The sequence below is a fragment of the Mariniphaga sp. genome, from assembly GCF_041687215.1.
Taxonomy (GTDB): domain Bacteria; phylum Bacteroidota; class Bacteroidia; order Bacteroidales; family Prolixibacteraceae; genus Mariniphaga.
In genome coordinates this window covers 1-41,256 of the sequence record NZ_JAWLCI010000049.1, presented here as the reverse complement: position 1 = coordinate 41,256, position 41,256 = coordinate 1, and the positions used below count along the sequence as shown (strand labels likewise).

Here is a 41,256-nt window from a genome sequence, read left to right as displayed (position 1 = left end):
GCATAACTGTTAATTTTTAGTTGTTTATATATTAACAAGCAGGAGCAATTTTTGATCAAATTATTGTAAATCTGCGTAATACCGGATCGCCACCCATAAATGATAAACTTTTTAATTACTTCATTATTAACTTCTCCGGCTTTATAAAATCACTTTTCATTTCATAAGGCAGCCGCCAGATGTTTCCTTCAAAATCGCCAAAATAAAGTTGCGATTTGCTGAACTCGTGGGAATGTCCATCTGCCCAGAAAAAACAGAACGGAGCTTTGTAATCAATCGGACGACGAACATAGGCATGGCTGAATTCGCTGTTTTTCGTCAGTGTTTTTTGTTTCTTCCATTTTTTGCCCTTGTTTTTTGATTGCCACACTTCCAGTTCGCCACCAACGCCCCAATCCTGCGGGCCTACGGCAGTTGGCCCCACTACTTTCCATTCTTTTTCTGAAATGTACAGGCTGCCCATGTCGTAGTTGTGGTCCGAAGTGGTTACAACAGTTGTATTCCATTTACGTCCCCCGAGTAATCGGGGCATGCTATTCCAACTGGTAATACACCATTCGTACGGAGCGCTCACCGGGCCGGGTTCGTGACCGTTGCTCCGAATGTACAGATAAACAGGATTGCCTTTGGAGTCGAAGCCCATGTCTTTCAGATACACATTTTTCCCCTGCGACTGGTAATCAATTACACGTGCCGGACTGTCGCGTTTCAGCAACGGAATTTCCAGCGGATTTCCCTGCACGTCGGTCCAAGTTTGGCCAAGGTCGCTGGTTTCAATATAATAAACGTCGGTGCGTTTGTCCACATTTCCATCGGGGTGACGGTTAAAAAAAGTACCTACTTTTTCGCCATTAAAAAAGGCGCTGGTCTGGTAATGTCCCGAGCGTTCCCCTTCGTTAACCGGAATGGCAGCAAGTAAACGGTCTTCGGTCCAGGTAACCCCGTCCAGGCTTGATTCGAAATACAACTGCCGGACGCCGGTGTATTTTGTAAACAGATGCAGGTAGCCCTTGTCAGTATTCCAGGGTTGCGGGTAGGTCATCTCTTCTTCGGTAATTTGTTCGAAGGCATCAATGTTAAGCGGTTTTTTGCTTTTATATTTGAATCCGGGCCGGTTTCGTCCGCGACCACTCACAAATACCAGGATAAAACCTTCATCGTCAATCATAATGGAAGGATTGTCGTGCGGATCGTTGACACCCAGTTTGTCGTAAACCACGGTAGGTTTGGAAAGCATGCCGGTTTTATGGTCAAATTCGCCAATCATACAAAGCAGGTAGCGTTCGTCTTCAGCTTTTGTTCCGCCGTACACAAAAAACGTTTTATCAGCTTCAGGTGAATAAATTGCCAAAGGAACATGTTTTGCCGTATAAGTTCCCAACGCGCCTGAGTACTTGTCGCCGTATTCGTATTTCTGGTTAAGTTCAAACCAGATGCCGCGGTAGCCGTCGAATTTGGTGTTGTTTAAAGACTGGCCTTTGGCAAAAAAACCGGCCAGTAAAATGGCAGCAATTAAAATAAGTTTCATTATTTTTATTTTTTGAAATTCTTTTTTACACCTGCACTATAGCATTGTGGATTGCACTTACCTTTCAAATCCGTCTTTGAGCCATTAATTTCTTTTAATCAACTTTTCAGTTTGCGGCTCATGCAGCAACCACTCTTTTTTGAACGGGCTAAGATGAGCCTGTTTTTTTTCACTATTTTGATCCCCAACTTGAAAGTTGGGGCTAAATTTAGTCGCTCTTATTACAATTATCAATTAATCCAACGGAACATCAATCACCCATTGATCATTCTTTTCGTTCCAAACTTTTATTTTTATTTCACTTGAGGATTCTGAAACAATTTCCGCCAGAATACCTGTTTCCACTTTTTCCGAAGGGAAAAGCACCCACACAAACTTGCTGTCCGATTCAATTTTAGTTGAATAGATGGAGGCAACATTGGGTTCGTATTTGTTGTATTCTACACTGTACCAGCCCTGAATTTCGGGTTCTTCCTGACCTTTCACCATTTTAATATTCCACTTCTGATTTCCAACCGGAATAACCTGCAGGTTCCCTTTTTCATTTTGGGTTGAAACTAATTCTCCGTCAACTACAACTTTGCAGTCGGGATGCCAGTGCCAGAGTGCTTCAATTTTCCGGGGTCGGTCAGTTGTAATTTGATCAACCACCACCCACAAATCGCCGCGTGCATAAAACAACCGGCGGGTGTGTTCACATTTTCCTTCCAACCCTGTAAAAGAATCGAACGAACTCCATGCGTAATCGTATTCATCGGTAATGAGCCAATGCTTTTTAGAAACCGGGTCGTCTGTAACTGGAACTCCCGGCCCCTGTCCTTTTCCGTCGATGAGAAAAACATTGTGTCCCTGGCTTCCACGTGCATAAGGCCGGAACTTTTCAGCCACTTCGCCGGTGTAGGCAAACCGGCCGGCATCCACCAGCAAATCTCTCCCGTATGCGGCAATGGAAATGTGCAGTTTATCGTTGTGCTGATGCCCGCTTCCCCACGGTCCGATATCGAAAAACGACCAATGCGCTTCGGCATCGAAACCGCTTCGCGAAATTAAATGGCCTGCCCACGGGAAAAAATACGAAGGCCCGTCAACTGGTTTCACTCCCGATTGCCCGTTCGTAACAATGTATTCCCAATCGGGTTTATTGAATTTTTCTGCACCTTTCAGAATGCGTTCACGATCACTGCCCCTGTCGCCATCGTTGTTCAAAATTCTATTTCCATCGGGCCTTACAGCATGGGCAATATAAAAATACATGTCTTCAATAGTCTGGTTGAAAAAATCAGGCAACGGTTTATTGGCCCGATCGCAGATTTCTTTAAACAACTCAAAATTACTGAGCGAAACATTGTGGTAATGCGAAGTGAGTTCAGTTTGGACACCATCAGGATAAACCTGGTCTTTCATGCTTTCCACCATAGCGCCAATGGAATAGTCGAGCCACTCTTCCCCGTTTTTGTATTCCGGAAAATTGGTGGCCACAGTTGCCAACGCTGAAATTTCCATGGTCAGCCAGTTATTCCCGCCATGAAAGTTCCTGTTGTAATGGGCGTGATCGGGAAGACTGCTTAACATCAGCAGCCGGGTTGCAGGTGTTAAGTATTCGCTGTTTAGCATCCCGTAAAAAATACGTGACCAGACTTTTGCACGGAAACTTACTTCGAGGCCCCGCCAGATAGATTCGCTCCCTTTTTGTGCCGGATAAGGCATGCTTTTTATGATGAAATCGCGCAAGAACAGATCGATATAATCAGCATATTTCGGATTTCCGGTTTCCATATATATATCAAAAACGTGACTTATCTGGCTGTGCCTGTTTGAGAGCCAGGCCCATTCGCGGTCGTTGTTCGGACCTTTCCAGTACCAGTCGCGATGGCCATCGTCGCCCCACGGAACCTGCCCCCTTACATTCTGAATTACAAACACATTTTTTAGAATGGTATCGGCTTCAGCTTCTGTCCGGTTTGATTTTTCAGGCAGCGTTTTTCTCAAATACTCTGCATTTTCGCTGTTTTTGTAATATTCGAGCAGATGCTTACAGGCTTCAGTCAGATTTCCTGCTTCCCAGGCAGTTTTCACTTTTTCCATTCCGGGGTAATCGAGGTTGAATTCTCCCAGCATTTTTTTCATTTCTTCGGGATAAGCTGCAACTACATCCTCCACCGAAGTGATTTCCTGCCATTTTTGTGTAGAAACTATTCCTGAAATCATCAGGAAGATAAAGATTAAGGTGAAAATTTTTGTCTTCATATTATTGGTTATTTTAATCACTTTTCATATTTGCGGTTCAAAGTCGGCCGACATTTCAAACCAAGCTGACAGTTGAACCTTTTATCCTGTGATAACTTTGTACCCGGGTTAAAACCCGGGGCTATATTTATCTCCAGATTACACGGTCATTGGTTTTCCTGTTTTCTTTACCCCCTACCTGGTGAACCAGGCTTCGCCTTCATAATTCAGACTTACTGGTTCCTACTGTTTTTTATCCCCTCCGTCCCGTTAAAACGGAACTCGTCCCCCTTAACAGGGGGACATTGGTGCAAGTAAGTTTCGTCTTCATACTTCAGACCTCCCGCTCCAATCATTCAACTTCAGACTTCTTGCATCCATCTTCCTACTTCTTCTACCCCCTGCCCGGTAAACCGGGCTTGTCCCCCTTGTCAAGGGGACAGTGGTGCAAGAAAGTTTCGTCTTCGGTCTTCGGTCTTCAGACTTCCTTCTTCCTTCTTCCAACTTCCTGCTTCCTACTTCCTGCTTCCCACTTCTTCTACTTCTCCAAATCCCGTTTACGTTTTAATGCTTCCAAAAAATAGTAGTCGGCGTAATTCAGCGGCACATCAATTTCAGAGCCGTGCGGAATACTTCCCACCGAATGTTTCAGCAAAAAGTTGCCGTTTTCGCCAACTTCAGCCCGGTATGCCGGACTTGCCAGGCTTTCCATAATATCATCGGCCCAGCCTTTATAATATTCTCTATTTTCATAAGTTGCCATTTCGTATAATGCCGAGGCCATGATTGCCGCCGACGAAGCATCGCGTAGGGCATTGGGAATATTAGGTGCATCAAAATCCCAATAGGGAATTTTATCCTCCGGCATATTGATATGTTTGGCTACAACTTCAAACGCTTTTTTAGCCTGGTCAAGATATTTGGCATCGCCGGTTTCGCGGTAGCAAACCACGTAACCATAAATTCCCCAGGATTGTCCGCGCGCCCAGGTGGATTCGTGTGAAAACCCTTGAGCCGTATGTTTGTGCCGCACTGAGCCGTCTTTCAGACTATAATCGATTACATGCCATGTGGTGTAATCATCACGAAAGTGGTGTTCAATGGTTTTATCAGCGTGGGCAATTGCAATGTTGTAAAATGTGGAATCGCCTGAATATTTAGTAGCATCAAAAAGCAGTTCCAGGTTCATCATGTTGTCAATAATTACCGGGCATTCCCAGCCACGTTCGGCCTGCCAGCCGCCGGTCACATTCCACGACTGAATGATTCCGGCATTTGGACGAAACCGTGTGGACAACGATTTGGCTGCCTGAACAATCACATCCTTGTACCTTTCATTTTCGGTTAAACGGAGGGCATTTCCAAAGCTGCAACCAATCATAAATCCCACATCATGATGATTGGTCAGGTTTTTCACTTCCTCGATGGCTTCGGTGTATTTGATTCCCAGGTTTTTCCATTTATCATCTCCGGTGAGTTCGTACAAATACCACATGCTTCCGGGGAAAAAACCGGATGTCCATTCCTGTGGCCGGATGTATTTCATTTTTCCGTCGATGATGGATTTTGGATTTAAGACTTCTCCTGATTTTTCAATAATCTCGGTTTGCAAACCATATTGTTTGGCTGCGAATTTTACATTTTCGTTTATAAAATCAGATGTTTTTTTTGCTGAATAGAATTGAAAAGATGTTGCAACAATAAAAATTGCAATTAAAGCGATAAAAAATTGAATAGCTTTTTTCATGTATATTATTTTTCCAGTTTATACAAATACAATTGACTGGGTTCGGGCCAGGGTTCAGGCCGGGGCCGATCGCGATTATGCGCCAGAGTTTCCCACTTCAGCATGTAACGGATTTCATCTTGTTCGGGATTACCAATGTCACCTGTTGTACGAACCTGCAATCCGGGAAAATCGCCTTCGGTTTTTAATGATTCACCAAATGGTTCAGGTTTCAGCACTTTTCCCACATTATCGAAATTCTTGTCAAGAAGAATGGTTCCGTTTCCGTATTTCACATGCCAGTAACTGAATTCATAAAATCCATCGTTACGCGGTTTAAAATCTCTCAGGGAAACTTCAAAAACAATACTTCCCCTGCCAGAAAACTCCCAGCGGTAATCCCAGTCGGTAATTTGTTTTGAAACCCAATTTTTTCCTTCGATTTGAGCCACAAAAAGCTGTAGGTTACCATCGTCGCCGTATTTGTGGTAAATGAAAACCGGATTGTTGTCTTTATCCAGAACGAGCCGGGCTGCGAGGTTAATGATTCCACCTCCCGGAGGTACCGGATCTACAATCAACGATTTGTTTTCGATGGTAGCCGGCAATTCAACCGGTTCACCAAAAGCGTTGAACCAGTTTTTCAGGTCAGGACTTTTCATGTACGATAAATCGTGGTTTGTTTCACAATCAGGCGTATCGCGCCAAACCCAATACACATGGTACCAGTCGTCCTTCATTAATGTTGGCTGCGACTGGTAGGCATTCATCAGACCCTGACCGTCGGTAAGCGGAGCATCGAGCAGCCTGCTCCAGGATTTTGTTTCAGTGTTGTAAGTGTTATAAATTTCGTTGCCGGATCCACTGCTTCCGTCACGGTAATGAAAGATGAGTTCACCATTTCTGTCGTTCATAAACTTGGGATAGGTGGCTCTTTTTTCATCGGTTCCAACCATTTCCATTTCCTGTTCCAAAGTAGAAATGTCATTCGGAAGGGAGCTTTTGAAATAGGTTATCGGATGTACGTGCATGTTCCCGGAAAGATGGATATGGTTTTCCTTATCGATTCCGAGGGTAACCGAATTGTGACTGTCCCAGCCAAGTACGGTGCTTGTGCCACCGTGGGTTTCGCGGGATGTGGCCGGCATAATGTGCAACTGGAACTCCGGGTCGCTCAGATTACGTTGCCCGACTACCATATTTCGGTTGGCATTGTAGTAAGCAATGTATTGCCGTTCTCCGTGTGTGAGCAAGGAAAAACCAACCGGGTGGCCTGCCCAAACGCTGTCAATTTCAATGGTCTGAACAATGGTTTCTGTATTCCCGGTTTCATCGATTACAATTGGTTCCTGTGCTCCCGATTGTGAGCATCCTGTTAAAAATGCCAGGGCTATTGTTAAAAATAAAATGTACATCATGATTTTCATTTTTTTATTGTTTTTTCCAAACACACAAAGAATTGGCAATTGTGAAACGCACTCCGATTTATAATTCAGGTTCAACCAGCAACCGCCAATTGTTTTTCAGTCGTTCCGAAAACGTATTTTCCCAAAGATTCTGATAATCCTGATTTTCATATATGCGGGCTGCCCGTCTAATCAGCAATCCCAGGTTGTTTTCGGTGCTTTCCCATCCTGAAATCTGTTCGTAGGGCCAGTCCTGTTCACGGCCGATAAATCCGATTAAATAATCCAAGGCTTTTTTTAACGAACCTCCCTTTGGATTGGTATAGCTGAAAATATCGACGCCAACTTTCAACCCCAATTCACCTGTATCGAAAAAATTGCGCAGATTGCTCACCGAATATCCAAAAGCTTTAGTACGTATTAATTCGTGTGGCTGGCGGCCATCTTCTTCTATCATTGGATCGATTCTCCGTTCAGCCATTTCTCCCACTTTTTGCCTCACGTAATCGTCTTTTCCCAGGAAATAAGCAATGCCACAGGCCTGCACATCGTAAGCCACCGAGTGGTTGTTTTTGTAATCGTCTTCCTCTTTTCCAAATTCACTGGTTGTAAGCCACGTAAAATATGCCTCAAACCAGTTCCGCAGCCCTATTTTTTCTTCCACAGTTAACACACCGGAGGATTCGAGCAGGGCGATGGCATCTACCAGTTCTGCAAACGACCTGCCATCGATAATTCCGATAAAACGGCCTTCTGTTCTTCCCGGAATGGATTGTCCGTAATTCAGGTGCGGGTTCATCAGCGTTTCAGGATTCAGAAACCAGACCCTTAAAAGTTCCGCAGTTTTTTCTGCGTAATCCTCTTTTCCGGAGAAAAACCAGGCGAGGGACAAATTCCGGACTGCATTTATCATTTTACTTTTTTGAGCGCTGTCCAAATTTTCCCGTTCAGGATTCACTTCGCCGTCGCGGCGAATGTAAGGCAAACCATCGGGTTTTTCGGGATCGGGCCACCAGTAAGGCCCCATGCTCATATAATCGTTTTTGGAACCACTGGGCGGAACCAGATTTTTAAAGGTAACCGAATAAACTCCTCCTGCGAGCGCTTCATCTGCCTCTTTTAGCAACTGATTAAAAGCCGGAAGAAATTCACTTCCACCATTTTTCAAATCAGATTTTACCTCGTCCATCCATGAATACTCCCAGCCACCGAGACGAACGTCAGCAGTTTCAACTTTTTTACTGTTGCAGCCGGAAATCGTTATAAAGAGCGTTATCACAAACAGGAATAATTTTGTTCTCATTTTTACCAGCCTTTTAACGTTTTATATCTCAGTAATGCTTCCACAAAATAGTAGTCGGCATAGGTTAAAGGAACATCTACTTCACTGTTTCCGGGCAAATGGCCGACACTTCTTTTCAAAACAAAAAAACCGTTTGTACCAGGTTCGGCCAGGTATTCGGGTGATGCCAGCGTAGTAAGCTGCTTTTCGGCCATTGACAGGTATTTTTGGCTCAATTCGCCTTCAGTGAGGGTGCTCAGTTCAATAAGCGCCGATGCCATGATTGCTCCGGCAGATGCATCTCTCAGTGCATCCGGAATTTCAGGAGCCAGGTAATCCCAGTATGGAATTCCGTCCTCCGGCATATTTGGGTGATCGATTAACAGGTTAGCAATAGCTGTGGCCTGGTCTAGATACCTTTCTAAATTTGTTTCGCGGTACATCACCACATAGCCGTACAATCCCCAAACATTTCCTCTCGCCCAGATGGATTCATCGAATGCCCCTTGATGCGTTTGTTTAACATGTGGCAATCCGGTTAGGGTATCGTAGGAAACCACATGGTATGAGCTGTTGTCAGGCCGAAAATGGTGTTCCAGGGTTTTATCGGCATGTGAAACCGCTACATCCCTGAATTTTTGTTCCATCGTATGGTCAAAGTTCCACATCAATAATTCCAGATTCATCATATTATCGATAATAACCGGGTATTGCCATTTTTGACGGTTGGAATCCCATGACCGAATTACTCCCAAATCAGGGTTATACCTTTCCAAAGCGCTTTTTCCGGCCACAACCATAACATCGCGGTAATCTTCACGGCCAGTAAGCCGGTAGCCATTACCAATACTGCAGTAAATCTGAAATCCGATGTCGTGGTCATATGTATTGTATTTCTCTTTTTCAACTCTTGCTGAATATTTTTCAGCCCATCCCATGTGACCGGGGTCACCTGTATATTCATACAAATACCACAGCACACCGGGGAAAAATCCGCTACACCACCATCTTGAATCGGAAGTAATAATTTCATCCTTCTCTTTTACATACGACCTTGGCAACCTTCCCTCTTTATCGTCTAAATACTCAGCCATTCCCAATGCCTGTTGTTCAATTACATCAAAACTTTTGGAAATGACTTCCTGCATTGGATCGGTTTTTTTGCAGGAGATGGTACTGATTAAAATAAAAAAAACAATTCTGGCAAGGTATTTTACTGATTTCATCTTTTGTTTCATTTTTTCAAATTTATTGATTTTATAATTGAATGGTTACACTGTCTCCTGCATAATTATCTTTTGGCAGTTCAATAGAAATTTGTGTAGTTCCTTCATTTGAATTCCAAACTGTGTTAAAATTTTCTCCGTTCTTTTCAATTTTTGACGAAACTGAAAGAGTAAACCTGAATAGTTCGCGATTTGGATCGGACACCGAAATTTCGGTTATTTTTTCGCCGTTCATTTTAAGAATTACGTTTCCCGGATTGTAAGAAACCAGCTTTACACTGTTTGCAAGCTGCAATTCACCACCTTTATAAAACACGGCCTGACACATATTTAATCTTGAATGTTTAACAGCCTGAATTTCGGGCGTGTTCGATAAAATTTCAATATTGTTTTTCGAGCTGTTTTTTTCTAAGTCTGCCATAGTTGTTGCCGGTACCACAATATATTCATAGGTTTCTTCAGATGCCCTTTGGCCATGGTTGAGCCACAGTTTAAAAACATCGAGGCTGATTTGATCTTTGGGCGAATCGGACTGTTTGTTGATTCTCCACCATGATCCTGTTTCAGCACTGTTTTTTAATTCAACAGTTGCCGGTTCAGGAAATACGTAACCAATTCCATCGTGAAAAACCCAATCCACGATTTCAAATTCGTTTTCCCCTCTTTCAACGACCGATTTATTGTTACCCGAAGAAAGCGTAACATCGTCGCGAAGCAGGCATTGGTTGACCGTTGTAACCACCGGGAGTTGTTGTTTACACGAAATTCCTGCGCCCAAACAAACATATTCATCATCGAAAAAAAACCAGCTTTTACGGGCCACCAGCGGGTCGTGCGGACTTCTGAAATCAATCCCAACTGCTGCATAAATTCCGTCGGTTACTGCACCCACAAAATCCATGGAACCTAATTTCTGAATTTCATTTGGGGCCGGCAATTCAGGTTTTTGCATAATTGTGGCGCCCGGAACTTTCTGGTAATCGAACACCGGGGCAAGGTCGAAATGTTCATCGCCTGTTCTGGAAATATGATTGGCACCGTCTCCGCGATGATGGTTTAACAGCCCTTCACTGTTGTATGGGACTTCCATATTGTGGGTGCGGGTGGAATACATTCTTACAGATGTAAACCATTTGGGGCGCTGAAAAGAAAAATGTTCTGAATGCCAGTAAAAAGTAGCATGAGAAAGTGTTGATTTAGCCCCATTATCGCGGGTATTTTTGATTTCTTCCAGTTCACTTTTTCGGTAATTGGTGGAAGTGAGCAATTTTGAAATGATGGACGAGCCAAAAGGACGTAAAGTTCCTTCGCGTGAAATGCTCCTGTTTTTTGCACCCGGGTCTGGATATTTGCCAAAAATAAGGTGTTTGCAAATTCCATCGAGGTAATAATCAACAAGCTGGTTGATTTTCTCCTCAGAAAAAGCATATTCTGTTTCTGCGGTGTAGGCTACCCATTCAGCAAAAGCATCGGCATAACCTGTTCCATAGGAAAGCGTGTTGTTCACGCCATCAACCCGGTGGTGAAAACTGTAATCGTACTGAATGCCGCGCCCGCCCATTTCGCGATTGGCAAAGCCTGAAGGAATATGACGAAATCCGTAACCGTATTCAGCGCCAACCCATTCCGAGAATTTAATCTCGCTTTCAATCACTCTGACTACCTTGTTAAAAGTTTCTGTATCCCCAACGAAGAGCATATTTTTTGCCTGAATTCCGGCAATCTTAATGCGGTCGCCGCCCGGACGTGCACCCGGTGCATCAATATGTGCCCGGCCAATAATGGGTTGTGCTTTTTCCATCAAATCCTTCGGCAGTTCGTCGCCAACAAGCAGCATTAAATGGACCAGATTATTGGGAGTACCAATCTGGTTGTGCCACCAGTTTTGACAAATGTAATCGTTGTCCACCCAGTTTTTTAGCGCCAGTTCAATCGCATTTTTTACTTTTTTATTTTTATGGAATTTCGAGGATTTTGCTTTGAAAGCCCTTGCCAACGTTACCATATTCCCAAGGTGGTTCCGGTGTTCAAAACCTTCGTTGGAAACGTCCTCGTAATTAATTCCTGGCCATGTTCCATCTTCCCGGATTGAATTCACCAAATTCTCAATTTCTGCATCATTAACAGATGACTGCATCAGAGTTTCATTTACGCGCTTTTTTATCATTTCAAAATCGGTTGAAGCAGCAAATACGTTATGTAGTAAACCTAAAAGTATAAAGCTTAAAATCAGTGTTTTTTGTTTGTTCATTTTATCAGATTTTTATGAATTAATGTTCAATAATTATTAATGGACTGTTTTTCAATTCAAATTCTATAATCACTTCTGACTCCTTTCTTCGGTCTTCCGACTTCGGCCTCCTGACTTCTTTACCCCCTGCCCGGTAAACCGGGCTTGTCCCCTTTAACAGGGGGACATTGGTGCAAGAAAGTTTTGTCTTCCTTTTGCTAACTTCTTTCTTCCGTCTTCCCTCTTCCCTCTTCCAGGTATTTTTACCCCCTGCCCGGAAAACCGGGCTTGTCCCCCTTAACAGGGGGACATTGGTGCAAGAAAGTTTCGTCTTCGGTCTTCCGACTTCCGATTTCGGTCTTCTCTCTTCTCACGGTCTCCTGTCTTTCCACAGCTTAAAATCGTCCCAGTAAATTTGCAACGTTTTGCCTTTACTGCTCATGTAATCAATCAGTTTTTTCGAGGTGTATAATTTCAGCGGATTAAAATCGGTTACCCCATCGGGATTCTGATCGTGCGAGTTGTGCGTGAACTCAGTTACATCGAAAATCACCGCTTTTTGTCCGCCATCCGGCTGAATGGTCATATAAAAGTTGCCTTTCCCTGCATCACCTTCTTTGTAATAATAATCCATTGTGAACCATTCCCCGAGTGGAACTTTCACATTCTGATTGATTTCGGACCAGAGTGTGGTGTATTTCTGGCTGCCGTCTTCAAAAAGCTGGCAATCCTGGCCATCGAGAATAAAATACAGATCGCTTTCAACAGAATCCGGTTTTCCCAGGCCAAGTGTAATACGGAAACCAAAGGGCACGTTCTGGCTCCAGGTAATGTTGTTCCAGAATTCGGCAATGGTTAGCCAGTGAATTTTGTCGGGAAAAGTGCGCACCGTTTTCATATCTTCCGGCAAAAAAATCCTCACCGACTGGTAAAATTCCTTCAGCCCGGTTTTTCCGCCGTAAATATTGGCCTGAATCCGACCTTTTGTGCCACCCACATTGGGTTCGTTTAACCAGAAATGCAGCACGTGATTTTCGGGATTTCCGGGTTCGGGCACTATTTTGACAAAACGCTGGGTGGAGTCTCCTCCCTGGTATTGCAGGTTAAAATCTCCGACCAGCGGATTGTTATCCAAGTCGTTCGCCCAATCATTTTTTTCACTGAAAGAAAGGTCTGTTCCAACAATATCGGCATCCGAACCTCTTGATATCACTTTGGATTCCGGTTCAAATCCGGATTGAAAAATCAGCACAGGTTCTGAAATGTTCTCCTCATTTTGCGCCTGCGTGCAGGAAACAAAAACCAGAAGCGGAACAAGGACGACTAAATATATACTATTCATTTTTAACAGGATTTAATTCAAAATTTATCTATTTCTAATTTTCTTCCATAATTTTTTGAAAATACCATCTCACCCCGGGATCGTAAGGTGTGCCCTTTCCGCCCAAATCAAAACGGTTTTCAAAATCCTGACCGGCACCCTGAAACCAGGTATTTGAATGAAAATGGACAAATAAACCGGGTTGGGTTTTTGCCGCTTCAATTTCATTCCAATGAATTTTTTTTGCTTCATCAGGATAAACGCCCTGCGGAGTGAACTGACCGGTCCAGCCGCCAAAAATTTCAACATTTACGATGGGTTTTTCAGGTACACCTTGGGCTTTAAAGAAATTGTAATGCCAACCGCTGTCGTGACCTTTTTCTATATCGCCGCTAAACGTGTCAAAAAGCAAGACATCCACAAATTCCGATTTTCCGATAACCACATTGGAACTGTCGTGGTAACCGCCCGCCCCAACAATACGGTTGGAATCAGTTTGTTTTACTTCTTTACACAAACCAATAATATTTTGCGGATCATTAAAATTAAAAGCTTTAAAATCTTTGTAATAACCCGAATTTTGCTCGTTGGCAATGTTAATGATGATGTTATTGAAAGGCTTAAGTTCTTTGGTAACCGTGCGAACTGCATTTCGAATGGCTTGTTCAGATTTCAAATTCCCGATTTCAGGATCGCGAACAGTACGCTGGTAAAATATGCCCACAATTACCACCATTTCTTTTTTAGAACAGGCTTTTATAATCTGCTTCAACCTCTTTAAATGTTTTTTATCGATGGTTTTTCCGTTTTCTGCAAACGGGTCGGAGTAACCTCCACTTGAACCCTGCACAAAAACAGAGATGGTATTGATCCCAACTGATTTGTAATCATCCAGATTTTTTATCAGATTGCGGGTATATTCTTCTGATTGCGAAGCACTCGCCACACGCACACCCCACATATCGAAAGGTTTGCCATTCAGTGTAAAAAACTGTCCCTCAACTTTTAACTCCTGAGCTGATGCCGGGGAAAAACCCAGGCCAAAACATATCAACAACAAAAAAAGAAAACCTGTTTTATTCATTCATATTTTAATTTGTCTGATAAACGAACTTTCATTTTTAAAAGATGCAATAACTGTTTTTTTACACCGGCGTTTAATCCGGTGGTTTTGGCAATCTGTCTATTTTGTTGGCTTTAGCATTTAATTCTCTTAACAGCTAAAGCCTGTTTCTCTGTTGTTATGTCTGTAACTACCGGGCTGAAGTCGCGGTGTAAAATTTATACCAATTAACTCCTACTCTCCTGAAAGCCTAACTTTTATATTCGTTTTTTCACCTTCAACGGTCCAGGCCGGAATACGAATTTCGAGGCGTTTCAGGCCTTCAATTTGCCGGTCGAGTTCAAGAGGCGCCGGATAAAGCGAAACAACTGAAACCATCAAATCGGGATGTGAAAGGTTTTCCAGTTTTAAAGTTTTGCCATCCTGTTTCAGAATTGCACCGCCATCAACAATTTCCACATCGGCGGTGGTCAACATGTGCCATTTTATCTCTTTTGTATTGTCATTGATTTTAATATCATCTTCAATAAGGATTGAAGTTGGGCTGTCTTTTACAAATTTCCGGGATGCACCTGCAACCAAATTGCCCAGTGTTGCAGACATATCGAATGTTGCTTCAGGATTGTTACCTGCTTTGAAATCGGTTAATGTAACCAACCCTTCGGTGCGGTGCAGAGAGTCGTTAACGGTTATGGTGCTGTGTCCGTAATTATTTTTGGTAAGCAGTGTCCAGCGTTCACAGTTCTGACAGCGGCCCCACAAATCGAATCCGGTAATTTCCAGTTCGTTATAGCTCTGGTTTCCAGGGTCGATAGACCAGCGCACGCCATTCAGTTCGAAAATAAAAGAACCTCCGTCCATGTTACCATGGTTCACCATTCCGCGGCCACCTTTTCCACCAAAATAATAATGGTGCAGATCATTTTCACCCCCTGTAAAAACAACAACAGGATTTGCTCCCTCACCTTTCCATGCAGTCGGAACTTTTTCTGCTCCCTTTTCTTCATATTGCGCAATCCAAACCAATGCTGCCCCTGCAAGCCTTGATAATTTCCCCATGTCTTCGGCAGGCATTAAAAACCGTTCTTTTTCGAAAAAGGAAGCATTCCCGGTTTTGGTGCCAAACCAAGCCAGCGTAATATCGCCCTGTGCTCCGCGTCTGTCACCGCAATCGGCAAAGTTGTAATACCAGCCCGACGGGGTATTCATTAAAACCCGGAACACAGCACTCTCTTTAAATGCCGGGTATTCAAAATGGCCAAAGTCGGTACCGAAAGCACTTTCGAGCATTGCAGCAGTTGTAACTGAAAAACTGGTACCGTAACTCCAGTAGGTTGAACCTTCGGGATAAACACCGTCAGGGCCGTATTCGACAAGAGAATGAGGAAGTCCATCGAGTGCACGGTGGATTGTTTTAGCAGCCAGTTCGGGTTCTTCTTCGGCAATGGCAATGGCAGCGGCAATCATTCCGCCATTACACACCTGGTTCCAGTTATTGGTTCCGTAAGCCCAGCCAGGATTCCGGCCATTTTCGGGCCAGCTCGGTTTTATTCCTTTTTCAATCAATGCTGTTTTTGCCAGTTCGATGGTTGATTTGGGCAACTTTCCGGCAGTCCAGTCGAGTGCGATGGCAACTGCCATCGACATTTCGGCCACATCAAGGTAATGCGAGGGATTCCAGTCGGAGAAATTACAAACGGCAACAACCTCGTCGTTAATGCGTTGCAGAACTTTCGGGTCTTTATCGATGCGGTAAACCATACCCAGCATGTTTATGCGGTAAAGCATTTCGCGGGAAACCGAAAGTAATCGGCGGCCAGTCATAATTCGCTCCAGCAGTGGTTCGTTTTGAATTTCGGAAGCATTTAACTGAATGGCTTTGTACATGTTTTGGACCACAGGATCGGTTTTCAGTTTGTTCCTGAGGTTCCGTTCGGTTTGGGCATTCAAAACTAGTCGCGGCTGCGATTTCCGCAGGTTCTTTTTCAGGTATTGCACCGACATGGGATTGTCGAGTTTTGGAACATCTTCGTCGCCGGAGGAAGACGGGTTGATTCCTGCAGTTGCAAATGTTGCTGTTACAGCAAAAATGCACATTAAACTGATTAGAAAATTCAATTTTGTTCTCATTTTAATTGGTATTAGATGTTATAAATATATTCTTCGTTTTTTTAACGGACTTTTCTCTTACTCAAATTTTTATAGTCATCGGTTTCAAAATTACTAATTGCAATATAACCAGGAATTAATCTTCCGGCTATAATACTGCCAATCAAGGTAGTGACATTGTTCGGAGCGCGTCCGCTTCGATAGAAATTCCTTCGGAAGGGGAATTTAAGGGGGATTGAGAAATCATCTCAAAAATTCTGAATCCCCCTGAAATCCCCCTTTGGTATAAATCATTCGTTTTCCAAATTTAATATCTCGACCAAATGGGGACTCGCTTCGTGGAACTTTGTTGCATATCTCAATGAACTTCAAATAAATACATTTTTTTTTAAGATGACGAGCTGAAGCCGCGGTGTAAAATGGATCGTTTTTTAATTCATTTTATAATCAAATATTTTTCTATATCCGTTTTCCAAAACTTCAATTTTCAACTTACCGGACTCCTCTGTTATCCGGGTGATTTGAATTTCCGGAACCTCTTTTTCAAATGGAATTACGAGGGTTACAAAACGGACGTTACTTTTTTCAGACTCTTTTTTTAAATGGTAACGAAAAGCCGGGCGTGGTTCCTTAACAGTATATTTAAAAGAAACCCAGCCTTCTTCCTCTTCAAGTTTCAAATCCGGTTGATTTTGAGTTTGAACGAAAACATTCCAGCCTTGGTTGAAGCCGGTTTGGACTGAATTTGCAGCGTGATTGAAAACCGCTTCTCCCCCACCCGGAGCCAGTTGGAAATGAATGGCTACATCGCCTGCTGCAGAACCGTGGGCTTCATCAACAATGACACAATATCTTTTATCCACAAAAAATACTGTACGCCGATGGGTCAAATCTTCGTAGCTCTTATTTTCAACCACCAAAACATCGAGGCTGTCTCCCGGTTGCCATAAAATCAGGTTCGGATCGTATTTTGAATTTTTGCCGTCAAGTGTAAGTGTTTGGTGCACTTTGGTTTGTCGAAACCAGGCCCGACCTTCGGGATTTCCGCTGTAAATGTAGCTTCCGGCATCAGGCATAAGGTTTCTGCCTCCGGCATACAAATCGAATGTTCCGTTATCTGGTTGACTGTGACCACCGCCATCCGGACCACACTTTAAAACCAGACAAACGGCATCCTCATCCCAACCACTTCGCATGGAATAAAGTCCGCTAACAGGAAGTGCATACGCAGTGGAATCAGGTTTTTTCCCTTCTTTTCCATCCGTTGCGAGATATAAAAAATCTTCCCTTCCGAAAAACTCCGCCCACTCCCTGAACCTTTCATTATGCTGACCCGGTGTTCCTTCCCAGGCATCGCCAAATTGTACGTTGGTGCCATTGGGCAGGCACAATTTCATGGGAACCTCACACATTTTTTCAATGCGTTCGAGGTAAGAATCCGGAAAAGCATTTTCAATTCCATTCATTTTCGCGAGTTCGTATGTTCTGAAAAACCAGCCAATGCAACCCAAATGGTAGCCCATGGCCAGTTCGCGTTGGTGCCCGTCGGGGTAAACCTGTATATTGATTTCATTATTTAACCGGCGAAATGCTTCTTCGCGCCATTTTTCAGCATTTTCAAATTCTGGAAAAGTGATGGCAATAAACGCCATTCCTTCAGCTTCCATCAATCCCCAGTTGCTGCGGGTAGTGTATTTTGTCATCAGGTATTCGGTGTGGTCGTGGCAACTGTTCAAAAATGCCACCAGCACTTCGGGTGTAAATGAAGGAGAATCGATAAACCGCTGAAACAAACCGGTCCAGCGGTAGCCGCGGATTCCGGCTTCGATGGAGCGCCAGGCATATTTGTGGTTTTCATCGTTGGGATTTTTTCGGGTCCAGTCTATGAGTTGTTCGCCCCAGGCTTCGGCATATTTTTCATCGCCAGTGTGCCAATAGACTTTTCCCATAGCTTCCCAGAAACTCATCCGATTGAGCTGCCAAACCCATTCGTTATCGGGCACCGGGCGGGTTCCCCAATCGATGTCGTCGCCACAAAAATAGGGCGGATAGGCAGGTTGTCCCACAAATATGTGTTTGAGTGCATTGTTGGCGGTTTCAAAATCTTTTTCGGTGGCAATATTTCCACGTGAAGTTGCAATTAAGTTTCTGTCGATTGGGTGGTTAACCGAGTTTCTTTGCTTGTAATAGTTGAGCAATTCGCGGGCTGCGTTTTCGGGATTATCCAAAGATTGTTTTACTTTTTCGAGGCCTTCAGAATCCAAATCGATTCTGGAGATCAGAGATTTCACTTCTACTGAAAAATCATTTATTTGTGCATAAGCCTGCTCGATAAAAAAACAAGTGAAAACAAAACAAAAAACAATTATTCTTATCGAAAACAGAACCGGAGATTTTTGAAATTTCTGAAAAACAGGCAATAAAAACATTTATTATTACTTCAATGTATTGAAAATTTCACCTTCCAATTTAAGTTGAACAGGATTGGTTTTTTTAAGAATATCGTATTTGTTGGTATTGTTTACCGGAATGTAAAGGTAATCTTTTTCACCAAAACTATTTAATGTGATGATAATGGGGGCAGTTGAGATGATTACATTCTTCCACATAGTTTTGATGTTTAAGAAGAAAAACTAAAACCAGGTATAAACCCGGTTATAGTTTTTCAGTGAAAAAACTAAAAGTCACTAATAAACCTCAGGAGAGTATGTTTCCAAAACAACTCCTCTGTCTCTTGCAACCAATACATCAGTAGCCTCGTAAGTATATTCTTCGTTTGAAACGGAAAAACTCAATTCAATACCATCTCTTTCTTTATCTCCCCATGCATATTCTTTTGATTTAAATACGCCGGTACCGGAAATGGTATAAGGAGAACCTTCAGCAGCCGTAATTGTACAATTATTTCCGTTGAAAGTTAAAACCATATTTACTTCGCCGGTCATCACTTCTGATTTCAAAAATGTACTGAGTGAAACCTGATATCTTCCGGTTGTAACCAATTTTGCTGTTCCATTGTTTTCCACATACGTTTCACTGTAAGTTGTGTTTTCAACAACAGCATTGGCAGCATCTTTTACGCTGCTTGAACCATAATGAAAATAGGTGCCATGAAATTCGTTAATGTATTTTACAGCAAACATGGTAAAATCTTTTGGTGCCACAATCCACTGTCCGGCTACCCGGGGATCAGCATTCGGATTGTCTGACTGCCCCACCAAAATAGTATCAACATCTGCCGAACCAGTAATTCTGATTGGTACAACATAGGTATTTTTTATGGCAAGCGGATCGTTAAAGAATGCATCGGTTAACTGTACTTCAACACCTCCGTTAAATTTACCACTTGGTATCACAATTTTGCTGTTATCGCTTAACGTGTAGTAACTTGATGGAAGGGCGTGAATAGTATCGCCGTCAGCAGAAAATAAAACTCTGTTGCACAAACTTTCATCCACTTCAATACCGAATTCCCTGTTTTGAGTGTTTTCGTAAACTCCACCCATAGCAACAGAAATAACAAATTTATGATCGTTATCATTCGAGTTGTCATAAATGTAATCGCCCAAAACCAGTGTTCTTACCGGAAACTGATACGGAAAATATCCGGATGTATAGTCAAAGTCAGGATGGTCGATATCAAAATTTTGACAGGCCATCATCCCGCTTGCTATCAATAGTATTAAAAGTATTTTCTTCATCTTTATCTATTTAAATTTTTCAAACAATTTAGTTCCAGCCTTTATTCTGTATCAAACCAAATTTAACAATTTCCCTGTCAGGAATTGGACCGTAATGCATATATTCATTATTATAAACACGGTCTTCCACATTGAACGGAGTATAAGTATTTCCACTAATCCGAACACCTTGAGCAGGAACGGTTAAATCTTCTTTCCATCTGCGCACATCCCAAAAACGGAATCCTTCAAAACAAAGTTCCAGTCTTCTTTCATTGCGAATTAACTGACGCATTGCTCCCTGGTCTGAAACCGACTCCAGGTAACTATCGGGTTGTTCAATACCTGCACGGTTACGAATGGAAGCAATCACGTCTTTTGCTGAATACCCGTGAGCACCGCTTCCGTTTGGCCCCCATGCTTCGTTGGCTGCCTCGGCATAATTCAAAAATAATTCAGTGTAACGGACATGTGTATTGAAATGCTTTTGAGACGATGACGAAGATGGATCTACGTTAACATCTTCTCTCAGCATTTTTTTCAAATAGTACCCTGTCCGTGTAGAATTCTCCAATGAACCAATTGCATCGTCACCTTCGCCAACTCCGGTTTCTATGGCATTCCCGCGCATGGTACTTCCATCATAAACAATATACAACGATAAACGCGGGTCTCTTCCTTCGTAAGGATTCTCAGGATTAAAACCTGAACTTGGGTTGTTAATCGGATAACCGTTTGCCATGGGAAATGCATCCACCAGGTTTTGGGTTGGATTAATTCTTCCGTTTCCGTAAATTGAAGGAGGGAAATTATCGCTTTCCCTTGCGTTGTTTGTATAAATGGGTCGTCTCCAAAGAACTTCCTGAAGGTCTTTTCTGTCTCCACTGGTTAAATCAGCTTCATCTACTTGTTCTTTCAGGTAGAAAATGTGTCCTTTGGGATCCAGTCCGCTAATTCCGCCTACTTCATTCAGCAACTCAGCCGTAAAGTTTGCAGCAGTTTCCCATAAGGCAGCATCATTTTCCGGATTAAATGCAGGACTAGCAGCCAACAAAGCTAAACGTGCTTTTATGGCTTTTGCATGGCGTCCGGTCATTCGCTGCAACGTGTTGTTCCCAAATACGGTATTGTAATTATCCAGTGAAATTCCACCAAATCCGGCAGGGATATTTCCCTCGCTTACATCGCCATAATCCATGGGAAGGTATTCCAGTGACTTATCCAAATCGGCATAAGCACTTTGAACAGATTGAGCGAAATTATCTCTTGGTTTGGAGAAATCTTCCTGCGTTTGCAAAAATTCATTATATTCTGGAATACCCAGTAATTCACCATTTTCGCCAACACCGGCATGGTTCCGTAAAAGGAAATACTTCATCAGACCTCTTAAAGCGTAAGCTTCGCCTGTAAGTCTTCTCACATATAAATCGTTTAGTGTTTCGTCAGTCCATTTCCATGGCACTTCCTCCACTACATCTAAAAACTGGTTCAGCGACAAAATTGACCTGTTGCAATCATCCCATAAATTTTGCGGATTGTATAAAGCAGTCCACTCCCCGGTTGCCATACGCATGTATGAACTGAATTTATTATTCGTCACGGCATCGTCAGTGGCTACTTCATCCCACCAGTAATCATTTGTTGGAATGTACGCATAAGCTCTGATAAGTAAGCCTTCTGCAAATTCAGGGTCATCATATACCCTTTGCAATGTACTGTGGTTATCATCTTCAGGTTCCAGTAACGCGCATGATGACACAAACATTATCAAAACCAGCAGTAATGACCATATTTTATTTAATTTCATAATTAATCTTTTTTAATGAATTAAAAATTAGCTTTTACCCCCAGTGAAAAAGTTCTGGTATAAGGTTCTGCACCTACTCTCAAATCTCTTATTTCACGGTTTTTAGCAAATTGGTAAACATCTGAAGCATCTATAAATACATCCAGATTTTTCATAAACAACGTACTGGCAACTACCTGCGGTACTTTATAGGTAAGCTGAATTTTTCTGATGCTGAAATAATCGTTATTATACAGCCAGTAGCTTGACCTGCGGAAGTTGTTGTTGTCTGACTCGGCACTTAACCTTGGGTAAGTTGCTGTATTTTTTGTTTCCGGAGTCCAGCTTCCAAGAACTACTTCAGAATACTTATCGTTTCCGTCAACCCAGTAATAATTTCCTTCCATAAAGGTTTCGGAACCTGACCGGCCCTCGCCCAAAACATAAAGGGTGAGGTTTTTAAACGATAATTTTATATCCAGACCACCTGAAAGCGGAGCTTGCCAGCGGCGCAAATAAACTTCATCATTTCCATCAACAATGCCGTCGCCATTCTGGTCTTTGTATTTAATGTCGCCAGGTTGCACTGCGCCAAAAGCCTGAATCGGGCTGTTGTCAATATCAGCCTGGTCTTCAAACAGACCCACAGCTTCCAAACCGAAAGTTGCATCTCTCGGATGTCCTTGCCTGTATTGATAGTCGTTGCTATATACTTCATCTACAATAGTACGTTCTGAAGTAACATAAAGCATATTCACTCCTAACACCAAATTTAAATCACCAAAAGATTTGTTTAAATCAATGCCAGCTTCAACTCCTTTGTAAACATCGGCTTCGAAATTTTCGTAAGGAATGTATGGAGTATAGAAACTGGGGTAAATTGTATTTGGCCGCGTAACCAAATCGCTGTATTTTTCATAAAATACGTTGGCTTCAACACCAAGAAATTTATCAAAAAATAATCCGTCAAACCCAAAAGTTAACTCGTTGCGTTTGGCAAATCCCAGGTTTGGGTTGTCGCTCCAGCTTGAGCTCACACCACCCCGGCTTCTGGTTGCTTCGAACCAGTTGTAACTGCCGGAACCGGCATACCGGTTATCATAGTAGAAGAATCCGCCAATAGGAAGGTCAGAATTTAAAATACCGCCAGACAATCTTAATTTCAAATAATCAATATTATCAGCCGATGCCATAAAATCTTCCTTGCTCATCATCCAGGCCAGCCCCAAAGAAGGAGAAAATCCGCCCCTGTTTCCTTCGGGTAATTTTACTGAATTGGCATAGTTGCTGCTAAAATCAACCATGTACTTTTTATCAAATACATAATTAACCTGAAGTCCAACATGCGCTTGTTTTACACCCTGAAAATCGTTGGTTTCTTTAAAGTTACTTCCATAACCCAGTAACGAACCCGTTACGTGATGTACATTGTTAAACATTCTGTCGTAACTGAATAATCCGTAAAAACCAAACCTTCTGCGAAACATGGCATTTCCAACAGCCTGAGTTCCCGGGCGGTTGTCAGTACCATGTTGTCTTAAATCAACAATCATATCTTCGTCTTCTGCCCAGATTGGTTCATATACTGAGTACTGATTGTAAACAGTTTGGTCATACGCAGTAAAATAATCGAAACTAATGTTGGTATGGAATGATAGTCCCTGGGTTATCGCATTCAAATCGAAATCAACCCGGTTATTGAAAGAGAACTTCCTGAAAATCCGCTCGTAAACACCACCGGCATAACCATCTCCAAAAGGTGTAGTGATGTAATTCGAATTTCCACCAATGAGATATTCCCCATTCACATCATTTTTCCTGGCGTTTAACAGGCTGTTTTCAGAATCTATTAAATCAAACGGTAATAACGGAGTATATAAATGAGGTCTGATACTTGAAGCTGAGCTCCAGTAATTTCCTCTCTGACTCCTGTTATTTCCGAAAAGCGAAACTCCGTCAACCGATGTTTTAATCCAGTCATTCACTTGTAAATCAACATTACCACGAACATTAAATACGTTGTTTCGCGCATTGGCGCCTTCACCAAAATCAAGCAAACCACCGGAAGAATACCAGCCAACATTTGAATAATATTTGGCTACATCATTTCCTCCGGAAAACTGGCCGTTTAAATCGAAATAACTTTTAAATGGTTTCAGGTATTCATCGGAATAATAATCTACATCAGGATAACGATATTTATTTCCCGACCGGTAATTTTCAATTTGTTCTTCGCTAAATGCCTCAGATTGGCCGTCGTTGGTCCTGCCCAGGTTATAATAGGTCATGTAATCTGCTGAATTGAGGAACTTAGGTAAAGCACGAGGCGTTGAAATTCCGTAATTTGCAGAAAAGTTTGATTGCTTTTTAAAAGCTTCGCCGCGTTTGGTAGTAATCAAAATAACTCCGTTTACGGCAGCACTTCCATACAAAATTGATGAGTTTACATCTTTAAGCACGGTAATGTCCTCAATTTCAGATAACCTCAACGATTCAATGTCGCGTGGAAGGCCATCCACTATAAATAGTGCATTGCCTGAAAAAAGTCCGCTTCCGGTAGCATCTGCTACATCAATGCCAATACCAATTCCCCTGATGCTGTTGCCTCCAAGCATTCCTAAGGTGCGTCCGGTTAAAACATCGCCGGCCCAAATGGTATTATCATAAGCATTTACTTTATCGCCATTTACATTACTGTATGCACCTACAACATTACCTTCATGTACTTTACGGAATGCCAAATCTACCATTTCATCACTCCCATACAAAAACGGGGTTGATTTCAGGCTCAAGTTGGTTCTGTTTCTTGCTTCATCTATTGTAAAAGCGGTATTTTCAAATCCCTTTGCCTCTACTATCAACTTTGAACCCGGCTCAATTAACAGGGTAAATTTTCCATCGGCATCGGTTTTTGTATAGGCACTGCCACTGAAAATTTCTGCATTTTCAATCGGGTTGCCGTTTTCATCGACAATAATCGATTCAATGGTTATTAACCTCTCTTGCTGGGCAAATACTCCATTGGATTGGAATAAAATAACCACGCATAGAAAAGCTAATATTTTATAATATTTTTTCTTCATCTGTTAAAGTTTTTAATTAATCGTTTATGATTACCATCCCGGATTTTGTGGAAAACCCTCATACAATTTTGTAAAACCAACCTGAATGGGTAACCAGTTGTGTTTTTTCTCGGCAACCCTGGTTACTATTACTCGTTCAGCAATGTTGATCGGTTTACCGTCTTCACCCCTTTCAAAATCTATGGCTGTTTTATCCAGGTACCTGGGATCATTATTCCGGTTCCAGCGGCGTAAATCGTCAAAACGGGCGCCTTCAAAAATCAATTCAACGGCACGTTCGCGTACAATTTCTTCAAAAAATACATCGCGGCTGGCGGTAAATTTTCCAGCAATATTGGGTAACTGAGCCCTGTTTCTCACCATATTCAGCGCTCCTTCGGCTGTAAGATTATAATTGCCCGAAGTACTCTGAGGTGTTCCGCCGTTGCTGGCAAATAACACAGCTTCTGCATACATTAAATAAACATCGGCCATGCGCAAAAATGGAACATATGCAGAAATACTACCTGCCATTGAGGTATTAAAATCCGGTCCCATGTTGTTGAATTTCCTTGAATAATAACCCGTTACGCTTGGCGGATTGATTTGCGAACGATGACGGCCACCATTGTATAACTGAGCAAACTTATCAGCTGCCAAATCACGATGAATATGGTCTCCGTCTTTCACAATAATCTTATAAAAACGCGGGTCACGGTCTGTCCACGGGTCGTTGGGATCATATCCTGATTCCGGATCCGTTATGGGCAATCCATTAGCCATACCGTAATTCTGAACAATATTATGTGTTGGCACATCAGCAGATGAACCACTGTTTAATGCAAACGAAGAAGGAACTGTACCTCCGATAGCCGACCACCTTATACGCGTATGGTTGTAAATGGTTGGCCGCATGATAGCTTCTTTTCCACCCGGATGTTGTCTATTGGGATGAAAGAAATTCAGCATGTATTGGTCCCATGGCTGTAAACCATAAAGCCCAGTTTCGTCAGCCAAATTTAACAACTCACCAAATGCCTGTGCAGCACGCTGAGCCAATTCGGCGTTGTAGGTATTACTTCCGGTTGCTTCTTCGTTAGGCATGGGACTGGCGGCAAACAATAATGCTTTCCCATAGTATCCAAGTGCAAAAAATTTATTAACCCGCTGATTGTTATGACCTGAAGTTACCTGGCCTACTGTTGTTTCATCCCAATGATTGGGCAACAAATCGGCAGCAGCCCTGAAATCTTCAGCCATTTTCAGCGCTGTTTCCTGAAAATTCAATCGGTTGAATTCTTCTGTTACCAGGCTTTCGGTAGGACTTAAAACTCTTGTTATATAAGGCATTCCACCCCAGTAGCGTGAAATTTCAAAATAGAACCAGGCTCTGAAAAACAACGCCTGCCCTTTCAGCAAGTCTTTTTCTTCCTGTGTTCCTTCAAATAAACTTGGCTCTTCTTCAGTACCTTCCAGTTTTTCCAAAGCAAGGTTGGCTTTACGAATGGCATACCATGCCCATTCCCAAATTCTTCTGTTCCTTCCTTCCAGTGTAGATGGATTTACATTGGAACTACCATAAAAATAACCTTCATTTCCCCAGTAATTTCCAAGGTCAAACTGATAAGGATTTGGCCCCAAAGTTTCATCAGCAAATAAATATTTGTTCCAGGCTCCTCCTTTTTCGTGATCCATTACACAATTATACAGCTCCTCCACAAATCCCTGGAAACTTCTGAAGTTCCCGTATGCGTCTTTTTCAGAGATGCTGGCTTCAGGCGCCTTATCCAAATAATCTTCGCATGAAGTTGAAATGAAGAACAGCATCAAAAAAATCACATAAAAATTTTTATATTTTTTTATATTTTTCATATTTCTGATTATTAAAATGATAAGTCAATGCCTAAATTAATCCTTTTAACAGTTGGATAGGCTCCCTGCGTTGCGCTACCTCCAGAATAGGTTGTAGTCCTGTCATCCGGTAAATTAGACCAGAAGAAAAGGTTATTTCCATTCAGAAAAATTCTGAAATTGGAGAAGCCTGCATTTTTCACCCACTGCAAATCATTGAAAGTATATGCAATTTCGGTGTTTTGTAATCTCAGATACGAGGCATCGTACAAATAATAATGTCCTATGTTTTCAGCCTGCGTTTTCCAACGTGGCAGAAACGATGTAGCATCCGGATTATCTTTTGTCCAGTAATCAGCTACGTGACCATAAACAATGTCAATATCATTTTCATAATTGTTAAATCCTACGTAGCGGTTGGCATTGTTTACGCCGTAAAACTGAATCATAAAACTTAGACCACCGTAGTTGGTACCAACAGTAATTGTACCTGTATTCTGAGGAATCTCAGAATAGCCAACTGGCGGTGTATCTTCGCTGTTTTTAATGATTCCGTCGGCATTAAAGTCAATTAAGTCGTAATACCCCGGAAGCTTATCAGCATCATTGTTTTCAGTAGGTACACTGGCGTAAACCTCATCCCAGTTGTCATAAAATTCGGTTTTAAGCAACCGTTTATGCTGACCAATGGGGTACCCTTTTGCTTTTAAATAGTCGAATTGAAGCGGAGCATCATCGCGTTCAATAATTTCATTCTCGTTGTGTGTAACAGCGAGATTAGCCCAAATGTCGAAATTATTGTTGATTCGTTTATTGAAACCCAGTACAATTTCATAACCATTTGATTTTACATGGCCCAGGTTGGCACTTGGTGGTGTGGCTCCAAAGAACGGAGGTACATTCCGGCTACCGCCCGACATCAAAATGTCAGTCCTGTCTTCAGTAAAATAATCAAAACTCAAAGAGAGCAGGTTTTTTAATACACCAAATTCAACTCCAAAATTGGTTTTAGTTGCATTTTCCCATTGAATATCAGGGTTTCCAACTACCGCTTCACGGTAAAAATAGTAAGGTGCCAAGCCGGTAACTGAATTGCTTAAACGGGCTCTTCCTCCGTAGCCAAGCTGAGATTCATACAGCCAGCGTGAACCGCTCACTTTGTCGTCCCCAACTTTTCCAATACTGTAACGGATTTTCAGCCTGTCAACCCAATCAAAATTGAAAAAACTTTCATTTGAAACGTACCAGCCAACTGCTACAGACGGGAAAAAAGCGAACCGGTAACCCGGGCCAAACTGTTCCGAACCGTTATAGGCTCCGTTTGCTTCAAACAAATATCTTCCGTCATAGTCGTATGTTCCCCTGAAAACCCAGTCTTCACGATAATTTTTAAACATACTTCCTATGGCATATTCTTCACGTTTAAACACTCCCATACCCGAAACACTGTGTACATCGAATGTACGTGCATAGTTCATTTGGAACTGGTACATTAACCGGCGCGAAACAGGAATGTAATTTGTCCAGTTGGCTGAAGTAATATTCTCCTGACGAATGGACCATGGTCTCAAAAACCAGTCATATTCTTCATCGCCAATGGGCAGCAGCAAAGTATATTCACTGGGATCCTGATCGGGACCTTCATATAACAAAGGATAGATTTGTTTAAATGGAACGTTTGTTCTGGCTTCTGCCGGACGGATACTGTTTTGCTGATCGTAGATTCCACCTTCTGAGCGGATGCTGTTATCGTAAAACAGTGAGGCCTTTGCATTTAAACCTTCAGTAATAAACCCAAGATCCTGTTCCAGGTTAAAATCGGCATTCAACTGGGTTTGCCTTGTTTGCCTTACACCAATATTATATACAGCGGCAATTGGATTGACCGTGTTATTTCCTCCTTCCTGATAGGCGCCCCAGCGGCCATCGTCATACATGGGTAAAAACAGGTTGGGAGCCATACCATAAGTAGCACGCCACATCCAGGCATCGGCCCTGCTTGTACTTCCTTCATTATTGTAATTGGTATTTTTCTGACTGTAATAACCTGATAAGTTTAATTTAAACTTAGTTGTATTTGTCAGTGCAATGTCAATATTACTTCTGAAGTTAAACCTGTCGTAATTGTAGTTCGGATCGTAACTTTTGTAATTGTCGTAATCCTCAAACATGTCACCTTCATGCAAATAGGCCAGCGAGCCAAAGTACTGAACAGCCTTGCTACCTCCCTGGGCATTTAATGTCATGCGGTGAGAAAAACCCATATCTTTAAACATGGCGTCTTCCCAGTCAACGTTTGGATAAATTTCCGCATACTCGTCTGATTGCGGCCTCCTGTAACGTTGAACAATTTCATGAGGAACATAAGCGCCCCATGAGGGTTCGTTTAACACACCTTCCCGCTCGATAATCTCATTTTTGGCCATCATGGCTGCATAAGAATCAAGCTTATCCGGTTGTCTGGATAACATTATTCCGGTGGTTGTATAGTTAAAGTTCAACTTGGTTTTTCCTTCCATCCCACGTTTTGTGGTAATAAGAATAACACCATTTGCACCTTTTACCCCAAAAACAGCGGTGGCTGATGCATCTTTTAATACCGAAATACTTTCAACTTCATTTACATCTACGTTATTCATATTTCGTTCAACACCATCTACCAATATAAGCGGTTGGCCACCATTCCAGGTATTTTGTCCCCTGATAAAAATATTGGTAGCACTTTCGCCTGTAAGAATACCACCTGGTTCACCAGATGAAGTTAAGGCTACCATACCTGGAATTTGTCCTACCAGGCTTTCGGTAAGGTCAGTTGAATTTCCAGAGCGACGGAGCTCTTCATTTGATGCCTGCCCAATGGAGCCTACTACACTTTCCTTTTTCTGCACACCGTATCCAACGGCCACAACTTCTTCCAAACCAATCGATTCTTCTTCCATGGTGATGGAAAAAGAAGTTCTTTCTGCCAAAGCAATTTCCTGAGTACGCATACCCACGAATGAAAATTGCAAGGATTCGGCATTAGCCGGCACACGAAGCGAAAAATCGCCATCCATATTGGTAACAGTACCAATGGAAGTACCTTTTACAAGCACTGTAACGCCAGGTAACGGCAATCCTTCCCAGTCGGTTACATTCCCGGAAACTTCTCTTTGCTGTTGCTGCTCACCCTCAATTGCTAACGAATTGAAAGTGGGAAACATTAAAGCTAAAAGCAAAAAAGACAAAAGCAGTTTCAGTTTTAAGGCCGAAACCACCCGCAAACTTCCTCTGGGAAAGCATGATAATTTGCTCTTTTTTTTCTTCATAATTTACGATAAGTTAAAATTTGACAATATATACATGAGATTTATTAATTGATTTTTTCGTTTTGAAAGGATTATGGAGGTAATCCATAAAAAAATACCCAACCAGGGAAATGTGTCGTAAAATAGTAATTTTCATTGTTCATTTTTTAGTTATTTAATTAGTCTTCAGCGAAAGGGAACCACTGTAAATTATTCTACAATGGTTCCTTATATATAACTAAACTAAACTATTTCTCTATTTGTATTGATTACAATACACAGTCGATTTTTCACAATCGATTGCACGAAGCTAATATAAAATATATAAAATAAAACATGTTGAACAACATGTTTCTAAAATAAACTCCACTAAAATTCATGCTTTCAGGATAATACAAATAAGAAATAAATTAAAAAAAGTTAAAAAAATCTTTTTACACTACCTTCATGCTGTGCATTTCAAAATATTTTTAGGGTTAAAATGTTTTGCTGTTTGTAGCCTTTTCCGAAGCTATTTTGTACCTTGAAAGTTGGTATGTTTGAGTTCAACCATGTAAAAACAAAGCCGCAACCCGTCTTTCAACGAACTGCGGCTTATGCTCTCTGCTAAACCTTTTTAGTTATTGTCATTTCATCGCCACCTTTTTTAATTCCAACCAGGTGTTTGTTCTATTGCCGGGTTTTGCGAAATTGCACTCAGCGGTATGGGCCATAAATAGTGTTTGTTTTCGTCGAACACCGGATTTGCCCAGTCGGTTCCCTGATAAACGTCAACATAATCGATGCCGTCAACCTGAGTGGTTCTAACCACTGCTGCTCCTTCCGGATCGATTTCAGCTTTCATACCTGCATCGAAACGAATACCCAAATCAGGAATTTCAAGTTTTTTACCTTGTTTCCATCGCCTCAGGTCGTCGTAACGGAAACCTTCCATAAACAATTCAATTCTGCGTTCGCGACGAATTTCAACAATTAATGATGATACTCCGTCATTGGCGTATCGCGGGTCCATGGGTGGATTCAAATCGAGGTGCGGCATTCCCACACGGTCGCGCAACCTGTTGATACTGATATCCAAATCGGCCTGCGTAATGGTACCTAGTTCGGCCATGGCCTCGGCATAATTTAAGAGGGCTTCCCCAAACCTCAATATGATGGCAGGTGTATCGCCAGTATTGTAACCGGCAAAAGAGCCAATGGGTTCAAAAACCTTGCAAATGGAGTAACCGGTTTCGGAAGTTTGCCCACCCATACCTGATAAACGCGGGTAAGTACGCGTCTGATCGTTGCGGTTCCACTGCCACCGTTCTACATCGTCAGGATGCAAAATGGTTTGACGCAGCCTGGGATCGCGGTTTTCAAACACATTGCGGAACGAAGCATCGCCCTGATACTGATCTGAAAGCGTAATGGGCAGTCCATCGGCACACAGGTAATCTTCCACTAAACTTTTGGTTGCCCCGCCGTTGTAACTCCGGTGGTAACTTTGCGCGTTTACGACAAATACACCAAGCTGGTAACGCCTCCAGTACATCACTTCCGGAACACCGGTTAAATCTTGCCGGATTTTATGGATGGCCTGGTAATCGTTTTCCGGATCACCGGTGGAGTAAAGGTCATAAGGCCCGTCATCCATCAGTTCTTTTGCAGCTGAAGCAGCTTCCTGGAGCCACATATCGGCATTTGATTCACCGTGATATTTGCGCCAGGTTCCTTCAAACAAACAGACCCTAGATTTTACTAACAGTGCAGCCCATCGGTTTAAACGGCCCGGGCCACCTCCGTCGCCCCAGTCGTTGGGTAACCACTGGGTGGCAAAATTCAAATCTGCCAGCACATTGGTCATAACTTCTTCACGTGAATTTAGCGGAGCATATAATTCTTCGGAGTCAATGTTTAGTTCCCGATCAACCCACGGAGCACGACCATATTTTGAAATTTTATCGGCATAAAACCAACCGCGGAACAGGCGGGCTTCGCCTACATATCTGTTTACTGTTGCTTCAGCTACACCATTTTCAAGCGCTTTGGAATAGTTATCCATAAACACATTGATGGTGCGCACAAAAGACCAACCGCCATCGCGCCATCCATACAATTGCGGGCCGGAAGGAATGTTGTGTTTCCCTGCACGTACCTGCTGATATCGCTCATGGCGGGAATGACGCGGCGCAATATTGTCAGCAAATTCATCCAGGTACCAAATCCCCTGATTGTTGCTGTCAAAACCATCATCAAATCCCATTAAAATGGGCACATCGTTATCGTTCCTGGCCAAATCGTAAATCCGGTTGTTGTAAACCATCAGGTCGTTTTCGGTATTCCAGAAGGTTTCACTACTTATCCTGTCCAGCGGATACCTTTCCAGAAAATCGTTGTTTAATTCACAACTGTAAATCAGTGTGACCAACACTATCAAACTTAATCTTATGATATGTTTTTTCATTTCTTATTCTTTTTAACGTTTTTAGAATGTAACCTTAACACCAAGTGAATATACCTTATCGAAGTAATATTCCTGAGTAACCGTAGCCGTTTGTTCCGGATCGAGCGGTTTGTGCATGCCGGTAATGGTAAACAGGTTCATACCCGATAAATAGACCTGTGCCCGGCTCATGCCTATTTTTTGTGCTACAGATTCGGGCAACCAGTAACTCAACGTAATGTTTTTCAGGCGCATGTAAGCTGCATTCTGTACAAAGCGCGATTGCGGAATAATGTTCTTTTTATCGTCGGTACCGATGTGCGGAGCAGCAAAGTATGCATCCGGATTTTCAGGACTCCAGCTTTCCTCCAGGTACCATTTTTCAATATGCCCGGCGTTGAACGGGTAAAAGGCATTCCAGTTTCCGTTTGGCGGCAGGTAATCGCGTTTCATCCTTCCCTGGAAAAACAGGTTTAAGGTGAAGTCTTTGTATTGTAAATCCGGATTTAAACCAAAGGTATAGCGTTCTGTTGAATTTCCGATGATGGTCCGGTCACCCGGGTCATCAATGGTGTTGCTTCCCGAATCAATTTGCTCGTCCCCATTCAGGTCTTTGTATTTCATATCGCCTGCTCTCCAGTTGGCACCAACACGCGATTGGTCGGCATGTTGAGTTACTTCTTCATCTGTCTGGAAAATCCCTTCGGTTTCATATCCCCAAATTTCACCAATTTTTTGTCCTACCCGGTATTCAGACAAAGCACCGGTAGGATTGTCGTACTTGGTAATTTCCGACTGGTTGTCAGCAAGAGCCAGTGTTATGGAGTAAGTCCAGTCCTGGCCAATACGATCCCGCCAGGTGGCTGCCACTTCCCAACCCAAAGTTTTCAGGTCTGCGGCATTAGATTGGGGTGCAGAAGTACCCAGCAACGAAGGATATTCCACGTCCATTAACATGTCTTTGGTATCGCGTTGGAACATGTCAAATGAAACATCAAACCTTTGGTCCAGTATGGTGATATCAATCCCAATGTTTTTGGTTTCCACGGTTTCCCAGGTTAACGTGGGGCTTACCAAACCTGCCGGAGAAACAAACGGAATGCGCCCTGCTGAAGACATCATGTAGGGAGATGTTCCTGTTCCCATAGTTGAAATGTATGGATAAAGGTTGCTTAATAGCTGGTTTCCAAGTGTTCCATAAGAAGCACGAATCTTCAAATTATCGAGCCAACTGCTTGCAGCATCCATAAACGGTTCGTTGGAAAGCCTCCATGCGGCAGAAAAAGAAGGAAAAAATCCAAAACGGTCATCCTGCGGAAACCGGGAAGTTCCGTCGTAACGGCCATTGGCTTCCAGCAGGTACCGATCTTTATAGCTATAATTCAACCGGTAAAAGATACCACGTAAAGACAAATGAGAGCGGCTCCCGTAAGTTTCCTGTGTACCTGTGGTAGCGCTGATATCGGTAATCAGGGGCGTAATCAACTTCGCAGCTTTGGCGCCCACATAAGTATTCCGGCCCCATTCCTGATTAAATCCAACCATGGCTTTAAGGTAATGGTCAGTCAGTTCTTCAAATGTATATTCTGCATAAGCATTCATTACATAGTACTGGTTGTAGTTGGACCAGTTTTGAATATAGTCGTCGCCACTGAAGCCATTGCCAATTTGCAAATTAGCCAGGTCAGTATTTTGAATTCCTTCAATTTTACTGGCTACATCCTGCCGCTCTAAGTGATAGGTGCTGTAAGAGAAATCTCCCCGAACGAGCAATCCTTTTAACGGAGTAAGGGTTAAACCCTGTTTCATCAGCATCCTGTGTTCGGTTTCCACATCACGTCCACCTTCTTCCCAGTAAGGTAAAGCATTCAAACTCAGGAAATATTTACCAATGTATGGTTCATAATTTTCCCTGTCACCTGGTTCCAGGTAATAGGGCAAATCGGGAAAGGAAATCATGTGGTTGGGTTGCACCCTGGCCACGGTATTAATGTTCACATCCCAGTTGTAAAAGTGAGGCTGATCGTTGTGCTCGGCACTCCAGCTTATCTGGCTATCCAAAGTTAACCAGTCGGTAATTTCAACATCGCCTTTCATTAATACATTGTACCTTTTGTACATGTAGTTTTTATCGCGGGGGAGCTCCGCCCAGCCTTCCTTATCTATAAAACCGAAGGAAGTATAGTAGGAAGCTTTATCCGTTGCACCCGAAATATTTAAATCATATTTCTGCTGGTGCGACCAGTCGGCAATGGTCATATCCTTATAATCGGTAAAACCATACCGACGAAGACCTCCCTGATAAACCCCCCATTCGTTTTCAAAGGTGGGATTTTCATTCCAGCGCTGGAATCCTGCGAGGTAATCTTCATCGTAGCGCGGTGTGCCGCTGGTTCTGTTGGTAGCCTGGTTCCATGCCAATGCAGCTTTGTACGGATCGTTTTCCGGGTCGATTAAAGAAAGGGGAACAGTAGCTGACTGTTCGGTTGCCAACGTAACAGTCATTTTGCCTGGTTTACCGGATTTGGTTTCCACCAGAATAACCCCAAAAGCAGCCCTGGCACCGTAAACTGCTCCGGCAGCAGCATCTTTCAGCACCGTAATACTTTCAATGTCGTTCGGGTTCAGTTTATCCACATCACCGGGAACTCCGTCAATTAAAATAAGCGGCGAACCACCGTTGATTGATTCAAATCCCCTTACATTAAAATCGGCTGAACGTGTGGGATCACCATTCCTGATTGAAATGTTCAGGTTGGGAATAACACCCTGCAACCCCTGCCCGGCAGAAACAATCGGGCGGTTTTCAAGCCTTTCGGCGGTTGCCACACCCACAGAACCGGTAAGGTTAGCCTTTTTCTGTGTACCGTAACCAATCGCAACAACTTCTTCCAAACCAATGGTTGAAGTGATCATGGTTACATTAAAGGTTGTCTGACTTCCAACCAGAATCTCCTGGGGTTCCATTCCCACAAATGAAAATACAAGTGCGGCGTTGTCATTAACGCCAGAGAGCGAAAAATCTCCGTCGATTCCGGTGACCGTTCCTGTGGTTGTACCCTTAATAATTACCGATACACCTGGCAGAGGCAGACCTCCTTCATCCACTACTACCCCCGTTACGGTTTTTTGGGCATAGCCCCCAAAACTTACCGCAACGAAAAGGAAACATAGCAATAAAAAGCGCATAGCTTTTTTCATTCCATTTTTCTTTTTCATGAAAAAATAGTTTTAGGTTAAAAAATAAAAATTAATAAATACAAAAAGATATTTAAAATCGAGAATCTTATCAGGGAATAATTCGTTGATCAGACTGACCTTTTCCATAAGCAGATTTAATTATTATTTATTAGTTTATTTCAATTTTCCTCATTTGCAAGAAAATAAGACCACATTAGTTGCCTTGGTAAACTTTACTTTAATGAATAAACACGTTCTCCTCTTTATCAATAATTCACAATCGATTGCACGAATCTACAAAAACTAAACTGAATAATCCAAATTAAATCTCATCTTTTTTCGAAAAAACTTTAATTCGCGGATTTATTTCTCCGTCAAAATCAACATTCTTATTCATGTTTTGGACTAAAAAAATGAGTTCCGGTAAAGATAAAATCACCAGATAAATTGGTAGTTATTTATCGTACTCTTTCACTTCCACTTCACCACGTGCCACAAGGAGGGCATTCATGGCCAATGCCTGCAGTTCGTCTTCGCCGGGGTAGGTATAAACAGGAGCAAGAAAACCGACTTTCTGCTTTATTGATGTTTCAGTATTCGGACTAAAAGCCAGGCCTCCGGTAAGTAAAATCGCATCTATTTTCCCATTCAGTACTACAGCCATTTCGCCAATCATTTTTGAAACCTGGTAAAAAAGTGCCTCCTGAATCAGAAGGGCTTTTTCATCTCCGGATGCTGCGCGTTCCTCCACTTCTTTTGCATTGTTGGTTCCCAGATAACCCACATAACCTCCTTCGCCAACTACCATCCGTCGCACCTGGTCTTCAGAATATTTTCCACTAAAACAGATTCCGATTAACTGGCCAACCGGGAGTGTTCCAGAACGTTCAGGACTAAACGGGCCCTCGCCATCGAACGCATTATTTACATCCACTACCCTGCCCTTTTTATGCGCTCCTACTGAAATTCCACCTCCCATATGAACAACAATCAGGTTCATTTCTTCATACTTTTTTCCCATTGTTTTAGCATGCATTCTGGCTGTGGCTTTTTGGTTCAACGCATGAAAAATGGAACGCCGCTCAAAATTGGGATGACCTGCAATTCTCGCTATATTTTCAAGTTCGTCGGTTACCACCGGGTCGGCTATGTAGGCCTTTGCATTGGGAATTTGCTGTGCAATATAATCGGCCAAAAGCGGACCCAGGTTACTGGCGTGCTTCCCCAAAACGCCATCACGCGCATGTTTCAGCATTTGGTTGTTTATGCGGTAAACACCCGATTCAAGCGGGTAGGTCAATCCACCCCGTCCGATTATAATTTTTATGGAATCTACATCAATTCCTTCCTCAACCAGTGCATCAATAATAAATCCTTTCCGAAAATCGAACTGATCTACTACATTATTATACCGCATCAGTTCGTCCATCGAATGCCTGATGGTTTTATTCAATACACATTTTTCATCGAAATACACCGCAAACTTGGTGGAAGTAGAACCGGGATTTATAGCGAGAATTCGGTGCATATTTCTTTTTTTACTCAGCTCATAAGGGAAGCCAGTGCAATGGAATTCAGTTTGGTTTTTTCGCTGTCGCCACGCGATGAAACGATAGCCGGAACTTTAGCTCCTGCAATAATTCCTGCCATTTGGGCTTTGCACAATTTCGAATTGGTTTTGTAAAACACATTGGCGGCATCAATATTTGGAAACAATAAACAATCAGCATCTCCGGCAACTGGTGAGGTAAAACCTTTTATTGCAGCCGAATCGCGGTTAATGGCCACATCCAGTGCCATTGGTCCGTCAATAAAAGCGCCTTCAATTTGTCCGTGCTCCGACATTTTTGCTATGGTGGCTCCATCCATACACGACTGGATTGAAATGATAATCTGTTCGGTGGGTGCAATTACTGCAATTTTGGGGGTTTCAATTCCCAATGACTGAGCAGTTTTTATTAAGTAACCGGCCATTAGAATTTTTTGCTGCAAATTCGGGTAAGGAATCACACCAGCATCGGAAAATACCAGCATTTTGTGGTAATTCGGATTTTCCATTAATGCCACGTGGCTCAGTATGCCTTTAGCCGGAACAAGTCCGAACTCTTTTTTCAGCAGCACTTTCATAAATTTATCGGTTGAAACAAAACCTTTCATAATCAGATCGGCTTTCCCGTCATGAATCAATTCAACCGCCTTTTCTGTGGCTTCACGTTCGGTGTTTGTATGAATTATTTCGTAATTCCCGATGTCAATTTTCAACTCGCTGCAGGTTTCCTCAATTTTCCCTTTGTCACCGGTTAAAATAGCTGTAACCAGTCCTAATTCAACAGCATCGTTGAGCGCTTCCAGTGTATTTGTGTCCACACCATTTACCGTAACCAGCCTTTTTTCAGGCTGCTTTTTTACTACTTCGAGTAACTCATTAAAGTTTCGTATTTCCATGGTTCGATTTTCTCACGAAATTAAAACATTCATTTGGACAATAGGGTAACATTTCTCAGGAAAATAAATGTTTTTAAACCTTCGATTTTACCCAGTCGGCAACTTCTCTTGCAATCATTAACTCTTCGTTGGCAGGTACAATTAAAATGCTAACTTTCCCATTCTTTTCATTGATTACAGCTTCTTTCCCGTTCTTTCCCCTATTCAGTTTTTCCGAAAGCCGAATACCCAAAAAACCGAGGTCGCTGCAAATCTGTTTTCTGGCAAAAAAACTGTTTTCACCAATTCCACCGGTAAAAGTAAGTGCATCAATTCCTCCCATGGCAGCAGCATAAGCACCGATATATTTTTTTACGCGGTAGTGATATACATCCAGCGCAGTTTGTGCATTTTCGTTTCCGTTAGATGCAGCCTCTTCCACTGCGCGGTAATCAGACGAAACACCAGACAGGCCGAGTAATCCGCCCTCTTTATTCAATATATGCTGAATTTTGCCTGAAGACAAATCAAAATTTTCCTGAAGGTAGCCCAATAACCCGGCATCAATATCGCCACTGCGGGTTCCCATAAGTAAACCTTCAACCGGAGTCATTCCCATTGAAGTATCTACCGATTTTCCGTTTTTTATGGCTGCAACCGATGCTCCGTTTCCCAAATGGCACGAAATAATTTTGCTTTTTTCAGGATTTAATCCGGTTAACCTGTAAGTTCGGAGCGATGCATATTTATGCGAAGTTCCATGAAATCCAAGCCTGCGAATTCCGTTTTCCCGGTAAAACGCTAAGGGTATTCCATATAAAAATGCTTTTGGGGGAAGCGAATAATGAAAAGCGGTATCGAATACTCCGGCCTGAAGAACTCCGGGTAAAAGTTGCGCCAACGTTTTAATTCCTTCCAGGTTTGCCGGGTAGTGAAGAGGTGCAAGCGATATGCACGACTCCATATACGAAATTAACTCATCGGTTATTTCAACTGCTCCCTGCGATTTTATTGCCTCACCTCCGTGAATTAACCGGTGTCCTGCAATGGTTAATTCTTCCAAAGTTGCAAGGCATTCATTTTCCGGCCTTGTCAATTCGTTCAATATCTTTTTGAAATTTTCAGAAAAAGAATATCCATCCCATTTATTTTGAATATTTCGGGATTTGGTTTGAAATGAAAAATCAGTATTTCCGTCTTGGTTCCTTTCGGCTTTTCCATAAATCAGAAGCAGTTCTTCCGGCATTTTATATAACTGAAATTTTACCGATGAACTTCCGCAATTAACCACCAGCACATTCATAAATCTGCTTTGTTTTTGGTTGTAAAAATCTTTGAAAAAACCTTTGAAGTTAAAAAAATCAACCGGAAATACCATACTGTTTTCCAGGTTTCTTATAATCAAACAAGGTGTTATAGAATATGTGATTATCTTTTCGTCAATTTAATTTTTTATGTAATTTAAGCCCGTTTTTAAAAGTATTTTTGAGAACCAAAAAAAGCAAAACGTGATAAACGTTTACTGTACATATTATTTTTTCCCCCTGCCTAAATATGAATATTCATGCGAAGACTATATAAACACGAACCATTATGACCGTTTTTCTACCGGAACAAAACGTTCATCGGGAGTGTTTAAAACTAAAGTATTTCGTCTGAAATGAGAGAAGTAATCAAATTTAATCATTCAAATTATTTAAATTCTAAGCTATGGTGAATAAGATAACCAGTCTTGCCGAGTATTTTCAAAAGTACAACGAGAGTGTTGCCAATCCTGAAAATTTTTGGGGAAATATAGCCGAAAATTATTTCTGGCAAAAAAAATGGGACCGGGTTCTCGATTGGAAATTTGAAGGCGAAGGTGCGCCTGATGTAAAATGGTTTGTAAACGGAAAGCTGAACATTACCGAAAATATTTTCGAACGGAACATGTTCATGCGAAAAGATCAGGTGGCCATAATTTGGGAACCCAACGACCCGAAAGAGGATACCGTAAAACTGACCTACGGAGAACTTTTTGATAAGGTGAAAAAATTTGCCAATGCACTAAAAAAGATTGGTGTGGAAAAAGGTGATCGGGTTGCTATTTACCTCCCCATGGTGCCTGAACTGGCTATTGCCATGCTGGCCTGTGCCCGTATCGGAGCAATTCATTCCATTGTATTTGCGGGCTTTTCAGCATCCGCACTGGCCGACAGGATTCACGATGCCAAATCGAAAGTACTGATAACATCGGATGGCGGATTCAGGGGAGCCAAATCCATTCACCTGAAAAATATTGCCGACGAAGCGCTTGAAAGCTGTCCGACCGTGGAAAAATCAATTGTTTTGCACAGAACAGGCGAAGAGCATGTGCATTGGGTTGAAGGCCGCGATATTTGGTGGCACGATTTAATTAAAGGTGTTGATTCCGAAAACAAGGCCGAAGTGATGGATTCCGAAGACATCCTTTTTATTCTTTACACTTCAGGCTCAACAGGGAAACCCAAAGGTGTTGTACATACAACAGCCGGGTACATGATCTACGCAGAATATACCTTTAAAAATGTTTTTCAGTACAGCGACGGCGACATCTACTGGTGTACAGCCGACATTGGCTGGGTAACAGGTCACTCATACATCGTTTACGGGCCGCTGCTTGCCGGGGCAACTTCAATTATGTTTGAAGGGGTACCCACATGGCCCGATGCAGGCAGGTTCTGGGATGTGGTGGACAAATACAAAGTAAACCAGTTTTATACAGCGCCAACCGCCATCCGTGCATTGGTTGCACAAGGTGATGAGTGGGTTGTTGATCATGATCTAAGCTCACTTAAAGTGCTTGGAACCGTTGGTGAGCCCATTAATGAAGAAGCATGGCGCTGGTATCACGATATGATAGGCAAAGGCCGCTGTCCGATTGTTGATACCTGGTGGCAAACCGAAACCGGCGGAATTATGATTTCGCCTCTGGCCGGAATAACCCCCACAAAACCTTCGCTGGCTACTTTGCCACTTCCAGGTGTTCAACCCATTTTGGTAGATCCTGAAGGAAATGAACTGAAAGGAAATGGTGTGGAAGGAATTCTCTGTATAAAATTCCCGTGGCCCGGAATGTTGCGTACGACTTATGGCGACCACCAACGTTGTTACATGACCTATTTCTCTGCATACAAGGGACTTTACCTTACCGGCGACGGGGCCAAACGCGACGAAGAAGGGTATTACCGCATCATTGGCCGTATTGATGACGTAATAAACGTTTCAGGTCACCGCATTGGAACAGCCGAAGTCGAAGATGCCATTAACCAGCACCCCAAAGTGGTTGAATCGGCTGTGGTGGGTTACCCGCATGAAATAAAAGGATCAGGCATTTATGCTTACGTTATTTGCGAAGATCTTTCTGATAAAGAAATGGCCAATATTGAAAATGAAATTAGGGCAACGGTTACCAAATTTATCGGA

General features: G+C 42.5%; 23 protein-coding genes. 1 reads left to right on the top strand and 22 read right to left on the bottom strand.

Annotated features, from left to right (window positions below):
• Positions 1-115 precede the first annotated feature (115 nt).
• The 22 genes from ACESMA_RS15580 to ACESMA_RS15475 all read right to left on the bottom strand — a co-directional run bounded on the left by ACESMA_RS15580 (position 116) and on the right by ACESMA_RS15475 (position 39,217).
• Positions 116-1,528, bottom strand: coding sequence for a BNR-4 repeat-containing protein (locus ACESMA_RS15580; protein WP_372949779.1), 1,413 nt, complete (start codon positions 1,526-1,528; stop codon positions 116-118).
• 234 nt (positions 1,529-1,762) lie between these two features.
• Positions 1,763-3,775, bottom strand: a complete 2,013-nt coding sequence (locus ACESMA_RS15575) for an alginate lyase family protein (RefSeq protein WP_372949778.1) — start codon at positions 3,773-3,775, stop codon at positions 1,763-1,765.
• Positions 3,776-4,292: 517 nt separating this feature from the next.
• The gene (locus tag ACESMA_RS15570; RefSeq protein WP_372949777.1) at positions 4,293-5,501 is read right to left on the bottom strand and encodes a glycoside hydrolase family 88 protein; all 1,209 of its coding nucleotides are present in this window, start codon (positions 5,499-5,501) and stop codon (positions 4,293-4,295) included.
• A 5-nt stretch (positions 5,502-5,506) separates the two neighbouring features.
• Positions 5,507-6,898 carry a BNR repeat-containing protein gene (locus ACESMA_RS15565; protein WP_372949776.1) on the bottom strand — a complete coding sequence of 464 codons (1,392 nt, stop codon included), beginning with the start codon at positions 6,896-6,898 and terminating at the stop codon, positions 5,507-5,509.
• A gap of 67 nt (positions 6,899-6,965) precedes the next feature.
• Positions 6,966-8,189 carry an alginate lyase family protein gene (locus tag ACESMA_RS15560; RefSeq protein WP_372949775.1) on the bottom strand — a complete coding sequence of 408 codons (1,224 nt, stop codon included), beginning with the start codon at positions 8,187-8,189 and terminating at the stop codon, positions 6,966-6,968.
• A 2-nt stretch (positions 8,190-8,191) separates the two neighbouring features.
• Entirely contained in the window at positions 8,192-9,406 is a 1,215-nt protein-coding gene (locus tag ACESMA_RS15555) for a glycoside hydrolase family 88 protein (RefSeq protein ID WP_372949774.1), read from the bottom strand.
• Positions 9,407-9,425: 19 nt separating this feature from the next.
• Positions 9,426-11,645, bottom strand: a complete 2,220-nt coding sequence (locus tag ACESMA_RS15550) for a polysaccharide lyase family 8 super-sandwich domain-containing protein (RefSeq protein WP_372949773.1) — start codon at positions 11,643-11,645, stop codon at positions 9,426-9,428.
• Positions 11,646-11,994: 349 nt separating this feature from the next.
• Positions 11,995-12,966, bottom strand: coding sequence for a hypothetical protein (locus tag ACESMA_RS15545; RefSeq protein ID WP_372949772.1), 972 nt, complete (start codon positions 12,964-12,966; stop codon positions 11,995-11,997).
• Positions 12,967-13,000: 34 nt separating this feature from the next.
• On the bottom strand, positions 13,001-14,029 hold the full coding sequence (locus ACESMA_RS15540; protein WP_372949771.1) for a cellulase family glycosylhydrolase: 1,029 nt from the start codon (positions 14,027-14,029) through the stop codon (positions 13,001-13,003).
• Positions 14,030-14,242: 213 nt separating this feature from the next.
• Positions 14,243-16,138 (bottom strand): heparinase II/III family protein, encoded by a 1,896-nt coding sequence (locus ACESMA_RS15535; protein ID WP_372949770.1) that lies wholly within the window; start codon positions 16,136-16,138, stop codon positions 14,243-14,245.
• A 410-nt stretch (positions 16,139-16,548) separates the two neighbouring features.
• Positions 16,549-18,408 (bottom strand): alginate lyase family protein, encoded by a 1,860-nt coding sequence (locus ACESMA_RS15530; RefSeq protein ID WP_372949769.1) that lies wholly within the window; start codon positions 18,406-18,408, stop codon positions 16,549-16,551.
• A 144-nt stretch (positions 18,409-18,552) separates the two neighbouring features.
• Complete coding sequence (locus tag ACESMA_RS15525) at positions 18,553-18,726, bottom strand: hypothetical protein (protein ID WP_372949768.1); 174 nt, start codon at positions 18,724-18,726, stop codon at positions 18,553-18,555.
• 78 nt (positions 18,727-18,804) lie between these two features.
• Positions 18,805-19,818 (bottom strand): DUF5627 domain-containing protein, encoded by a 1,014-nt coding sequence (locus ACESMA_RS15520; protein ID WP_372949767.1) that lies wholly within the window; start codon positions 19,816-19,818, stop codon positions 18,805-18,807.
• 28 nt (positions 19,819-19,846) lie between these two features.
• Positions 19,847-21,604 carry a RagB/SusD family nutrient uptake outer membrane protein gene (locus tag ACESMA_RS15515; RefSeq protein WP_372949766.1) on the bottom strand — a complete coding sequence of 586 codons (1,758 nt, stop codon included), beginning with the start codon at positions 21,602-21,604 and terminating at the stop codon, positions 19,847-19,849.
• A 20-nt stretch (positions 21,605-21,624) separates the two neighbouring features.
• Positions 21,625-24,666 (bottom strand): SusC/RagA family TonB-linked outer membrane protein, encoded by a 3,042-nt coding sequence (locus ACESMA_RS15510; protein ID WP_372949765.1) that lies wholly within the window; start codon positions 24,664-24,666, stop codon positions 21,625-21,627.
• A 30-nt stretch (positions 24,667-24,696) separates the two neighbouring features.
• The gene (locus ACESMA_RS15505) at positions 24,697-26,517 is read right to left on the bottom strand and encodes a RagB/SusD family nutrient uptake outer membrane protein (RefSeq protein ID WP_372949764.1); all 1,821 of its coding nucleotides are present in this window, start codon (positions 26,515-26,517) and stop codon (positions 24,697-24,699) included.
• 11 nt (positions 26,518-26,528) lie between these two features.
• Positions 26,529-29,804, bottom strand: a complete 3,276-nt coding sequence (locus tag ACESMA_RS15500) for a SusC/RagA family TonB-linked outer membrane protein (protein ID WP_372949763.1) — start codon at positions 29,802-29,804, stop codon at positions 26,529-26,531.
• A 625-nt stretch (positions 29,805-30,429) separates the two neighbouring features.
• Entirely contained in the window at positions 30,430-32,229 is a 1,800-nt protein-coding gene (locus ACESMA_RS15495) for a RagB/SusD family nutrient uptake outer membrane protein (protein ID WP_372949762.1), read from the bottom strand.
• Positions 32,230-32,250: 21 nt separating this feature from the next.
• Positions 32,251-35,427, bottom strand: a complete 3,177-nt coding sequence (locus tag ACESMA_RS15490) for a SusC/RagA family TonB-linked outer membrane protein (protein WP_372949761.1) — start codon at positions 35,425-35,427, stop codon at positions 32,251-32,253.
• A 415-nt stretch (positions 35,428-35,842) separates the two neighbouring features.
• Positions 35,843-36,916, bottom strand: a complete 1,074-nt coding sequence (gene buk / locus ACESMA_RS15485; RefSeq protein ID WP_372949760.1) for a butyrate kinase — start codon at positions 36,914-36,916, stop codon at positions 35,843-35,845.
• 14 nt (positions 36,917-36,930) lie between these two features.
• Positions 36,931-37,833, bottom strand: a complete 903-nt coding sequence (locus tag ACESMA_RS15480) for a phosphate acyltransferase (protein WP_372949759.1) — start codon at positions 37,831-37,833, stop codon at positions 36,931-36,933.
• A gap of 73 nt (positions 37,834-37,906) precedes the next feature.
• A complete protein-coding gene (locus ACESMA_RS15475; protein WP_372949758.1) occupies positions 37,907-39,217 on the bottom strand; it encodes an acetate/propionate family kinase in 1,311 nt (436 codons plus the stop codon).
• Between the two features lie 305 nt (positions 39,218-39,522).
• On the opposite strand from ACESMA_RS15475, the gene acs reads away from it, so the two are divergent.
• A partial coding sequence (gene acs, locus ACESMA_RS15470; protein ID WP_372949757.1) for an acetate--CoA ligase occupies positions 39,523-41,256 on the top strand: 1,734 nt, incomplete at its 3' end.

Coding starts and splice junctions, on each gene's coding strand:
- ACESMA_RS15580 (WP_372949779.1), bottom strand. CDS start 1,528: ATGAAACTTATTTTAATTGCTGCCATTTTACTGGCCGGTTTTTTTGCC.
- ACESMA_RS15575 (WP_372949778.1), bottom strand. CDS start 3,775: ATGAAGACAAAAATTTTCACCTTAATCTTTATCTTCCTGATGATTTCA.
- ACESMA_RS15570 (WP_372949777.1), bottom strand. CDS start 5,501: ATGAAAAAAGCTATTCAATTTTTTATCGCTTTAATTGCAATTTTTATT.
- ACESMA_RS15565 (WP_372949776.1), bottom strand. CDS start 6,898: ATGATGTACATTTTATTTTTAACAATAGCCCTGGCATTTTTAACAGGA.
- ACESMA_RS15560 (WP_372949775.1), bottom strand. CDS start 8,189: ATGAGAACAAAATTATTCCTGTTTGTGATAACGCTCTTTATAACGATT.
- ACESMA_RS15555 (WP_372949774.1), bottom strand. CDS start 9,406: ATGAAACAAAAGATGAAATCAGTAAAATACCTTGCCAGAATTGTTTTT.
- ACESMA_RS15550 (WP_372949773.1), bottom strand. CDS start 11,645: ATGAACAAACAAAAAACACTGATTTTAAGCTTTATACTTTTAGGTTTA.
- ACESMA_RS15545 (WP_372949772.1), bottom strand. CDS start 12,966: ATGAATAGTATATATTTAGTCGTCCTTGTTCCGCTTCTGGTTTTTGTT.
- ACESMA_RS15540 (WP_372949771.1), bottom strand. CDS start 14,029: ATGAATAAAACAGGTTTTCTTTTTTTGTTGTTGATATGTTTTGGCCTG.
- ACESMA_RS15535 (WP_372949770.1), bottom strand. CDS start 16,138: ATGAGAACAAAATTGAATTTTCTAATCAGTTTAATGTGCATTTTTGCT.
- ACESMA_RS15525 (WP_372949768.1), bottom strand. CDS start 18,726: ATGTGGAAGAATGTAATCATCTCAACTGCCCCCATTATCATCACATTA.
- ACESMA_RS15520 (WP_372949767.1), bottom strand. CDS start 19,818: ATGAAGAAAATACTTTTAATACTATTGATAGCAAGCGGGATGATGGCC.
- ACESMA_RS15515 (WP_372949766.1), bottom strand. CDS start 21,604: ATGAAATTAAATAAAATATGGTCATTACTGCTGGTTTTGATAATGTTT.
- ACESMA_RS15510 (WP_372949765.1), bottom strand. CDS start 24,666: ATGAAGAAAAAATATTATAAAATATTAGCTTTTCTATGCGTGGTTATT.
- ACESMA_RS15505 (WP_372949764.1), bottom strand. CDS start 26,517: ATGAAAAATATAAAAAAATATAAAAATTTTTATGTGATTTTTTTGATG.
- ACESMA_RS15500 (WP_372949763.1), bottom strand. CDS start 29,804: ATGAAGAAAAAAAAGAGCAAATTATCATGCTTTCCCAGAGGAAGTTTG.
- ACESMA_RS15495 (WP_372949762.1), bottom strand. CDS start 32,229: ATGAAAAAACATATCATAAGATTAAGTTTGATAGTGTTGGTCACACTG.
- ACESMA_RS15490 (WP_372949761.1), bottom strand. CDS start 35,427: ATGAAAAAGAAAAATGGAATGAAAAAAGCTATGCGCTTTTTATTGCTA.
- buk (WP_372949760.1), bottom strand. CDS start 36,916: ATGCACCGAATTCTCGCTATAAATCCCGGTTCTACTTCCACCAAGTTT.
- ACESMA_RS15480 (WP_372949759.1), bottom strand. CDS start 37,833: ATGGAAATACGAAACTTTAATGAGTTACTCGAAGTAGTAAAAAAGCAG.